This window comes from Levilactobacillus lindianensis (genome assembly GCF_003946095.1).
Lineage (GTDB): Bacteria > Bacillota > Bacilli > Lactobacillales > Lactobacillaceae > Levilactobacillus > Levilactobacillus lindianensis.
The window spans coordinates 1-57,671 of record NZ_RHOD01000007.1; the positions used below are offsets into that span (position 1 = coordinate 1).

Consider the following 57,671-nt stretch of genomic DNA (forward strand, 5'->3'; position numbering starts at 1 on the left):
GTGCTAGTGCGCCACGTTGAAAACGTGATAAAGTAGATGTACCCAAAGTAATCACTCCCTATATTGGTTGGAATTAGCTACTACCATTGTAAGTGATTGCTTTGGGCTTTTTAATTTCTGTTCGGATTAATTATAGAATTTGCCAAATGGAATTATGGGCACATTTGATCATATTCAATGTTGTTAGCCATATTAATGCGGAAGTAGCGATTCCACAGAATAATTGTAATTATTCTTATCTAGTTAATTTTAAGATGTCATGCGTTGTTGTTCATAAAAGGTATAGACTATCACCAAAAACAAATAATGACCGAATCTTAATCGAAATAGGTCATTATTTACTACCGATCCGTCCAGATAGAAAAGATCGCAGGAAGATTAGTTCAAAAACACCAGTGTACTTTACGTATCGAGTAGCTTAAACCAGATTGGTAAAATATTGTACGGCTTAAGCTTATTTAGTGTGCAATAAAATTAAATTGTAAGCATTAGTTAAATCACAAAAAGCACCTATTTAATGAAAAATCACTAAATAAGTGCTTTGATATACAAAGCCTAGTTTGTCAATAGCTTAACTTAATGACATTGGACTTTTGCCTCAAACCCTATTTTATTGCTCTTCACCAGCACGAAGGGCAATGACTTGACAAAATGAACGAATCGTTATAATATTCATTCATTATCAAAGGAGCGAATGACAATGGACGATAAAGAACGACGGTTAGCCAACAGTGCCCACGATCTCTTTTTACGACAGGGCTTTAAACACACCAGCATCGCACAGATCGCCCGTCACGCCGACGTGGCCGTGGGGACCTTCTACAATTTCTACGCGTCCAAGGACGATATCTTCGTTCGAATCTACAACGCCGAGAATGAACGAATCAAGGCCGAAATCATGGCCCGCGTCGACCTCACTGGTGACCCCGCTGCCGTGGTCAAGACGGTGGTTCAAGAGATCTTCACCAGTTCGGCGGACAATCGTATTCTCCAAGAGTGGTTCACCAATCCCAAACTCAATAATATTATCGCGCAGACCAATCAATCTGCCGTCGAGGAAAGCCTGGTCTATGCGACACTGATGAAGCTCATTGACCAATGGCGTCAAACCGGAAAACTGAAGGACGATCTGAGCCAGGACCGTATCATCAGCCTCTTCAATGCCCTCACGGTAGTCGACTTCCATCAGAGTGAGATTCAAACCGACAGTTACTACCAACTGCTCAATGACCTCATCGCTAGTATTCTCTTATTCATTCTAAAATAGCCGATTCGGTTATTTTTTTAAATCTAAAGTGAATGAATGCTAAACATATTCATTCAGATCAAAGGAGCCTTCTCTCATGAAAAAAATCTTACTCATCTTCATCGTGCTTGCCTTGGTGCTCATCGCAGGTACTCTGGGGATCACGGCTAGTCAGCGGCGGCTCACCGTCAATACCGGCCGGATCGACCAGTTAACCCACCAGACTATCCCCCTGACGACGTAGCCACATCAGTTACAACTGGCCGTTCGAACGGCTCGGGTGACGATTCGAACCGGAGCTTCACCGACCATCAGCCTCAACCAGGTCGCCAAGTCCCAGTACCAGATTAAAGCCACGGCCGATCATCTCAGCATCACCGAACCCTTGGCTCACCAACATCAATTGACCATCGGCCACACGCCAACCATCGTGATTACCCTCCCAACTAATCAGATCGATCACCTAGAAGTTAACCAACTTAACGGCACACTGAACCTACACTCACTGGCCATCAACACCGCTCAGATCACCCATCAGAATGGCACTACCACTGCGAATCACCTGACGCTTAGACGAGGCGGATATCTCACCAAACGCAACGGGGCCACGACGCTCACCGACCTCACTACCCACGGCCTTCAGGTTTCCGTCAAGAACGGACAGGCCAAGCGCAATGGTCGACGAGTCGCCAGCACCCACCACACTTACCGCCAGGCCGGCCAACATCCGTTACGGATTCGTAGTGGTAACGGCCAGGTAAAGCTGACCACAACATCAGCGCAATAGATCTCACTCGTTTAAAAAAAGGCGATGTCCACGGACATCGCCTCTTCATCATATCTAAGTGTTTATTCCGTAATACAAGCTTGAATAGCCCGGAACACTGGACGCAAGCTTTCTCCCTCGGCCGTCAGACCCCAGCGCCATTGTTTCACATGAAACATTATCAGGTGGCGGTGCCACAATCGCCACAGTTCACGCCACGATCCCAGTAAGCGTAGCTGGCCACTGGTAGCCGGACCAACCGCCAGCCGTAGCAACAGCCGCCACTGTGTCGGCGATGTCACCATCCGTTGGGTGCGTTGCATCCCCGAAATTCTGGTTTCCATGGGCATCCCCCACTTTCGTTGGCCTTAGGTCGTCTCTAAGAGATGGTCGAAGCCCGCGTGATCATTTTCAATCTCCACGTCAGGCAGCTCATCCGCACGTCGTTCACCCCAGAGTGACATCTGGAGGAGAATCTTTCCTAACGATCGGCCCGTCTCCGTCAGACTGTAAACCACCTTAAATGGGGCCCGGTCACCTTGAACCTGCCGATCAATGATGCCATCGTCCTCTAGTTCACGAAGCTGTTGCGTCAACACCTTCTGTGAAATGTCGGGTAACATCCGGCGCAAGTCACAGGTCCGCTGAGGCTGGACGCTCAAGTGGCAGAGTAACTGGGGCTTCCATTTACCGCTAATCACGGCTAGAGTGGCCTCGACTCCTAATTGATACGTTTTTTTCATCCCGCGAACCCTCCTCGATGTTTTTAACCATTGTAACCGTTAGATTACCTTTTGGGTAGTAGGCACCTTTTGGTAACCATCGCTCAGCTAGCAGCAACCCCTCATTTTAAAATTAATTATTAATAATTAGCACATTGATAATTAATAATTATTAGTTCAATCGCCGTGCCGGCAACAAAAAGAGTTGCCCAGTCCTTTCAGACCTAGCAACTCTGCCCATTCACTAATCCTTAGGCACCGCCATGACATCCGTATCCACAATCCCGAATCGGCGACGCATCGTGGCTTCAATTTCTTCACCCAAGCGATAACTATCCTGAACCTCCATGTGAGGGTCCACCACAATAATCAAATCTAACGTAACGACATTCCCGTTATAATGGGCGTTCAGTTCGCGAACCCCTTGGACCTCAGGAAAGGCCAACACGGCCTGACGGAACTGTTCCTCGGCCTGTGGATCAAAGTAATCCGCTAAGTTTAGGCTACTCTCCCGGAAAATTTTGACACCTGCCGTCAGGATAAAAATCCCCACAACGATACTGGCAGCACCATCCAACCATTCGAAACGAAAGAGTAACGCACCAGCAATGGCAATTAGGGTCCCGACACTCGTCACGGCATCGCTCAGACTATCCTGAGCGGCAGCCGTCAATGAGGCATTTTGCAATTTTCGCCCGGCGCGCCGGTTAGACCACCAAACGATTAGCATGATTAACGCGGCAATCCCCGCCCCAACCAAAGTGATCGGCTGAGGAATCGTCTGTTTTCCCGTGTGTAGCAGGCTTTTAACGCCACTAAACATGACGCTCCCGGCGATGGCAACCATCACAATCCCAGTAATTAATGTGAAGACGGTCTCGTAACGGAAACGGGTCAATTGCAGGCGCTGGTCGTCCTGTTGTAACTCCGCGGACAACGGTTGCCCGATCAGGTCATCGTCATCAATATCACTGGCAATGTGGTTACCCATTAATAGTAATGCGGTCGAGATAATCCCAGATAGATTATTCAAGGCGTCCGCCCGTAAGGTTTGTGAACGCCCCACAATCGCCAAATAGAACTCAATGACGGAGATGCCCACGTAGGCCACAACGTTCATCGCCAGATGCCAGCGAGCGCCCTTTAGTTTCTTCAATTCAGCCGCCTGACGTTCCTCCCACGCAATCTGTTCGGATTGACGGTGTGCCTTTAAGTCCTTCATATTTCAACCTCCCTGCTCCTAATTCAATAAGTCTATTATAGTATCTTTCGCCGGAAACGAGCAGACTATGGCACCAATCATCGGTAAAATTGTGAAACTTGTTCGATTTTTCATTAATTAAATTTATTTGTTGGAAACGACTCCTTTAATTTCCAATGACGGCCACAAAGCAAGCTATACCAACGTCTCACCCCCAATTGTTAAATGACCGAACTAATCTTTCTAGAAAAGCTATTGCAAACTGTAAGTGCCTACGTTATAATTACTTTGTGAAATAGGTGTTAAAGATTTTCAAAACTTCTGAAAGAAGGCATTTTTATTATGGCTGAACGTAGTTATGATTTTCTGATGCCCAGTGTCAACTTTTTTGGCCCTGGCGTAATTAACAAGATTGGTGACCGTGCAAAGATGCTTGGCATGAAGAAACCCGTTATTGTGACGGATAAATTCTTGGAAAGCATGGAAAACGGTGCTGTTCAACAAACTTTGGACTCACTCAAGGCTGCCGGTGTCGACTACGTCATCTACAACAACGTCGAACCGAACCCTAAGATTCGGAACATTAAAGAAGTCAAGAAGCTCTACGAAGAATCTGGTGCAGATTCCATCATTACCGTCGGTGGGGGATCTGCCCATGATACTGGTAAGGGTGCCGGGATCATTTTGACCAACGGCGATGACATTACCAAGTTGGCCGGAATCGAAACTCTCGACAAGGCTTTACCACCATTAATTGCGGTCAACACGACTGCCGGGACTGGTTCAGAACTGACCCGTCACGCTGTGATTACCAACGAAGAAACCCACTTGAAGTTCGTCGTCGTTTCATGGCGGAACATTCCACTGGTTTCCTTCAACGACCCAACCTTAATGCTGGATGTACCTAAGGGCTTAACCGCCGCTACGGGAATGGATGCCTTTGTTCAATCCATCGAACCCTACGTTTCAGTGGATCACAACCCTATCACCGACTCGCAATGTATCGAAGCCATTAAATTAATTGAAAATTCATTAAGAGAAGCCGTTGCCAACGGCCACAACCTGGAAGCCCGGACCAAGATGGTCGAAGCTGAAATGTTAGCCGGTATGGCCTTCAACAACGCCAACTTAGGTTACGTCCACGCCATGGCTCACCAACTTGGTGGCCAATACGACGCCCCACATGGTGTCTGCTGTGCATTGCTCTTGCCTTACGTTGAAGAATACAACATCATCGCTTGCCCAGAACGCTTTGCCGAATTAGCAAAGATCATGGGTGAAAACACAGAAGGCTTATCAACGCGTGACGCTGCCGAATTGGCCATCAAGGCCATGAAGCAGATGTCTCAAGACGTTGGTATTCCTAAGTCCATCAAGGAAATCGGTGCCAATCCGGAAGACTTCGAACTGATGGCTGAAAACGCCTTGAAAGACGGGAACGCCTTCTCTAACCCACGTAAGGGGACGAAGGAAGATATCGTTAAGATTTTCCAAGCCGCTTACGACGCTGAATAAACTTTATCATGACGCTTTTCACTAACAACTCATGCGAAGGCTATGCGCCTAACCACCACATAGCCGTTGGTTCCCTGGATTGAGGACCAACCTTAACCGCCACCTTGCCGGGTGGCGGTTTTTGTGTTGCCCGCAAATAAAAAATGCACGGTCACCAATCGATGGCCGTGCATTTTCTAGTCTTTAGCCGCCAAACGGTAACGGAGCACCGTTTTACCCTTCTCCGGTGCAGTTCGTCGGGGGTCCGTCAAGTAAATTTCACGGTGCCAGTAGTCCCCCATTGTTGGCACGATCTGCTCATGCTGCTCACTGACGATGGCCTGCATCTTTGCAAAGGTCGCGGGTTCATCATCAAAGGGCCCGTGATGCATCGCCTGCAGGACCCGGCCCTCCGTGTATGAGGTCCACTTGAGAGCGGGTAACCAAGGATTAGTCTTCTTGTGCATTACCCGATCCAAGCTCGCCAGGAAGTCCGCCTCCGTCAGTCGATCCGGCTGACGCAACATAATTTGATAACGTAACGCCGACTTGTTTAACTCGGTGCCCTTAGACCCGTCGTCGGTGGTCCAGACGCCCTCCAAGGGGTAGACGGTATATACGTAGGGATCGCCCAGTTCGCCGCGTTTCAAAGCCATTCGCAGGTCATACGCGACCGGATACAGGGCACCAATCTGTTCACTGAACTCAGGCCGGTTCGGATCACCCGTTCCGGCTAGTGTAATGAAGTTCATCCGAGGTAGCGTTAAGATTGTCGGCTGTTTAGGGAGATACCAGTCTTTTTCGGCCTTTCGCCATTCGTGTTTCACGTGAAACCCTCCGTTTCGTTTGGTGCTTAAAAATCTTCAAAGTTATTTTGCTGAAATGTGTGACAAAAGACAGCTGGCTCCGCTTCACCCCGATAGTCATTGACTAACTGTCTTTTGTCACACTCTTACTTTTCTACCAAAGGAACCAACATCTCACCATGCACCCCGTCAGCGTCTTGCCCCGTCATACAGGAAGTGTTGGGCCCGCCCACGTAGGCGTAATCCTTGAGCTGCGGTAAGATTTCGCCGAAAGCCGGTCCCTCTAACGCATTATACAAACCCATCTGATCGCTAGTCGTTCCTTGAATGACCAAGTACTTTCCGGCTGGAAAGGCAATCAGCCGTTGGCCCGTCGCTACCGTCGTGCTGGGGTCGACCTGCTTACCAGCGTAGTAATGAAATTCGCCGTTAACGGCTTCGTTAACCGCATATGGATAGTTGGTGATGCCAGCCAAGTCATCCAAAGCGTGGTCCGCATTGATTTTCTGCCAGAAGTCCGCCTTCTGTTGGCCCATTTCAGAGAAGCCGCCGGTCAGCACCATTCCAATACCTAAAACTGTAAATGCTGGTTTTTCTTCGATTGTATAAGTTGTCATGTTCGTGACCTCCATTTCTTGATACACTGAGTATAATCGTTAACCGTACCAAAAACTGACACCATTTGGAGGCAACCATGACTAAAACGTCGCGAATCAATACCATGATGCGTTATATCAACAATCGTCAGGTCTTCACCATTCGTGAACTGATGGCGCAATTTCAAGTCTCGCGGAGCACGGTAATTCGCGATCTCAATAGTATTCAGGAACTGGGAATGCCGCTAACCGCTACGGTGGGACGCGACGGCGGCTATGCCGTTCTGGCCAACCGCCTCCTACCGGCCGTGCAGTTCAACAATGAAGAATTGAAAGCCCTCTTCGTGAGCTTTCTTGCCACACTCAATACCCAGTTGCCCTATCTGGAGAATCGAAATACTCTGACTGAGAAGCTCGTCGCCATTGCCTCACAGACCCAACAAGATGATCTGCTAACTCTCCAGGAACTCTTGGTCTTCGACCACACGAATCCCCGCAATCCGAAATTAACCGAGCTCACGGACTTCGCCCCCGCCCTTTTAAAGCCTCTGCTCAACACCTGTCTGCGCACCCGTCAGCTGGTCATCACGACCAGTTCCGGCACCCACACGGTCTGGGTCCAACACGTTTTCACTCGTCAGGCGACCTGGTACGTCGCCGCCTGGGATCTGACAACGCAACGTTTCTGCCAATTGGCCGTCGCCGACATGCAGGCCGTTCAGCCGGTTGCCCAAGAACAGGCGATCGATCCTGCCGCGATTAACGCAGCCATTCGACAAGCCCAGCCCGCAGTGAACGTCCGCATCAGCCTGACCGCCCCTGCTATTCAGCAATTCCACAATCATCCCCATCCCACGGCCGTCCTCCAATATCGCGATCCCTTTCAGCAGACCGCCTTGTTGGAATGTACCGTCGAGACCACGGATACCCAAGCCGTCCGGGACTTCTCGAACTGGTTTCGTTATTTAGGGCCAACCGCACGATTGGAAATGGCCCCAACCGCCGTGACCGCCGACCTCCGCCAGCTCGCCAATGACCTGTTAACCAACCTCCCCTAAGATGTTTCATGTGAAACAAAAATGCTCAGTAACCGCGCTAATTCACGATTGCTGAGCATTTCTTAATTCAAGGTCATCTGCCCATCCATAATGGCATAGGTGCGGTCGGCAAACTCCTGCAAGCGTAGGTCATGGGTCACGACCACAATGGCCTTGTTGTGTTCCTTAGCTAAATCATGCAGTAGCTGGCCAACAACCTTCACTCTGGCACTGTCTAAGGCCGCCGTGGGTTCATCGGCCAATACAATGTCGGGGTTCTGGTATAGCGCCCTGGCAATGGCCACACGTTGCGTTTGCCCACCGGATAGTTCCGCAGGATATTGGTCAATCAACGCGGCAATTCCCAATTGTTCTAGGAGATGACGCAGGGCTGACGCATTCAAGTTGCCCTTCGGTTTCACGCGATCAACCAACGTGAATTGGTCGCGGACCGTCAGATATGGCACCAAATTATAGGCTTGGAGGATAAACCCAATCCGGTTCAATCGCAAGGCGTCTCGGGCCTTACCGGAAATGTCATCTAGTTCTTGCCCCTGGACGACAATCGAGCCCGAAGTCGGTGTTTGAATACCACCCGCGATGGTCAGAAAAGTACTCTTGCCAGAACCCGAGGGGCCAATAACCAAGCTGACCTCACCACTAACGGCTTCGAAATTAACGTCATTGAGCACCGTCACCTCATTGGTGGCGTGGCCGAAAACCTTGTTGACGTGTTGCAATGCTAAAGCTGGCATAGTCTAACCTCCCATAACGCTGACTGGATCAACGTTTAAAATGACTTTGACGGGAATCAAGGCCCCGACGACCCCGGTCAATAGAATTCCGCCGGTCACGGCACCCAATAGAGGCACATTGAAACTCATAGGGACCCCCGCCGGTAACAAGAGCACCGTGCCCAACGTCAGGCCGGCCCCGATAGCCAACCCCGCCACCACGAGTAGGAGGGCCTGGGTAATGGTCGTTGTGACCAATATTTTAGCCGGAATTCCTTGTGCCCGTAGGACCGCGTAATTTGGTAATTTTTGCATCGTGAGAATGTAAAGGAAGACGGCAATCACCACCATAGCAATTACCATCAGGAAGCCAATCATAAAGGAAAAAGTGGTGTTCTGCGCAGAATAACCTGGCAGTTTGTTAATAAATTTGCTCAGCGGTAACGTACTCAGGCCCTGCGCCTTGAACGTCGATCGCGTCGAGGCAATGCCACTGGCCTGAAAGTCTGCGGTCAAATGACTCAACGTGCGCCAAGTTCCCAGCGACCCATAAATCACAGGTGCCACGCTGAGTTTGGCATTGTGCGTGAAGCCCACGATGCGATACTGCCCATCGGCGGCGTTTAGCGTCACCTTATCCCCTAGACGATAGCCGTTATCCTTAAAGCTGTCATCGACTAAGATCTGGTTCGCCTTGGTTGGCTTGTGCCCCGCAGTAACCTTGACACGCCGGTAGATCAGTTGGTCGCGGTCAATTCCCAAAAACTGGGCCGAGAGCTTGACTTGACCCTTGGCCTTAGCGACAACTCCCGTCTGTCCCAGATAAGCCTCGTGACTGGTCAATTTAACCTTATCCGCCGCCTGCTTCGTAATCACCGACTGCGATAGACTATCATTGGCATCCTTGTTGAGGGCAATCCGATCGACCCGCCAACTACTGATAGCCTGCGTGTTCTGTTGGGCTAGGCCATATGACAAACCACTCAAAATGAAGACGAGATACGTCACCAAGACAATCATCCCAATAATGAGCCCATAGCGTAATTTCTCATGTCGAATCTCTCTTAAGGCTAAAAACATAGGCCCTCCTAACCCGCCAGTAGCATTAACGCTTGGCGGAAACGTGCCAGGGCCGCAGTCTGCTGGTCCGGCTGTAACATGATCTCTTTAATTGTCGCGTGACTCAGCGTCATCGCCGCCCAATCCGCGACTGGTAAATCATCCGGTAAGGTCCGGGTCGGAATCAGACTCTCATTCTCCCGGTAATGGCGTTTAATCAGCTGGTCGTAAGGACTGGCTACCACGTGGTCAACGAAACTAGCCACCGCCGCATAGTAGCTGTTGGGATTGAATTCAGTCCCCGTTGGTCGGCCAAACTCCTGGTGGATATGAGTCAGCGCCACACCATAAAGATACTGATAAGCATCGGTCAGATCGGCAAAGTATTTGTAGAAGGCACCACGGGCAATGTCGGCTCCCGTCACGATTCGCGCAACCTGGGCCTCGGCCAGGCTATGTGTCGAAAATTCAGTCAGTAACGCCGCCGTAATGCGGTCTTTTTTAGGTTGTGGTAAATTTTTAAAGGTAGATAAAGGCATCATCAAAACTCCTTTCACCAATTGGTGACATCGTGTCACTATCCAGGAGTCTATCACGGCGATGACACCGTGTCAACATTTGGTTACTAAAAACGGCCCTACCGCGAGGGTAAGGCCGGAGAACGTCCTAATCTTGTGCTAATTTTTGTGGTTCGCCGATTAGCCAGTGACCCAGCAAGGCTAGGAACAAGAAGACCATGGCTACGCCACAGACACCCGTCCAACCCGCATGACCCCAAGCCCAAGTGGCCGACAGAGTTCCCATCGAGCCACCCAGAAAGTAGCTAAACATGAAGACGGAGTTGTTGCGGCTACTCTGTTGGCGATTCAGGGACTGCACGATGGCCTGGTTGGAGACCTGACTGAATTGCGTTCCCAGATCCAGGAGAATAATACCGACGATAAGCCCCATCATCCAGTGGCCAATTAGCCAGAAGATAACGAACGCGACTCCGGAGAAGACCATCCCCAGACCCACTGTCAACCGCGGTGAGCGTTGATCCACCAGATTCCCGATCATGGGTGCCGCCAGCACCCCGGCGATGCCTAGCAGCCCCAGAAGCCCTGCGACGCTACTTCCCAAATGGTAAGTGTCCGCCAGATAGAAGGCCAACGTCGACCACAGGACGTTAGACATCCCAAACAAGCAGAACCCATTGATGGCTGACCCTCGTAACTCCCGTTGACTGGTAAAGAGCTTCGGTAACATCCCAATTACCTTTAAATAGCTCAGCGCTTGGTGGCCTCGTTCGTCCTTTGGCAACTTGGCATGCACGATGAGAAGAAAAACGAGATCGATGCCCGCCGCCAACAGATAGATATCCTGCCAGGGCATGATACTCCCAAGGAGCCCACTGAATGACCGCGATAATAAAATCCCCGTCAACAGGCCACTGAGCACGATGCCCAGGACCTTCCCGCGTTGAAGCGCTGGGGCCAAATAGCCAGCATAAGGAATGATGATCTGGGGTGCCACCGAGGTAACCCCCACCAAGGCCGTGGCGACGGCAAAGACCCCGGCGGTCGGTGCCCAGAATGCCAGCAGCAACGACCCAATTGAAAGAATCATCATGAATTGAATGAGATGATAGCGATCAAAGATGTCTCCCAAGGGCACGATCAACAGTAGGCCAAACGCATAGCCTAACTGCGTGACCATGGCGAGTGTCCCAACTGCCGCCTTCGACAGGTTAAAGTCCGCGGCAATCAGGTTCTCAATCGGTTGAATAAAGTTTAAGTTGGCAACGATGACTCCGGTCACCACCGCCATGAGTAGGACTGTCTTCTTCGACAGTGTTGCTTGTGTATTCACTAGAAAAACCTCCTCCTAGCAGTTTAGCCTTTTTCGCGGCGAATGAAAACCGTTGACAGATTCATGAAAACGAAAAAAGAGCTGAAAGTCACCCAGCTCTTACATAATTTATTTGATAATTCGAGTCATTCAAGCCTATCGTGCTAGCCGCTCATCGGCCATGTCTTCAGCACCCAACTTCAGTTGTCCGGCTCGCTTGATTAGCTTGTCGGCCGTGCGGTTGCCTTCTGCGGGTAACGCCAACGGTTGTGGTATTTCTGCGGCAATCGGCGCCTTCACGACTAGTAAATGCGGACCATCCATGCTAAATCCCAAATGCCGTTGTAAATCTGTCGCAGTAAGCGTCAGTAAAGCCACACTAGCTGGGCTCGACGTTGGTCGCGGCAGACTGGCGGCAGTCGCCGCAATAAACGCCCGCGGGCCGCCTAATCCCGCCAATGTCAACGTGACCCACACCAATCCCAATGATCGTACGACTGAACGTTTCATCAGACCCCTCCTAAGGTTTAGCCCCGACATCATTTTCAGCCTTAGTGTAGCAAGTCCAGATCACTTTTCAGCAAATTCTCTGTATTTTATTGGTAAAGGTCTCGTTTTCAGAATAGACTTTCAATTAAATCTACCAACTCAAGATTTTTTTGAAGCCCTGGCACCATCAGCCAGAGCAGCATACAAGATTAAGACAGATTCTTTCATTTCTTCTCCCGCCCCAACTGAATCATCTGCCGCACCCAGCGTTGCGAATAATCATATTTTCTGGTTAACTCCGCAATGTTGTGGCCGTTGTATTCCGTTAGGATTTGTTTGGCCACCTTGTCCCGATTATAGAGCCGCATGGGAAACGAGATCTGCTGACCACGATATAATTGATAGATTTTCTCAGTGAGATCCTCCACAACCAAATCCACCAACTGGGCGTACGTATCCTGTAATAAATCCACTCGCATTTTCACTTAAAACTCCTCCTTCATTGACTTCTACCCTTCACAGCGTAGCAAACGTGCACGTTTTGCTAAAATGGCCTTAGCCGTACACGATACCGGCAAGTTTCCCCGAATTATGCCTCTGGTTTTGCTAAGATTCTGCGAATGGTCCGGCTGGAATAATTGTGATCGTGGGCCAATGTCACCACGCTAACCCCTTGGTTACAGGCCTGCCGAATCGTCGCGGCTTCCTTTTTCCGGTCCAACAATCGTCTCGGGAAAGTGGTCTGCGATCCGCCAAAGTAAGCACACATCTTTTTCGTAGCCTCGACCCCAACAACGCGTGCTAGCTTCTGATAGACCGCGTACCAATTTTCAATTTCGTCCACCATCATCAACTCCATTGCTTCCTAATTGACTTGAGTTTACAATGACAAATAGACAATATATGTCCACCCGCCAAAAAAGGAGGCCGCCAAATGAATGCCGCCTACCGCCAATTAACCATTTTTCAATTATTAATGACTGATCACCTGATCAAAAAGGCCGCGCTGGCCGACCGGTTCAACGTCAGTCCCCGCATGATTCAACGAGATCTCAGTCAGATTCGTCAGTTTATTACTGACCAACACCTCTTCTATCAGTTGGCTTATGACCATCAATCTGGTGGCTACCAACTAAAGACTACTCAGGCCACCGTTTCCAAGCAGGCCCTACTCCTCTTGATAAAAATTGTTCTGGCTAGTCGGGCTCTCACCACGGACGAGATGAACAAAACCATCGACAGCCTCCTCCAACTCATCCCCGTCACCGATCAAAACGAAATCCGCCCCATCATCAAGAATGAACGCTTCTACTACCAGCCGGTCCATCACGGACAGCCACTACGCAATATCGTTTGGCAACTCAGCGGCTACATCAGCCAACGCCAAACCATCACCATTACCTACCAACGGCAACACCGTGAGATTGTGACGCGAACCATTCTGCCTGAAGCCATCATTTTTTCTGAATACTATTTCTACGTGGTGGCTTATAATGCCAAATACAAGAGCAACCTCTTCTACCGGGTCGACCGAATTCGCCATATTCAAGTCAATAATCAACAGCCGATCACCCGGACCCGCGCGGAACGCGTCGAAGATGGCGAGCTACGTCAGCTGGTTCACTACATGCAGCCAGGGAAGAAGCTCACGGTACACTTTAAATTTTGGGGTATCGTGGAGGCAGCTCTCGATCGCTTTCCAACTGCCAAAGTGGTAGACCGCTACCCCGATGAAGGGGCCGTCTTGATCGAAGCCATTGCGTTCGACCGTGGGGCCAAAATGTGGCTATTGAGCCAGGGTGATTTGGTTCAGGTCCAAACACCCAGTGATTTTGTTGCGGACATCCGGGCGGAATTACAACGAACTTTAGATCGCTACTAGTGCCCCCGATCGGGCGACTCATTTCAAATGAAATCGCTTAACTATTAATAAATAAAAAATAATCCTTACGATAGTTTTAGAAACGTGTTATGCTGGCATCTCGTGGGAAATTTAAACGAGGAGCAACACAATGCCTAAAAATTTTAAAGAAGAATTACTTTTCACTGCCGTTATGGCAGGACTGATGGTCCTGGTCATGGCTGGCTACAACATCGCTTTAGCCGATGGCTTTTCCAACCACTTCATCCGTGAGGTTCTGACGGGTTACCCGCTGGCTTTACTAGTGGCCGCCATCTGCGACCTGGGGATTATTGGCCCCGGCGTTAAATACATCTTTTTCCACTTCATTATTAATGATTACATGAAAAAGAAGCAAATCCGAATTGCCTTGACGATCTCCGTCATGATGGTTGCTGGTATGGTCACGTTGATGTCTCTGTTTGGGATCATCGTCACTCAGAACTTTGGCGGGAACTTCTTCCTGACCTACCTGCACACCTGGATCTTTAACTTATTTATGGCCTTACCACTGCAACTTATCGTGGTCGGCCCCATCGCTCGGGCAATCCTGGGCGCTGTTCAAAAGAAGACTGCGCTCAAGGCAGCCAAAATGGAAACCAACTCAGCAGAAGATTAAACCTAACTAAACGTCGCCGCTACCAATCAGTAGTGGGGACGTTTTTATATTTTCAGTGGTCCCACGCCAACGAAAAATAGAAGCGCCACAACCGTACAATTCGGTTGTGACGCTTTTTAGGATCTGTTTTAATCAATGTCGATCGCTGGCCGGCCTTCGTCGTCCGGAGAACTTCACAGCTTACTGATCCGTATTATTACTTATAAGTATATGATTCCTAGTTTTGATCATTGTCTTTCTCCGATTCAACTTCTTTCAATAATCGGCGAATATGTCGGGCCGAATAGCCGTGGGACTGCGCCAACACATCGACCGGAACTCCGTGTTGACGTTCCTGCCAAATCATCTCGGCTTCTTTCTTGGGGTCGAGCAATCGGGTGGGAAAATAGAGTTGGGACCCCGTGAAGTGCTTAAAAAGCTCCTCCGTTGCCGCTGCTCCAATGATCCGGGCCATCTCCTGGTAAAGTGTTTGCCAATTTTCCGTCTTTTCCATCATTTCTTAGCCACCCTTACTTAACATTAAAATCTGAATTATGACGCCGAAAAGGGTATTCTCACGACCCCTTCCGTTTACCTTCTGACCACTCTTCATCTAACCCTCAACAGCCCGACCTAACCTGTGCTACGGCGCGGTTCTATTAATGATTAGCTTACCCGGTTAGGTTGGCCATTTCTGTTGACCTTTTCACGACAAATGTCTATACCACCTCAAATAATCAATAGTTTGGCATTGTTGCCAATCTACACATTTAAACCTTGAGACCCTTCATTCAGCGGTCTATCGCCAATCAGACGACTTACCGCCACAGCCCTAATCTGGAAATACCGAGGATTAGCTAACCGTTTTATCACCATAAGTTTTATGGATATTTCCCTATCAACTAGGTCATCAGCCAACTTGTTTTAATCCCGAATGAGCCTACCCGATAATCCTAAATTGATGTATGATTAGATTAGTTAAGACAATACATATCCAGAGGAGTTAAATATGCGTTTGAAATACAAATTAGGCTTGCTTACTGCAGCCCTACTCTTACCAATCAGTCTGGCCATGACTTCTACAACCACGGTCAAGGCCGCCAGCACATCAACACCCAAGACGACCAAGAAGGTCACGAAAAAGAAGAAGGCTAAGCACACATACCTCATCGTGATGGGTCATGGTGCCGGTGATCCCGGTGCGCGCGGTAACGGAACCAACGAGGCCAAATTCTTACGGAAGTACTACTTACCGCAACTGAAGAAGTACGCCAAGAAGATCAAGAACAGCAAGGTTGTTTTCTACAACTCGAAGCACGACATCGTCCGTGACACCCTGGTTCACCACAAGGGGTCCTACAAGATTAATAAGAAGACGACCATCATCATGTTCCATCTCGACGCGCCTTACGGTCGCGGTGGTCACGTCATCATCCACAAGAAACACCCAACAGCTCGTGACAAGCGGATGGCCAAGGTCATCAAGAAGTACGTTGGCTTGAACCACGCTTACAATGGCTACAGCTACCGAACCAACCTCAAGAACTGTAACGTGCTGCGTCACCGGCACATCGACTACAGCTTGGTCGAAATGGGCTTCATCACCAACAAGTCCAACTTCAAGCACCTCAAGAAGAACCGCGCCAAGATTGCGAAAGCTTATATCGAAGCTATCACCAATGAGAATATCAAGTAGATCTGTCACAATGTGTCAGAAATCCCGTGATCGAATTCGATCGCGGGATTTTTTTGACATTTATTGGGAATTTATAAGCATCCATTTTCCCTGGCCAACCCGTCAAGTATTTCATGATTGTTGGTCATCCTGGTTTTCACCATTAACCATTGGCACTGGTGACGCGACTTGTGTCGGTGAGTTTAGTAAGTTTCCTACCAAAACCCGTCGCGTCTAGACCTCCGGGCCTCGCTCGTGCTTACCAAATTATTGGGAAACAATTCCTTGTGATATATTTGGCAATCTTGGCCTTTTCACGTTATAACTGATCATGGGTAAGCAAATAGACGGGTGATTTATTAACAACTCTAATTGCTCGGCTTTTCACCCGATCGTCCGAAACCTGGTCTCAGACGATCCTGTTGGCAGTCGTTTTCGTTCTCAATTTGGAAAGGAAGGCTTCTAGCTTATGTCACAGTCACAAAATTCCGTATCGTTAAAACACTATCAAATGTACATCAACGGTGAATTCAGAGACTCCGCTTCTGGTAATCTCATCACCGTGATCAACCCCGCTACCGGGGAACCCATCTCCACGGTGCCGAGTGCAACGCTCGCCGAGACCCGTGAGGCCATCGATGCCGCCTACGAGGCTCAGAAGACCTGGAAAAAGGTTCCAGCCGCGACTCGGGGACAATATCTCCACGACTGCGCCACTGAAATTCGGAAGGACCAAGACCACTTGATCGCCATGCTCCAAGAAGAACAAGGCAAGATTAAGTCACTGGCCACCACCGAAATTCTCTTCTCCGCGGACTACTTCGATTACATGGCCAGTGCAGCCCGGACTTACGAAGGTGAAATCGTTCAGTCCGACAACCCTAACGAAAACATCATGATTGCAAAACAGCCAATCGGGGTTGCTGCCGGGATTCTCCCCTGGAACTTCCCATTCTTCCTCATTGCTAGAAAGATGGGTCCGGCACTGGTAACGGGGAACACCATCGTGATGAAGCCAAGTACCGATACGCCAAACTTAGGGCTAGAATTCGGAAAGATCTGTGACCGCGTCGGCATCCCTAAGGGGGTCGTCAACATCGTCACCGGACCTGGGGCCGTCATTGGAGACGAACTCTCCAAGAATAAGAAGATTGGTATCATCAGCCTGACCGGGTCCGTCAACTCCGGAAAGCGTGTCATGGCAGCGGCTGCCACCCATATGGCTAAGGTTTCCCTGGAACTCGGTGGGAAGGCACCAGCTATCGTCTGCAAGGACGCCGATATTGACCTGGCCGTCCAAGCCATCATTGACTCGCGAATCGACAACAACGGTCAGCTTTGCAACAACTGTGAACGGATCTACGTTCAGGAAGATGTCGCCGAAGAATTCACCCAGAAATTAGCCACCAAAATGGCTGCCGTCACGGTGGGTGATCCGATGGATGATGAGTCCGTTGGCATGGGGCCTCTGATCAACCAAGCTGCCCTAGATAAGGTAGCCGGAATGGTCGACCGGGCCGTTCAAGCCGGCGGAAAAGTGGTCGCCGGGGGCCATGTCTTAAACATCGCCAATGGCTTCTACTACGAACCAACCGTCATTACCAACGTGACCCAGGATTCCGAGATTGTTCAAGACGAAATCTTCGGCCCAGTTCTGCCCGTCTTAACCTTTAAGACCTTAGACGACGCCATTAATATGGCCAACGACAGTGACTTCGGGTTAACCTCATCCATCTTCACTCAGAACCTCGACAACGCTATGCGTGCTGCCAATGAGTTGGAAGATGGGGAAACCTATATCAACCGGTTCAACTTCGAAGCCATGAATGGGTCTCACTCTGGCTGGAAGGAATCCGGGATCGGTGGTGACGATGGGAAGCACGGGATCGAAGAATTCCTGAACACCCACGTCATCTACCTGCAAGGTCACCCTGAGAAAGCGCAAGGCTAATCGACTTTACCAAAAAAGTTTGGGATGCGTGCCCAAACTTTTTCTGTGAAAACACGTACTCTACGGTGAATTCGTGAACTTTTCTCATTAAATTCCAATCGATACAAACGTTATTATGTCGGTAATTAACGCCGATTTAACCGGTGAAAGCTCTTTTGAAAGCGCTTGCTTTTTCACCCGTTTGTGTGATAATGATCATTGTACAGGCAAACACTAAAATCTACTAAACGAGGTGCCAATTATGAAGATTCAAGCTGCAGTTGTTGATAAGCAAAATGCTGATTTTGAAATTCGTGATGACGTTGAACTGACGGACATGGGTCCTGATGATATTCAGGTCCACATGGTTGCTAGTGGGATTTGCCACTCCGATGAAGCCTTACGGACCGGGGTTGCCGTTATCGACTACCCAATCGTCTTAGGGCATGAAGGTTCCGGGATCGTTGAAAAGGTCGGCCCCGAAGTTACCCAGTTTAAACCTGGCGACCACGTCGTTCTGAGTTTCTATGGCTGTGGGAACTGTAAGAGTTGTCTCAAGGGGATTCCAACCCAATGTGAAAACTACGCGGCCAACAACCTCTCTGGGGTTCGTCCCGACGGCAGTGCGCACTTTACGGAAAACGGCAAGAAAGTTGCCGACATGTTTGACCAAAGCTCCTTCACTTCCACGACCGTGGTTCGTGAACGGAACGCCGTTAAGGTTGATAAGAGCCTTGACTTACGGAAACTCGGGCCGCTGGGCTGTGGGTACGTTACCGGTTCCGGGACTGTGCTCAACACCTTGAAGCCAAAGCCTGGTGACACCATCGCCGTCTTCGGGACGGGTGCCGTTGGGTTAGCTGCCATGATGGCCGGCCGGATTTCCGGCTGTACCAAGGTCATTGCCATCGATATCGTTGATTCTCGTTTGGAATTAGCGAAGGAACTTGGTGCTACCGATGTCATCAACAGTAAGAACGTTGACGATGTCGTCAAGGCTGTTCAAGACTTGACCGGTGGTTACGGGGTTAACTACGCGGTTGATACGACCGGTGTTGCCAGTGTCATCTCCAACTCCATCGCTGCCTTGGCTCAAGGTGGGACCTCGGCTGCCATTGCCGTTACCAACCACCACATTGACCTCGACACTTGGAATGACCTCTGTGTCAACGACAAGAGTGTCATCGGGGTTAACATGGGTGACTCCATCCCTCAAATCGACATCCCACGCTTGATCGAATTCTACAAGCTCGGCATGTTCGACTTTGATAAGACTGAAAAGTTCTACAAGTTCAGTCAGATCAACGAAGCCAACGCTGACTCCGTTTCCGGGAAGACCATCAAACCAGTTCTGGTCATTGATGACAGTTACGTTCCTGGCAAATAACCATTAAAAATTTAGTCACAAAGAATCGGGATATCCTGTGAGGTATCCCGTTTTTTGTGATCTTTTAAACTGACTTATTCACCAGTTAATTCAATTTTTCCAGGCTAGCTAAGGCCGTCAAAAATGCCTGGCGACTGCTGCTAACTGGTTGCCAGTTCAACAATTATCGTTCTCGCTGATTGCTGACCCGCTGACTGACCCGCATCATCAGTTGGGCCTCCTTTACCGCTGGGTTAAAGGGAGCCAGACAATTTACCAGCCAATTGATCGTAAGGCAAATGTAAGGAATTATTGGCTTCGTTACTTTTACAATGCCGCCAATCATGAAAAAAAGCCGAATTAAAATCTTGTTTGCATGATATCACGGTGATATCATAAGGCTATCATCAGGAGGCACTTATCATGGCAAAAGAATCACAGAAGCGTTTTCTCTTACGACTCGATGAAGGACTTTTCAAACGGATTTCGGATGCCGCGGACGCCGATGGTCGGAGCATCAACGCCTACATCGTTCAGGTGCTCTCTAAGGCCGCTCCGGCAGGAAACTGGGAACAGCGGCAGTTGATCGGCCGCGCCATCCCAGGCAAAGAATTAGACGTTAAATCTGGCCTGGTCTTAGTCGCCGGGATTTACTATCGCTACCTGTTGGAGTCACCGGAGAAACCAGACAAAGCCGCAAAGTATACAATCATCGAGAGCCACGGGAATATCTTGACGTTGAAAAAAATCTAGGGGGAATGAACATGTTCGGTATTCGAATTGTTCGACAAAATAACGAAGGTTTAGTGGAAACATTGGGGAAGTACAAGCACACCGTTTTACCAGGGATTCATTTTTACATTCCTGGCATCCAAAAGATCCGGACCGTCAGCTTAGCCATGTCACCACTGGCCCTGCCAAATTACTCAGTCATCACCAAGGATAATGCGGACGTTTCGGCGAGCCTGACGCTGAATTACCACGTCACTAATGCCGTTAAATACCAGTACGAAAATACCGACTCCGTCGAATCCATGGCCCAGCTGGTGCGCGGCCACTTGCGGGATATTATCGGTCGGATGGACCTGAACCAAGCCTTGGGGTCCACGGCCAAAATCAACCAGGAGTTGGCCACGGCCATTGGTGATTTGACCGATACCTATGGTATTAACGTCGACCGAACCAATATCGATGAGTTGACCCCTTCCAAAGCCATCCAATCCGCCATGGATAAGCAACTGACGGCCGACCGGGAACGAATCGCCGCCATCGCTAAGGCCGAGGGGGAAGCCAAGTCCATCGAGTTGACCACCAAGGCCAAGAACGATGCCCTGATGGCCACCGCCACGGCCCAAGCCACCGCTACGCGGACCCGGGCCGACGCCGAAAAATATCGGATCGACACGGTGAACTCCAGTCTGAGTTCAGCGACTAAGGAATTCTTTGAAAATCAATCGATCTCGGCCTTCAGTGATCTCGCCAATTCACCAGCTAACGTTGTGGTCGTTCCCAGTGACCACGTGGCCGACCTGGGTCAGATTCCTGCCATCGGCGCCGCACTGAAGAGCGGCCTCGCCGATGTCACCCCTAAACCCAAAAAGTAAACGGCAATAGCTGACGACCATCTGGCCGCCAGTTTTTGTTTGCCCGCATTTCATTGCCCTCCCCTTACCTGGGCGGTAAACTGGAGTCAATTAAACTCATGAGGAGGTCTTAACATGGTGACTCGCGAAGAAATTTTCACCTATACGGAAGATAATTACGGTGTCACGCCAGAGTACACCTTCAAGTCTTTCCCAAAGTACGCGGCCCTCAAGAATCGTCAGGGCAAATGGTTCGGACTAGTCATGAATGTGCCCCTAAACAAGCTGGGACTGGAAGGCACCAAGGAGGTCGACATCCTCGACGTCAAGGTAGATCCCGAACTCGGCAGTATCTTCCGTAGCAAATCCGGTTACCTCCCGGGTTACCACATGAACAAGGAGCACTGGATCTCAATCATTCTGGACCAGGACACGGATCACGACTCACTGTTCCAGCTACTGGACAGTAGTTATCAATCAATTATTAAATATTAATAATTAAACAGTAACAATTATTAGTTCGTATTCAGGCACATCTTTGCATTAATACAAAGTGTCAGTCCACACCACACGCTGTGCCTTCCCAGAAAAATATGAGTTAATTTATCACGACAGTCTCAGCCGTGAGGTCGGTCAAAATAGGCTCAGCCAGGGGATTTACTGGTGTTTTCGGGAACCGAAAGCACCAGTAAACAGCGACTTTGAAACGCGGTTTGAGCGGTTCAAAGCGAGGTAAAAGACCGCTCCTCAGGCTTTTACCGCCCTCCCCCTAGCGTTCCAGCCTATTTTGACCGCCCGGAAGGCGCAGCGTTCCACTCAATTTAAAATTTCCAGTTGACACACTTTTTCCCCAGGGGTACACTAGCCTCAATTCAATAAATCGTCCGAAACAAACCATTGAGGTGGAGATCAAGATTATCGTGCACGTCAAGAGAGCCGTCGTTGCTGAGAGTACGGCCGAACGCAGATAGTTAAATGGACCACCGAGGGCTTCCCCGAACCATTAGAAGTACGGGAAGACGTGCGACATACGTCAGTTGTCAGGGAAATGTTAGTTTCCTGTGGAGAGGGGCGCGGTCTCTTTTTCGGGACACGTCTAATTAAGGTGGCACCGCGGTTAAAACCGTCCTTAACACATTGGCTGTTGAGGGCGGTTTTTTGTATCCAAATTTAACCGAGGGGGATTCACTATGTTGACACGATGGCAAAGCTCATTATTCTTTCTAAACCCAACTAAACTAACTTTTGGAGGAATTTATAATGAGTTTATTAACCAAGAAACAAGCCTTACTACTTTGCGGCGTTATCCTAGTCGGGGGCGGCATCTTCGCCGTCACGGCACACTCTAAGACTACTAAATCGGCAGCCCAACAGACCTTGAACCTGTCACAGACGGCTCCAATCACCAGTCTCGACGTCGCCAAGATTACCGACAGCGTCTCCAGTACCGCCCTGAGTCAGGTGGGTGAAGGCCTCTACCGTTTGAACGCCAAGAGCCAAGCGGAGAATGCCTTAGCAACTAAGACCACGGTTTCCGATCGCGGTCATCGCTACACAATTGACCTGCGCCACGATGGCAAATGGAGCAATGGCGATCCGGTAACGGCCCAGGACTTCGTCTATTCATGGGAACGAACCCTGAACCCGCAATCTAAGTCGGAGTTCACCTACCAATTCGCCAACATTAAGAATGCCACGGCCATCGCCGCCGGCAAGAAATCCCCAGCATCCCTCGGGGTTAAGGCTGTAGGCAAATATCGCCTCGCAATTACCCTCAGTCAACCAGCCGCTTATTTCAAACAAATGCTGGCCAGCACCACCTACTACCCCTTGAATAAAAAGGCCGTCAACAAGTACGGCAAACAGTACGGCTCATCCGCTAAGACTACCGTTTACAATGGGCCATTCGTCCTGACCAACTGGACTGGAACCAGCGATACTTGGACTTTAAAGAAAAATGCTCGCTACGCCAATGCCAAGTCAGTTAAGCTACAACAACTCAACTACAAGGTGATTAAGTCCACGGCAACGGCCTACAGCCTCTACCAGTCCAAGCGACTGGACGCCGTCACCCTGGATGGTGAACAAACCACCCAGAACAAGAATAATCCTAATTTGAAGTCCCTCTCGCAAGGCCGGATTGGGTTCATGCAATACAATGAAAAAGACAAGGTCGCCGCTAACCGTGACCTCCGGACCGCCATTTCACTAGTTATTAACCGGCAACAATTAGCGACCCAAGTCTTAAAGAATGGATCGCTCCCCGCCAAGACCTTTGGGATTAAGAGTATGCTCAAAAACCCGAAGACTGGCGCCGACTTCACCCAAGACGCCGCAACCAGTACCGTGAGCTACCAACCTACCAAGGCTAAAACCCTGTACCAACAAGCTTTAAAGCAATTGGGTAAGAAGAGTCTGACGGTCACCATCACCTGTGGCGACGATGACGCCAGCAAGAAACTTTCTGAATTCATCCAGAGTGCCTTATCCACTAAGTTAGGCTTAAAGGTTACCGTGCAATCCATGCCCTTTACTTCGATGCTTAGCAACGTCTCCAAAGGAAACTTCCAGATCAACCTGACCAGCTGGAGCATGGACTACGCCGACCCGATTCAATCCTTACAGATTCTGGAATCAACCAACAATTCCAACATGGGTCACTACAGTAGCAAGGCCTACGACAGTGCTCTGGCTGCCGCAGAAGGCATCGACGCGCTCAAGCCAACGGCCCGCTATGCCGACCTGGTTAAGGCCGCACACATCGCGCTCAAGGACCAAGCCGTCACCCCACTCTACGAGGGCCGGACGGGTGTCCTGGTCAACCCGAAGCTAAAGGGTGTGGTCTACAATCAATTTAACGGGAGTGCGGACTATCGAACCGCTTCTGTTGCCAAATAACCGCCAAAAATAGAGGGACGTTGCATTGCAGTGACCGCAAATTACGGTATAATTAGGTGTGATACGACAATTACGCGTTTTCATAACTTCGGTGAGCCGCTGACGTTTTCCTATACGGTTTCACCCGGCGAAAAAACGTTACAGAAAGGTTCCTAAAGTTATGAATGATCAAACCCCTCTACGCCACGATCATTACCCGACGACGAAAGCGGAGTATGAAGCTGAATTGACCGAAACGGAAAACGAACACGCTGCCGAGCTCCAAAAGGTTGAGCAAAAGGTCCAGGGGCAAGTCTCCCGCTACCTCTTGTTCGGTGCCGTCTCGGTAGTCGTCAACATCGTTCTGTTCTACCTGTTCTATCACACCCTGGGTATCGAATACCAAGTCGCCAACTTTATTGACTGGCTGATTAGTGTTCAAGTCTCCTTCTGGTTAGACCGACAGTTCGTCTTCATGCACAAGTCAGACAAACCAATTAAGGAAATGGGCACATTCTACATGACCCGAATTATTACCTTCTTAATTGAAACAGTTCTTCTGTGGTTCGGTGTTTCCGTCCTCAGTGGTAACAAGACCATCGTGAAGGTTATCGGTCACATCATCGCGTTAGTTCTGAACTTCTTCGTTTCCAAGAAGTTGGTCTTCAAGAACCAACCCGCACCTGCCGACTAAATTTAATCGTAAAAACCGAGACCATTTGGCCTCGGTTTTTTTATTCAACTTTTGTATAAATTCAACCGAGTAACTGGTGTATGATAGAAGGTATTCCGAACAGAAGGACCGTGTAGCCATGTCTCTAACGTTTCTCCTCACCAGCATTGGCGTCTTCTTCGTTACCGACACCGATGACCTCATCGTCTTACTCCTGCTTTGGTTAACGGCCAAAAGTGCCCGGCAGAAACGGGCCATTGTCATTGGTCAATATCTGGGAATCACGACCCTGATTGCGGTTGCCTGGATTATCAGCCGGGGAATCATTCATTTTAACGTGGTCCATTGGGCGCGGTGGTTTGGCCTCATCCCCTTATTTCTCGGGATCTGGGGTCTAAAGACCTGGTGGCAACATCGTGATACCACCGATCTCCCGCCACAGCTTACAAAATCCATTCGTTGGCCCTTGGTCTGGGCCATCACCATCAGTAATGGCGGCGACAATCTCAGCATCTATATTCCCTACTTTACTCACCTCACCACGCCGCAATTTGCCAGCGTGGGTCTAATTTCCCTGATTATGGTGGGACTATGGCTCCTATTAAGTCATCAACTAGCCAAATCAGCCATTGCCAGCCGCTTCTTCGCGCGGTTTGGGGCCTGGCTGTCACCCCTCCTCTTCATTGGGATTGGTTTATTAATTCTACTATAGTCAGCCATGTTTCATGTGAAACATTCAAGGAGGCTCCCCATGTCTATTTCCACCCTAACGTTAACCGGCATCAACGCCCGGTCGAGACGTCCCGATCGGGTCACACTGACGCTGACGGATCTCCGGCTATTAACCGGTGACCAACAGCTTGCGCACCTGACCCTTCAAGATCACGTTCTCGGTATCATCTCGGGTCGCGCCTATCGAACCGCACAACAGACACTGGGCATTCGCGACTTTCGTTATTTCTTAGATGAAGCGAACCTCACCCTCGCTCTAAATGACACAGCCCACAATCGTCAAGCCATGGCCGATCTCTTCGCCTTCGCGAACGACCACCACCTCTGGACGACTAAACACTAGCTATAAAGAAACCGTTTGACCAACACCCCTGTTGATCGAACGGTTTTTATTTCGTAAATTTTTAAACTTTGGGTCGTCACATTTAAATCGTATTACTCTTCCAAGGTTTCGCGTAGGACCTGCAGCACCCGCTGTTGCGTCGCCGTTAAGACGTGGGAAGTCCGGGTAACAATACTGGTGATAAAAGCTGGCTGTTCATCATCTAACAGTTCCAGCCGTACGACATCGTCACGGTGCTGATCCACGATATCCGTCAAGAAGGTCACCCCAACATTTTCTGCCAACAGGTTCATGATGACGTGGGTATCGGCAGCCCGAAAAACCACGTCGGGGCGAAAATGATTCCGACGAGTCAGCTTGTTGAAGGCCGTGTTATGAACAAAGCTACTAGTAAAGAGAACAAACTTCTCTCGCTTGAGTTCACTAAAGTAGATCCGTTTACGCTTGGCCAACGGGTGCTGGGCCGAGACGAAGATGTTGAAGGGTTTGCGATCAAACTCCTCGGCCAGTAGTGTCTGGTAAGACAGTGGTTCGGCCGAGCCCAACAAGGCGATATCGGCCTGGCCATCACGCAAGGCGTTACGGAGCCACACGGAACCGCCCTCTAATGTCTGAATGTTTTCGAGTATTCCCAATTCCTGTAACCGGGCCGCCACCCGGGGAAAGTAATGATTTTCAATAATTGGTGGCAGACCCAACACGATGTTCTGTTGGGTCAGGTGATCCAGCTCCTGGTGGGCAATGTCCAACTGCCGCAGAATGGATTGTGCATGCACTGCCAACTGTTGCCCACTATCCGTCACGATCAGCTCATGATGCGCCCGGTCACGCAGAAAAAGCTTGGTGTTGAACTCCGTCTCCAGCCGCTTAACCGCCATGGTAATCGTGGGTTGCGTCACCCCAAACGACGTCGCCACCTTGGAAAAATTTTTTTGTTTAATTAATTGGTCAAAATAAGCTAAGTCTTTTGTGTTCACAATTTATCCCCTCTAAATCAGCGTTTATTCGTTCATTATAAAATAAATTTATAACGGATGCCACATTTGACTATACTTTTGTCAGCGATTTATAGTATGACTCGTAAACTTAATTCGCGATTGGAGGAAACAATTTATGACAACCACTGCCTCAATTTTAAATAACCCCTTCTTAAATAAGGGAACGGCCTTCACTCAGGCCGAACGCCAAGCCCTTGGGATCGTCGGCACGCTTCCTAGCCACGTCCAAACCTTGGACGAACAAGCTACCCAAGCCTACGCACAATTTCAAAGCAAAGCCAATGACTTAGAAAAGCGGCTCTTCTTGATGAACCTGTTCAATGAAAACCGGACGCTATTCTTCCGTTTAATGGATGACCACGTTGTTGAATTCATGCCCATCGTCTATGACCCAACGGTGGCCGACTCTATTGAACAATACAGCCACCTCTTCACCGATCCTCAAAACGCCGCGTTCATCTCCATTGATGACCCCGACAACATTGAAGCAACTCTAAAGAACGCCGCTGACGGCCGCGACATTCGTCTGGTCGTTGTAACCGACGCCGAAGGAATTCTCGGTATGGGTGATTGGGGTGTCAACGGTGTGGATATCGCCGTTGGTAAACTGATGGTTTACACCGCCGCAGCCGGTATTGACCCTGCCCAAGTGTTACCTGTAAGTATCGATGCTGGGACCAACAACCAAACCTTGTTGGATGACCCACTTTACTTAGGTAACCACCACAAGCGAGTTTACGGTGACGTTTACTACGACGTGATTGACCGCTTCGTAACCGCAGAACAGAAACTGTTCCCTGAATCACTCTTGCACTGGGAAGATTTCGGACGCTCCAACGCGCAAGTTATCTTGGACAAGTACAAGGACCAATTTGCAACCTTTAACGATGATATTCAAGGAACTGGGATGGTCGTTCTGGCCGGAATCCTAGGTGCCTTAAACATCTCTAAGGAAGACATCAAGGACCAAAAGTTCTTAACCTTCGGTGCTGGGACTGCCGGCATGGGGATTGCTAACCAAATCCTCGATGAATTGAAGCGTGCTGGTCTTTCTGACGAAGAAGCCCGGAAGCACTTCTATGCCGTCGACAAGCAAGGGTTACTCTTCGATGACACCCCTGATTTAACGGCCGCTCAAAAGGAATTCACTCGTCAACGTAGCGAATTCGACAACGCTGACGAGCTGACGAACCTGGCTGCCATCGTGAAGACGGTGCACCCAACGGTTATGATCGGAACGTCCACCCAACCTGGTACCTTTACGGAAGAAATCGTGAAGGACATGGCTGCTCACACGGAACGTCCTATCATTTTCCCACTGTCTAACCCGACCAAGTTGGCCGAAGCAACTGCTGCCGACCTGATCAAGTGGACCGACGGAAAAGCCCTCATCGCAACTGGGATTCCAGCCGGCGACGTTGACTACAAAGGTGTCACTTACCACATTGGCCAAGGAAACAACGCGCTGATGTACCCTGGTTTAGGTTTCGGGTTGATCGCTTCAACTGCCAAGGTCTTAAATGGCGAAACGCTCTCCGCTGCTTGCCACGCCCTTGGTGGCATTGTGGACACCACGCAAGCCGGTGCCGCAGTCTTACCACCCGTTTCCCAATTAACCAGCTTCTCACAAAAGTTAGCTGAAATCGTGGCCCAAAGTGTCCTCGACCAAAAGCTGAACAAGGAACCTATCACTGATGCCAAGCAAGCCGTTGCTGACATGAAGTGGGTGCCAGAATACAAGAGTGTCGACTAAGACGCCCCATTTCTCGCACTAGGTTCACCCAAAACTGAATAGTAATCCCCTCACGTGCTAGTTCGTCGGTGACTTCTCGCTGACCACGAGCACGTGAGTTACTCTAACATTACTTGAAAGAAGGACGTCTCTCGTGGCTGTTTTATGGAATTCAATTCAAAGTGTCCTCGTCGTAGTCTTAATCATGATTCTTGGTTACGTTCTCCGGCGGCAAGGTTGGTTCGACGACAAGTTCGGCGGTACCATCTCTAAATTTATCAAGAACATCGCACTGCCCGCATCGATCTTCGTTTCGGTGCTAAGTCGGTTAACCCGGGGCCAACTGGTCTCCTTCTCTGGCTACCTGGTCTACGCCTTTATTGCCGTTATCATCGGCTACATCATCGCGTTTGGCCTCGTTCGAATCATGCACGTGAAGCCCGGTCGTAAAGGGATCTTCATCAACGCCGTCGTCAACGCCAACACCATCTTCATTGGGTTGCCTTTGAACATCGCGCTGTTTGGGGATAAGAGTATGACCTACTTCCTGGTTTACTATATCGTCAACACCGTTTCGACGTGGGCTTTTGGGGTCTTCCTAATCTCCAACGATGACCCAACGAAGCCGAAGGAAAAGCATCATAACAAGATCGACTGGAAGAAAGTTATCCCAATGCCACTGGTTGGTTTCTTAGTCGCCTTAATCTTCCTGCTCCTCAACATCCCAATCTTAAAGATCAGCTTCGTTAACTCAACGCTGACTTACGTAGGGAACCTGGTTACCCCACTGTCTCTGGTCTACATCGGGATTGTCTTGGCGGACGCTGGGCTGAAGAGTATTCACTTTGACCGTGACACGATCGTGGCCCTCCTGGGTCGGTTCGTCATGTCACCCATCTTAATGGTGGCGGTTCTGTTGGCTGCTGGTCACTTCGGTGCTAGCTTCCCAACGTTGGCTTCTCAAACCTTGATTGTGCAATCCGCAACGCCAATGCTTGCGGTCTTACCAATCCTGGCTAATGAAGCCCACGGTGATGTGGAATACGCGACGAACATCGTGACGACCAGTACCGTGCTATTCATTATCGTCGTGCCGGTTCTGATGTCACTGATTCAATTCATCTAGTTTCCTAACTTCTAGGGGAGTATACAAAGGGCGCTACCACTGCGGTAGCGCCCTTTTTGTGTTTCACATGAAACATTATCTTCAGTCTAGTAAGTTGTCACCACAGCTGCCATAATCTGCCACTGCCCAGCAATCTGGTGAACCGTCATTTCGGTATTCAAGGGCCACTCGTGCCGGCCACTACCATGAATACTAGCTAGCACCCGGTTCTGACCAGTAACGCGCCACCCATCAGCCTCAGGTGTCACCGTCACGTGGTCTTCTATCGAGGAAAAGTAGCGCATCGTTCCGCGTTGCAGTTCGCCTAGCCATTCGCTTCGAGGTTGAATGTAACCGGTCATATGGGTCAACGTGAAGCCTGGTGCGAGTAGCTTGTCCAAGGCCGCAACATCATCGGCGGCCATGGCCACGTTGTAAGCCTGATATAAATTTAAAATTTCTTCGTTCATCTGTCATCGACTTCCTTACTTCCGGTTAATTCCCAAGCTATCACGAGAACCCAACGTCTTATCGTGAGCCAACCGAACAACCAAGTCCGCAATGCTTTTACGAGAAACGTCGTGGCCGCCAAAGGGTTCCCCCTTCTTCGTCAGGTCATAATCGGTGTCATTGCCGTTGTCAAACCAGCCGGGACGGATGACCGTGTAGTTCAAATCAGAGGCTTCAATCACGTCCGCCGCAGCCCGGTACCCCCGCAGCATCGGATTACTTTGCAGGTTGCCACTCGCACCCAAGCTAGCTGGGATTTCGTTATAAATGCCCATTGACGCGATGAACAACAGGCGCTTCACACCAGCTTCATCCATAGCGGCAACGAGGCTCTGGGCCATACCGCTCAAGTTACCACTCAGCGTGGCGAAGACCACGTCCTGTCCTTGTAAAGCTGCCTTCAAAGTTGCGGCATCGGTCACACTCCCTGTGACAGCTTGTTCGCGGTTGGCATTCAAACGACCTAATCGACTGGTGCTCCGCGCCATCAAGGTGAGGTGATCGGCCGTGTTGTCTAAGAAGTACTGGCGGGTGACGCTACCCACAGAACCCGTTGCGCCAATAATTAAAACGTTTGTCATAATCAATTTCCTCCAAGTAATTTAGTTGATAAATTCAGTGTAGACCCTTGCAGTTACTTCAAGGCAAGATCTAGATTCAAAATAATTATGATTCTTGATGTTCTCCCGGAACAATCAAGAAGATGGCAGCGAATAAAGCCAGCAATAAGAGCCCAGCTCCCATCAGAATTGCGTGTTGGAATCCCGCCACCTGGCCACTAAAGAGGCCTTGAACCGTGACTAAAATTGAGAGGCCAACCGAACCACCAATCTGATGCATCACGTTGACAACCCCAGACGCAGCACCAGCATCGGCACCTTGGGTGTGGGCCACCCCGGCCGCCGTGAAGGGACTCAGTGAGAGACCCTGACCAATCCCAACGATCACCATTGGGGCGGCAATTCCCCACCAATAGCCCACGGCTGGCGTAAAGAAACTCATCCAGAGCATCCCCGCCGCTGTCAGCGCGATGCCAATTACCAGTAGGCCACCATTGCCCCATTTTGCCGTTAAGCGAGCGACTTGCAAGGCCACGATGAAGTTCACGATAGTTAAGGGAAAGAAGGCCACACCGGCCATTAGGGCGCTAAAACAGAGTTGATTCTGCATCAGCTGAGGCGTGATGAACCAAAAGCCCATCATCGCACCCAGATAGAGGAACCGGCCCACATAGGCCCCGATACGTTCGCGATCCATGAAGATTCGTAAGGGCATAATGGGTTGACCTGTCCGGTGTTCCTGATAGATAAAACCCGCCAGGAAAACCACAGCCAGAATCAAGGCCGGTAACTTGGCCCAGTCCCCAATAATGCTGTAAACCAGGGCGCTCATGCCGATTAAGGACGTCAGCGTTCCGATCCAATCTAATTTACCAGACTGCGCATCATCGGTCCGTAAATGTTTAACCGCTAAATAGAACATCCAGATACTAATTGGCACGTTAATGAAGAATCCGACTCGCCAAGTCAGGAGACTGGCAAAGATACCGCCAATCACCAGGCTGACACTGGCCCCGATACCCGCCATCGCCCCATAGTAAGCAATAGCCTTGGTTCGTTCGGCTCCCTCATAGGTATCCATCAGGATGGCCAGTGTGGTTGGCGCCAGGATGGCAGACCCAATTCCTTGAAAGGCCCGAGAGACAATAATCATCGGGGCATTAACCGCAAGCCCCACCAGCAGTGATCCTAAACCAAAGATCACCAGGCCAATCTGGAAAACCCGCCGCCGGCCAAATAAGTCCCCGGCACGGCCACCCAGTAACAGGAACCCACCAAATGTCAGTGAGTAAGCACTGCTGACCCAGGATAAGGTTGCCTGATTAAGGTTCAGGTCTTGGGCAATCTTTACCGTTCCTGTAAAGATAATCGAATTGTCTAGTAGAATCATAAAGTAACTCATGAGAATGACCAGTAAGATCCAGTCAAAGCGTTTATTCTTTGTCATCTGTGTATTTGCTCCTCGTCTTTAAGTGAATGATTAGGAGTTTAGACCTTCATCTACACTTCAAGGCAAGGAAATTTTTGAATTAATTTTGAGAAATTAAAAAGTCACGGTCTGTGGGGAACCCGCGACTTACTGTTATTAGTTCTGAGAGATATATTTGCTGGAAACCTAACAAAAAATGAGTTCTACTTTGTTTCCCCGCGATCTAAGTAAGCCATCATCTTATCAACATCAGTAAATAATGGCGAATCTTCTGGCATTAAACCCAGTTCCTTCACTTCCGCTAAAACCCTGACCCAACGGGAAGGGATTCTCCGTAACTTCAAGCTTTAGACCCAAAAGGACACCCGTCAACCTTAAGTTAACGCGGTGCCCTTTTTTCACTCTTACTCCGAAATCATCTGTGACACACTATCTCTTTCCCACATCTATTATAGCATGCCTAGCACCCTAAAAACAGACTGGTTATTGTCGCTAAAGCGCGTAGATTAGGGAATCCGGAGGTGATTGGATGGGACAAAATGAGACACACCATCTACAGGTAATCTACCAACGTTTAACGCGCGACATCGACCGACTCACAAGGCAACTGGCCGATCTCGCCCAATCTGCTCGATCCATGAAACAACAGCTTAGCAGTGATGGTCATCTCGATCTCGGGACTTTCAGTGATCAGTTGGAAAGCTTTGCTAGTATTGAGGCCAACAATCGACAGATCGACACGCTGAATGCCCGCCACGATACCGCGGTGACCCGCTTGAACCACGCTAAGTTGCTATTACCACAGGCCTACTTTGCCAAGCTCAACCTGGACTTTGGCGATGATGACCGTGAAGAACTCTATTTAGGTAAAGTGGGCTACACCGACGAAAACACCCAGGACCTGGTCTACGACTGGCGATCGCCCGTCGCCGATGCTTACTACGCTAATCGAACGGGGGCCACGACTTACCGCGCTAACGGTCACGACATCCCCGTCACCATCCAGCAACGTCAACAATTTGTCATCGACCACGACCATTTGCTTCAGGTGGTCGACACCGATGCCGCCATTGGCGATCCCTTGTTATTGGAAGTGCTCGCCAGCAACCGCAGCGGGGGCCTCCAGGAAATCACGGCTACCATCCAACAGGAACAAAACGCCATCATTCGGGAGAGCCGTCACCCCATCGTGATTGTCGACGGCGTTGCTGGGAGTGGTAAGACTTCCGTGCTCCTCCAGCGCGTGGCCTACCAACTCTATCGCCACCGTGACAGCTGGTCCCCCGCGGACATCTTGATTCTCACCCCCAACACCGCCTTTAGTCGCTACATTCGTGGCGTCCTGCCGGCATTGGGTGAGGCGGAACCGCTGAGTACCACCTATCTCAAACTCATCCAATCTTGGGGGCAGCGCTTTGGCCTGACCATTTCAAACACAACCGACAACCACTTGGTAGAACTTGCCGCTCGTCTCCGGCAACCCTACCCCCAGACACCGGCCGGTCTGTCCCAACGGGCCTACGACCAATCCAACAATCGGGACTCGCTCTTAATCCGCATGCAGACCGCTTGGCGTTGGCTAACTGCCGTCAATCTAGCTCCGGAAGAGCTCGGTGATTGGCTGAACTGGGATCAATTTGGTCGTGACTTGGGAAGCATACCCCTCACGGCCTACGATCGCCTGTACCTCCTGTTGAACTTTACCGCCTACCAACAGACGGTCACGCAGGCCCTTTTCATTGACGAGGCCCAGGACTACAGTTCGGATACCTGGCTCTTTCTCGCCACTCTTTTTCGGAAGACGGCAATCACCATCGTCGGGGATCATCGCCAACGGCTAAGTGGCCAAGCAACGACCATTTCAGACTTCTTTGACCCAGATAAGACCGCACACTTACGCCTCACCACCAGCTACCGCGCCACTGGCCAGATCACCCGGTTCTTCGGCCAATTTGCCGGCGATTGGCAAGATAAAATTTCGGCGGTCCAGAAGGAAGGCACCGCACCGCAAATCGGGAAGACTAACGCCCTCTCACACGTGCTGGCTAAGCAATCACTCTCTGCGACCCAGAGTCTCGGGATCATCACGCCAACGGCTGAAATTGCGGCCAGACTGGCTACTCAGTATCCCGAAGGCCAGCTGCTTGAAGCCCAGACCCGCCGCACCGTTCGCCCAGGCATAAATATTCTGCCGCTTGCCCTAGCCAAAGGCCTAGAGTTCGATTTTGCCGTCGTCACACATTGGCAATCAGCCTTCTACACCGACCCACAACATGGAAATAACCGCCGCTATGTCGCGGCTTCACGAGGCACTAAGGGCTTAACCCTCCTCAACTAGGGCAGCGGATCTTAAAAAGGGATCGTGACAAATAACGTCACGATCCCTTCGTTTGCTTAATTTAAGTTCTCAGCCCTAGTCACTGATGACCAGCAACGACTTAATTGCTTCGCGCTTGTCCATGGCGTCATAAGCTTCCGCCACATGGTCGAGGTCAAACCGCTTGGTAAAGACCTTACCAGGATGAATGTCACCCTTCAGAACGGCATCCAACAGAATTTCACGGTCATGCGTCGTCACCGAGGCAATCCCACCGCGTAATCCGATATTCTTCCAGAATAAGTTGTTGGTGTTCATGTCAGCCTTCTGTGGGACCCCGACGCGACCCACAACGGCTCCGGGACGGCCAACTTTAACGGCGGTATCCACGGACTGCGTGGTTCCGACACATTCCAGCACGGCATCCGCACCGGCGCCATCAGTCAATTCAAAGACCCGTTTAACGGCGTCATCCCCACGCTCGGCCACGACATCGGTCGCGCCAAATTCTTTAGCGAGAGCCTGCCGATCGGCGTGACGACTCATGGCAATGATTCGCTTAGCCCCGCGTAATTTAGCGGAAATCACGCCGCACAGCCCCACGGCACCGTCACCCATAACCACCACCGTGTCACCCGCCTTAACTTCGGCGGAAGCGGCAGCGTGATAGCCAGTGGCCATCACATCAGCCAGCGTTAGCAGGTCATTGAGCTGAGCATCGGTGTAATCACTCGGCTGGCCGGGAACCTTAACTAAGGCCCAGTCAGCGTTCTTAAACCGTAAGTATTCCCCTTGGTAGCCGACGATCTCGTCGTCGGTCCGGGCATTCTCACAGTTGCCATCAAAACCGGCTAAACAAGCCGCACAGTGGCCACAACCATGGGTAAAGGGCGCAATCACAAAGTCTCCGGGCTTCACGTTAGTCACGTCACTCCCGACGCTTTCAACAATCCCAATGGCTTCGTGCCCAACTGGGGTATTGGCTTGTCGTTGGTTAATCCCTCGATACCACCACAGATCAGAGCCGCAGACACAAGCCCGCACAATCTTTAGAACGGCATCGGTAGGGTTCTTGACCTCTGGTTTCGGCAAGTCTTGAACCTCAATCTTACCTGGTTCGACAAAGACGGCTGTTTTCATAAATTCATCCTCCAATTTTTTAACTTGAGATGAGTGTACCCCTTGAAGTTCACTTCAAGGCAAGGGGTTATTTAAAATTTTCCCACCAAGTGGTCAAACGGTCCTGGGCATTGGCCAAATCACCAGCCGTCATTCCCACACCACGGGCCACCTTGGCTGAGCTGACCAAGCTCGCGAAGTCCTGTTCGTAAGTGCCTGGCGTCCCAGCATCCGTGTAGAATGGCGCGACCGTGCCCGCGTAACCTTGGAGCTGCTTCAGAAATGTCCGCACCGGAGTTGCAACGTGCGCCGCCCAAACCGGGCCCCCAACTAAAATGACATCAAACGCCGTCAGGTCAGGAAGCGTGTTGGTCAGCTCCGGTAATTTGCCACTCGCCATCTGTTCACTAGCCACGTCATTCGTGGCATACATATCATTGGGAAAAGTGCCGGGGGCCACGGTCAAATCGACCTTGGTGCCTCCCGTTACCTGTTCCAGGGCCGTGGCCAGCTTAGCGGTAGTGCCAGACCATGAGTAGTCGACAATTAAAACGTTTGTTGCCATATGAAGATCTCCTTTGTTTTAACTTCTGCCCTAATCATACTGGGTTAGAGTCGGCTGAAGGCAAGTAAAAAGGCGACTTTTTTCATAAAAGTCGCCCCATACGTCTTAAAAAAGTATTTTGTGTCCGCTGGATTAGCGTTACTAAATAGTCAAGACCATTTATTCTCAAACCATCCGACTATACGGATCCACCACCAACGCCTCCGACATCAATACCTCCGTATAAATATCATGTAGAAGCGCCACATCAACGACATGCTGGCGGGCCTGTTCAGCGAGAAAGGCGCGTTCGCTGGCAAAGGCCTGCATCATGGCCCAACGCTGATCGCGGCTCTGTAGGACGTTAACATCTTTGTGCCGGCTGGCAAGTCCCCGCCATCGCCGTAGAAAGGAACGTAACGGATTAGAGTTATTTTGATCCTGCAAATCATAAATCACAACGTGTTTGACCGCAGCATCCAAATCCAATTCCCGCACGCGAGCAACCCCCACGGCTGTCATTTGATGACGAATCTGGGCCAGAATAGCTGGTTTGCTTAACGCATCACCATCTCGCGGTAATAGCCACTTGAATAGGAAGGTCGGCAGTAACATGCTGACAATAATCACGACTGTTTCAACTAGCAGGATCTGTTGAAATTGTGTCGTGCTGACGGCGCCCATAATGGAAAATGTCATGGCCAGCGTCACCGTCCCATGAACCCCACCCAAGGCAAAGAGCCAGCTGGATCGCCACGTCCGCTGCGTCACGAAAAAGTAAGCGTACACGACCCGGCAAAGTAAGAGTAAGCCATAGGCCGTCAATCCTAGCCACAGCCAATTCAACGACTGAAACATTTGGCGATACTGGTCCCGAACAATTCGTTCCAGGCTAATTCCCAAAATGACGAACACTGCCCCATTCAAAAGTTCCGAGATAAAGTTCATGAGTTCGATACCAAAAAACATCTGACGAGGAACCGCAAAGCGACTGCCATTGGCTTCACCATTGTGAACTAGGCCCGCAACGACGACGGCAATGATCCCAGAGACCGCTAGCTTTTCCGCCAAGAGATAAATAACCACTGGCGTTAGAAGATAGATTAATGTTTGTGATGACACAACGTTGGCCGCTGACCGTGCGATCGACTGGCGTAGGAGCATGAACCCAAAAGCCAGTACGCCTCCGACTACAGCGCCACCGACAGCCGAGATGACCAAACGCCCCACGTTCTGACCAAAGGAAAGATGGCCCGTTTGTAGCCACAGTAACCCCGCTTGTAAGAGAATCAGGCCAGTGGCGTCGTTAAAAAGGGATTCCATCTTCAACTGATTCCCTAGGCGGCCGCTGAACTTGCGACCCGTCACCACGGATTCAAAGGCCGTGGCATCGGTGGGCGTGCTAATAGCAATCATGATGAGCGCCACCGGCAGGCCCAGAGCAAAGAACCCGTGTAAGCCAAGAGTTGCCACGACGGCAGAACCAACGGCTAAAGCAAAAGCCGTGCCCAAAATACTGGGAATTCCGCGGCCAACCTTCACCATCGTCGTCCGCTGTCCCTCGAAGAACAGGAGTGGCGCCAAGATTAAGAGCATGAAAACGTCATTTTCGAAATCCGCGACCAAGTGGTTGAGACTCGGAATTAATCCCACCACGATCCCGGCAAAAAGTGCCAAATAGGTCTTGGCCAACCAAGGAATCCACTCGGCAATCAAATTGGCGATCGCCACCGTCACCAATAAAACAAAACTCGAGGTTACTATCGTCACACCGTCCGCCTCCAACAGTTAATTTGGATCTATCATAACGCCAAAGGGTAGCTACCCATACGATAACTACCCACAATCAATTAAGTTAACGGTTAAAAACCATCAGGTGTGTCGTCTTCTCGCGTGAGCTTATCGGCGTGTTCTCTTTCCAACTGACGAAGCTCCTCTTCCGTAGCCTCCATGTGGTCATAGAAGTGGTTCAACTTGTAATTCAGGTGGTCGATAGCGGCCTGCAGGTCATCGCGTTTTTCCTCCATCACAGCAAGCTGTTCCTGAAGCAACGCCTTTTGTTCCTTGGTATTGTCTTCTTGCGCATCGAATAGTTCGATATAGCGGCGCAGGTTTTCAATGCTCATTCCTGCAGCCCGCATTTGCGTCACAAAGCGGATCCGCCGGATAATTCGGTCATCGATGTCCCGATTACCCACTGGCGTCCGGTCAATCGCGGGAATCAAGGATTCTTTCTCGTAATATCGGATAGCCGCGGAAGAGACCCCAGTTTTTTCGCTGGCTTCTTTAATATTCATCGTTGATTAACTCCTTTAGACTAGTAAACTGGTCGATCTTGACCCTCGGTTGCAGGATCTGCCATCCCAATACTATCACGACTGTAACGCTTCGGGTCAGCAATGATGCTTAACACCACGTCAGCCACGCTAGCCCGCGAGCCAGAGACGCCATCGTAGGGTTGGTCTTTAGTCGTTACCGTATATTTAATCTCACGGTCATTCAACCAAGGCAACCGTAACGTGGTGTAGTCCAGCCCGGACGCTGCCAACAACTCGTCAGACTTGCGAGCGGGGGCCATGCCGGCGCCAATCATCTCAAGGTTCCAACGGCCGAACTCGCCGCCGACTTCATTGTAAATGCCTAAGACGTTGGTAAAGACGACGCGGTCAACCTGGTTCGCTTGCATACCGGCCATCACAGCCGTCGTCAACCGGTTTTGTGAATCGTGGTCGACTACGGCCACGAAGACCAAGTCTTGCCCCGCCATAGCAGCCGTAACTGCTGCCTGGTCCGTGATATCTCCTTCAACTAACGTCACTCGGGGGTTATCTTGCAACTGATCCAGACGACTTGCATCTCGCAAGAATAGGGTCAGATCAACGTCAGCAAAAGTATCCTCAGTTAAAATGCGGTGTTCAACGATCCGAGCGATCTGCCCGTTAGCAGCTAAAATCATAACTTTTTTTGTCATCAGTCGTTCTCCTTTGTTTGTGCCCACCAGTGTTTAAATGCACTGGTGGGCGGTTCTAAATAGCCATCAGGCGTCGGTTTATGCGACGCGTAACACTTGAATGACCCTAGATTAAACCTTCATGTACGCTTCAAGGCAAGCCCAAAATGTCTCTTTTTTCAAATTATTTACTGCCAGCACTGTTAAACTCACAATTTTTACAAGATTATCGCAGGTGACACATAAGGCACTAAGATTTCCCCTCCCGCTTATCCGGTTTAGTGGAAGCCAGACGCCTTGGCCTGGTGAGCATCGATTGAAACTTGTTTCACCAGGGAACACACCGTTAACTGCCTTGAAAGTCTGTAAATAATGACATGTTAGTCATCAAATCGTTGCCATTTGTCACCGCACTGCCAACACCATGTAATCCCTAACCCCTATACTGGGTCTTGTGTTCAGGAACTCACCGAACAAATTACATAAGGAATGCGAGTGATCACTATTAAATCAGCAACAGCAAAAATCTTACTCGGGACGGCCGGCGCGGCAGCCCTACTTCTAGGTGGCCTGCAGACGGCATCCGCCAACACCATCAAGGTTCAGGCCGGCGATACGGTCTGGGGCTTCTCCCAAACTTATCACGTGTCCATCCAAGACATCGTGAAGGCCAACAGCTTAGCCGACGCCAACCTGATCTACATCGATCAGAAATTAGAAATCCCCGCCAACGGCCAAACGACGGCCAAGGCTGCCAACAACACCGGGGCTTCCACAACGGCGAATAGGGCCGGTCAATCTAGCTCTGCTACCGCGACGACCAAGTCAACAACTAACCAAGCCAGTTCAGCGGCGGCTAGTTCCCAAATAACCCAAGATCAGACCCGAACAAGCGCCTCTCAGGCTAGCTCATCTAGTGCTACGCAGACTTCACAGGCGCAATCAAACAGCACCTACACCCACAATTCGCCTAATGCTTCATCACAGACTAGACAATCCAACCAAACGACTAGCAAGTCTACAACCCCTTCATCAAGTACTAGCCAAGCTAATCGTAACACGTCGAGCACCGCTGGTGGTGGCGTAGCCGAAGCTCTGTCAATCGCCAAGAGTGGCGTTCCTTACGTTTACGGTGGAAGCTCAATGTCCGGCTTTGACTGTTCCGGTTTAGTTCAACACGTCTTCGGCCTGAGTGCCCGGACGACTTACCAACAAACAAAATTAGGTGCCCACCACTATGACGTCGCCAACGCCCCCTATGGTGCCATTCTCTTCTGGGGGTCCGACAGCGCTCCATACCATGACGGCATTTCTCTGGGCAACGGGACCTACGTCGCCGCACAGAATGAAAATGATGGTATCGGCGTCTTCAGTCAATCCAATTGGAAGCCTAGCTACTACATCACGTTAAATTAGCTGTGACCCCCTAACGCCTCCAAACGATAAAGTCTCACTTCGGTTGGCCGAAGTGAGACTTTATTTGTCTTTACTGTATATTAAACTTTTGGAGTTGCCGTCTGTCGCTGCCGCAAATCGTCAATCATCATCTGCAAGGTCAGTTGGCCCATCTCGGCCTCGGCTGCCCGCTGAACCCGATCGTAGGCCTGGTCCAGCGTCTGCTGGATATGTGCTCCCACCGGACAAGCCATATTTGTTTTGGGGTCGACATGCAAGAGCGCGTTGTTAACCTCTACCGCTTTAAAAATATCGAGAAGGTTAATCTCACTCGCGGGGCGGGCCAGATGGGGTTTAGCTGCCCCAGCCCGACTGACCAGCAGACCCGCTTTCTTCAGACTAGCCATTAACCGTCGCACCACGCTAGGGTTGGCTTCCACACTGGCAGCGATGGTCACACTATCCAACGCCACTGTCGGAGCAATCTCAATGTACGCAAGAATGTGAACAGCATCACTCAACTTATAGGAATACTTCACGGGAACCGCTCCTCTCAACTCGTTTTATCTAGTGTATCATCTGTGGCTTTAATTACAACAGCCCAGTGAGCGAATCATTTTAAGACCGAAATTTCCCAATTCGGAAAATATTTCGTCAAAATATAACCCGGGTTGTGAGTGGTGAGGACCCACAACCACTCCTTTCAATTTCCCCGATCATTTGGGTTCAAAATTCGGTATACTAGAGACTAAGGATTCTCAACTAAGGGAGGTTTTGACAACGAAACGACGATGGTTCAGCTTTGGCACCGGTCTTATTGTAGCCGTGATCGCTCTCATCGGGAGCTGGTCCGCCGCTCGGGCACAAACCGAGAAACCGAGTGCCATTGTCAAAGTCGGCCAATATGCCGCCAGCACCGATTTTCTTAATCTCAGTCAATACTTTCAATTGACCAGCTCGCTACAGGTCAAAGTTAACTACGTTCCAACTACGAAGGTTGGTCATCCGTTACGGCGAACCTTGACCTTGCCTCAAGGAACGGTCGTCGCTGGTTCACTCACTACCACCAAGTCTGGAGACTTCCTGGTACCAACTCTACAACTCTACTTAGCTCGACTCAGCTACCCGCTGGTGCATCGTGAGGCTCCCATGGGCTACACGATCGACCCGGGTGCCGGAGCCTATGATGCTCAGGTAACCTTAAAGGCCACGGACAAGCTGACGGCCTTCAAACGCGTTCCGGCCCCCCGGTACATGCCAGCCTATAGCCATGGTGATCTCTATCTGGGTGGCGCCAAATCGGCACTCAGTCCCCAGGAACCCGACAACCAGAGTATCCGGATTACCCCAGATGGCTACCTGGAATACATCACCTATGACAAGACGGTCAATCCCGGTTTAGGTTTCATGCAACGGCCAACGGGCATGGCTAAGATCACCCGGACGGACTTTCATGACCCCTATCGCGATCTGTACTTCAAGGAGCCGATCAACGGCCTCCGCCTCAAGCGCGTCGCTCAAACTGGTAACCAGCAGTACAAGCTTGTTTTAAAAAACCTACATACCCCACAGCACACTTGGGGTAACGAAGATGCCGGCATTGCCGGAACTTTTAATAGCCTGTATTTAATCGATGGTAAACAATACTATACGTTTATCGGCTATGATGGAATCAGTGGTTAATCTCAAAACAAATAGGGTGACCGGAGAGCAAAATAGCTTCCTGGTCACCTTTTGTTTAGACTGCATTCCCAGCCTATATCCCACAGAGATGATATACTTGAAAATAAAAATCTCGAAGGAGGCCTGGCCGTGAACAAACGCGTAATTAAAATCATTTTAGCCATTCTCATTCTGGGAGCTACCGCCAGCATTTGCCTCCGTCACTGGGGGACGATTGCTAGTGCGTTCCCCCTTTGGCTAATACAATTTCAAACAAAATGACAGACCACCTGGCCTGCCATTTTGTTATTTTTAACAGTTAATGGTGCCAGAGTCGTGGGCCAACATTACTGAGCGTAACGGCGCCAATAATAATGAAGACACCCAACAATTGACTCATCGCTACCCGTTCACCGAGTAACAGGAAGGCCACTACAATCGATGCCGGGAGTTCTAACGAGGACAAGACGGGTCCCACGCCTGGGAGCAACCGAGGCATAAAAATTGAATAACATGCCAGCGGTAAAATCATTGAGAACACTGCCACCAGCGCACCCCACCCCACGGCTGTCCCTGTCAGCGGCACTCGCAAGAGTTGCGGTCCCCAGACAATGGCAATCAGGATAAAGGCCCCCACCGCCATTAGCCAAGTCTTACTCAGGGGATCGAGGTTATTACCTAGGCTGGCCGTGGCCTGTAGCGTGGCGGCATAGGCCACCGCTGCTAGAAAGCTCAGCAACACGCCCACCAGTGACAAACTTCCCGTTATTGGCAAAAGTCCGGCCGCCAAAACCGTTCCCCCCAGGACTAAGACAATACTGATCACTTGTAGTCGTGACGGCCAGCGATGATGAATGACTGCCCCCAACAAGACCGACAACCAGACGGACTGCATCAACATGACCGCCGCCACGGCTACGGGGATCGACCGCAACGCCGTGATATAGAAGGTATTGGTCAACCCAGAAGCGGTCCCGGCCGCTGCCACCAAGAGAATCTGGCGCCAACTCGTGGCCTGAACCGACAAACGGGGCCCCCGAACCAAGTGGATGGCGGTCAAGACTACCGCCGAAGTCAGAAAGGACCAAAAGAGGAGCGGCCCGTTAGCCACCCCATCTCGTCCGGCTAATTTGAATAAGGATGCTGGAATCCCGTAACTAATCGCCCCGATGGCGACAAAAAATGGGGCTAATTTCTTCAAACCATCGTCTCCTCAATCACTATTCATTCGACGCCTGTTGCATTTCACGTTCTGTGGCCGCCTTGTCCCCGACATTACTCAGGATAACCGCCCCGATAATCACAAGAACCCCAACGATCTGTAGCCAAGTGACACCCTCACCCAACAAGAGAAAGGCAAAGACTACCGACGCCGGCAGTTCCAACGACGACAGGATGGGTCCGACACCCAGCTTGAGCATCGGCATAAAGATCGAGTAGCACATCAGAGGTAACGTCATCGAGAAGATTGACGACAAAGCCCCCCAACCCACGGCAGACCAGATCACTGGCGTGCTTAGCAGTTGTGGTACCCAGGCCGCCGTCACCAGAATCAGCGCCCCGATACACATTAACCAAGTCTTCGTCAGTGGGTCCAAATTATTCCCGAGACTAGCGGTAAACTGGATCGTTAAAGCATAGGAGACCGCCGACAGGAAACAGAGGAACAGTCCCCACAGCGAAACAGCCTGAGTCATTGGGAAGAGTTCCGCCGCCAAGACCGTTCCGGCCAGTACCAGGATAATACTAATGACCTGAAGCTTGGACGGCCACTTGCGCTGGACCACGGCCCCGATCAAAACGGATAACCAGACCGATTGCATCAGCATCACTGCCGCAATTGCCACCGAAATATGATGAAGTGCCGCGATGTAGAGGGTTTCTGTGATCCCCGATGTCGTACCAGCCGCAATCACCGCGACCACCTGTCGCCAACTCGTATGCTGGTGACTGAGCCAATTTCGCCGACCAACGTGGACGATTCCCAATAACACCACCGAACTCAGAAACGTCCAGAACAACAGTGGCCCGTTGGTGATTCCGGCATTTCCGGCCATCTTCACAATCGATGCGGAGATCCCGAAACTTACCGCCCCAATCGCAACAAACAAGGGTGCTAATCTCTTCATGAACCATTACCTCTTTTACAACATTTACCAAACAAGGGCCGGGGTCACCCTGACGCTCCGTTTCCCCGAAATGCTTTCATAGCTTATCTTACCATGAGATCACAGACCCGCGCACAGCGACTTTCCCGATCACTGTCAGCTTAAATGTTGATATTACCCAGTTATGCGGTGTTTAGACGCCTCATCCAACGCATTGCGGTTAAGTCTACAATTGATTTGTCCTATAAATCCATTATGTCACAGTGATAATAACCGCTGTTATTCAAGAACCCACCAGGCTCAACACCGCTGGCTATGCTATACTAAAAACTAATCAAACTACTTTATCGGCTTCACTAATCCAATTTAGGAGTAAACCTTGCTATGAATAACTCACCCGAATCAGACTCGCAAAACCAATCTCAAGTCCCCGATCCCCGCAGTTTTGGCAAAGCCCCCAATCTTGAAAATATTAATCGTTACCGTGAGGCGCTGGGTTACACAAGTACTGACAACCCTGTCGTTTACGGCTATATGCTCGACACGGGACTGACCCTACTCATCGGCGTCGCCGGGGTGCTAGCAACCAAATATTACATGATTAGTTTTGAAGACGACGGGATTCTCTTCCTAGGTCTGGACATTACCTCACACTTTACCGGTGAAAATGCTTTTATTAAGTTTACCGACTTGGAAAAGGTTACCTTCAAGGGCTTGGGGCTCAGCTACACGCTCATGCTCAGCGATGGCGACAACACCATGAAGGTTAAGGTCAATCGCTTCATCATGGGCCGTCCTTGGCAGGGCGCCAGTGTTAAGATTCTGGCGCAACGCTATCACAAATAAATCGCAATTATAAAAGACTGATCGGCTGATCAGTCTTTTTTGACGTCTTGAATTACCTATTCTGCCCGTCGCTGAGCCAAAATTCCCGTTAACACGTGCTTCTGGTCTGGCGTCGTCCGACTGAGCGACTTAATCTTCTGCACCGTTCGTTGAACTAAAGGAACTGGCAACGCTTCTAAAATTTGATAGATGCGATCCGGATCATCCTTGAATGCCGTCGCCAAGAACCAGGCCTGTCCCAATTGCACGTAGTAGTCCTCACTGGTCACACTCAAAACACGTGTAAAGGCCTGATCCCGAAAATCCGGCGTCAGATAGAACTTTAATAAAAATACTAGCCCACTTCGCTGAAACCACGGCTGACCACTCTGCAAGTAACGATCGATGGTCGTCAAGAATTCCGCCGGATACCGTTTGACCTGCTTGAAATGAATCGCCATATCACAGATGGCCCAGCAGTCTGCGGTCGCAAAGTAACGGTCACAAGCCGCGACAAAGTCTGGCAAATCCAGCCGTAATTGACTAATGACGTAAGCTCGAACCAAAATCACTTCATAAAAAGCCGTGTCGGCCACTGCGAGAAATCCTGCCGGATCACCCTGACTAATAGCGGTTCCCCAGGCCTTGAGATCGGCCATAGAGATTCCTAACAGTGGATAGTTGGTCCGAACAATCTTTGCGGCTCGCTCCCGCGCCGACTCATGACGCTTTGACTCTAAAAATGTAAGAAATTCGGTATAGCTTGCTGGTGTCCATTGGGTAGCCGTCAGATCCATGGTTGTGTCTTCCTTTCATACGTCTCATTTACTGTCATTATTCCATATCCTCCTCAGAAATACGAGAGCCCACCAAAGAAAAGGGACTCGCCCGAAGCGAATCCCCCAGTCCAATTCTATTTAGTCGTTAACCGGATCTTGCCGGTGCGCGTAAAAGTAACCCAACGTCCCCAAACTAAAGACAACGATAATTCCTACTAGAATACCAACGATTGGGGCAATCGATCCACCCAATGAAATGGTGTGTCGGAACCCCGCCATCGCAATTGTCATCGGCAAATAGGGGTGAACGGTCTCGTATAGTTTGTTGGTCAATTCAATCGGATAAGTGCCACCCGAACACCCAATCTGAAAGAGCATGAAGAGTAACATCAACCAAGCCCCAGTGAGGCCGAACCACAGTCGGAAGCAGGTCACGATACTGAAGAAGGCCACGATAACTAGCAAACCGAATAGGTAGGTCTTAACCGGCTCCAGTGGCCGCAACCCGTTGATATACCAGACACCTAACCACATACCGGAGGCGGCCAAGATCACAAATCCCCAGAGAAAGACCATCTTATCTATCCAAGCTGTCAGGAAGTTTCGGGCTTGACCATGGCGTTTGCCCGCATCGTAGATAATATTTAACGTAATGCAGCCAACGAATAGTGAAATTGCCATGAAGTATGGCGCCATCCCCGTCCCGTTGTTGGCAATCGGAGCCACGTCATGTTGAACCAACTTGATTGGGGCGGATAAGGCCTTTAACTTTGCTGGCGCCTGGGCCTGTGCGGTAATCTGACGACTTCCCTGTTGCAGGCCTTGGCTAATTGCCAGGTCAGCGGCGGTTACTTGAGGACTGGTCATCCCCGCTGCCACGGCCTGGGTGGTTTGGGCCAATTGCTGAGAGGTTGCACCGAGTTGTCGTCCCAGCTTAGCTGACGACGCCTGTAATTGTGTCAGCTCACTCTGCACGATCTCCCGGTTGAGGGTCGCCTGAAGCTTTTGCATCGCCGAGTTTCCCATCTTAGCGGCAACGGCACTTTGCCCGGCGTTCGTTTCATAGGTGACCTTCAGGACCCGTGCCCGGCTCCCCAAATGGCGCAACTGCCAGGAAGCGTCGTTCGGAATTCGCAGAACCAGATAAACCTTGCCAGAGTGGAGGTCTTGCAGGGCACGCTTTTCGGTAAAGCGATGAAATTGTAACGTATGACTCTGGACCAATGACCGGGTGACAGATTGTCCCCAATCTACCCCCTCAACCGGGCGATCTTGGTTCACCACCGCCATGGGCAACCGATGAAGTTCCCCGTACGGATTCCAAACTGACGCCAAGAAAGTCGCGGCATAAACTAGTGGAATCACCATAATTCCCAATAAGATCCGCCAAACTGTTGGATGTTCCCGTAAATACTGCCATTCCCTAAATTTCATATCTCTCATCTCCCAAGCCGAATGAACGAATCATTCATTCGAATTGCCACCAGTCTAATCACTACGAGCCAAAGCTCACGGGTTCAGACTTTATTCAGCACTGTTTGGTTGGTGAAATTACAATGATTAGCGATAACTACTTAGCAGAAGATCCCGCACAACCGCCAGCATTTCGGCCTCTGTGCCACTTGCCATCTCCTTTTCAAAACTGTCAAACCGTTTGTGCGCACACCACCAGAAAATCAGATCGACCACGACAACTCCATTTCGTAAAGGATCCTTCAGGTCTGGCTGGAGATGTTCTAGAAATTCACCGACCCGTTGATACAAGGCCTGCCGTTGCTGGCGATACAAGGCCGTCAGCGCAGGATTGACCGTCGGATTATGCTCTAAAATCAAGAAGTAACGCCCGTACCGTTGAAAGGCCGCGAATAGTGCCGTCAGGAGGTCATCCAATGATTGAATATGCCGATCCGCCAACTGATGATTCCAGACGGTATAGGCCTGTTCAGTCTGCTTAACCAGCTCACGCAAGTCCACCGAAGTTAGTGGAAAGTCTAGCGTCGTTGGCGTTTGCGTCGGGAGTGTCGATAAAAAGACATAGTCTAACAGCGCGGCCTTACTGGCAAACAACCGGTAGAGTGTCCCCACCGCCAGCTGGGATCGCTGGGCGATCATCTGCATTTGTGTCTCGTGATAGCCCGGCTGAATGAACAGTTCACTCGCCGCGGCATACACACGTTGTAATTTTTCTTCATCGGTCATCTCTGATCCGCCTCCTTGACTCCATTTAACGCCTACTCATCAGCTCCCTCCAGGCCCCGCCACCACTCAGGAGAGTGACCTTACGAACCTCCCTGATCCGAGACCTTTTTATCAGAAATTCTCACGGCAACTAATGGTTACGACAAGAAAGGTGACCACTTCACTTGCCTTAGAGCGGCCTCAACCCCTTATACTAGAAGAGTAAACACTTAGAAAGGAGTCGATTAATTTGGATCGACCTTATATTTTTTGTCACATGGAAACGTCACTAGACGGCAAAATCACTGGCCCCTTCATGCAAGCCGCCGACGATAACTATCAAGGTGACGGTGATCTCTTCTACCACATCGCCTTTGACGATGACGGTTACTACCATCCCCAGGGTTGGCTGTCTGGACGCACGACGACCGACGACAATTTTACCCACTACGCCCAGCCGCAACTGGATGAAAACGCCGCTCCAGTTCCCGCCGGTGACTTCATCCCGGACACTGACGCACCCATGTACTACGTCTCCATTGATCCTCACGGCAAGTTAGCCTGGACCACTAATCAAATGACGTTCATGGCCACGACGGCTCGGGTCTTGGAAGTCTTAACTAATCAAGCCAGCAACGCCTACAAGGCCTTCCTGCGTCAGCTCGACATTCCCTACATTATCGCGGGTGACACCGAGCTAGACGCCCCGCTGGCCATGAAGAAACTCAAAGACCTCTTCCACATGGAAACGGTCATGTTGGGTGGTGGAGGCGTACTCAATTGGTCCTTTATCCAACAGGGCCTGTGCGATGAACTCAGTCTCGTCTTGAGCAATGCCGCCGACGGTTCAACCGACACCCCAACGCTCTTCTCCGCGGTTCCGGGGCTCTCATCAACGACGCCACGGACCTTTACCTTGAAGAACGTCGAAGCTCACGACAACTTTGTCTGGCTTCGCTACCTGATCGACCCGAAAAAATAAGGTTGACGTGTCGCGGCCAACGTGCGATACTACTCCTGGTGCCAAACCAAGGTGGGGGTACGCGATCGGTGCGCAAGCATTCCGAAGGTCGCCGCACCTCACCACTAAAACAGCTCTGCGCTTTGCGTAGGGCTGTTTTTCTATGCCTAATTATTAAATTTATTATTAATAATTAGTGATTGACTTGTCTTCGGCTGTTTCACATGAAACATTCTCCCGTCATCAAATTCACCGTTGCTTTCCCTTTCTGGCATGCTACGCTAAGGGTAAGTTTTCTGTGAAAGAAGGTTCTCTCGTGAAAATTATCATCGCCCCGGCAAAGAAGATGGTCGTCGATACCGACACCTTTGCTGTTGAGCAACTTCCTCAATATCTACCACAAACAACCGCAATTTTAAACGCCCTCCGTCAGCTGGACTATCCCGAGGCCAAGGCCCTTTGGCACTGTAGCGACAAGCTCGCGCAACCAAATTACGCTTGGCTTCAAAAACTCGACCTAACCCACGCCCTCACACCAGCCTTGTTGGCCTTCAGCGGTATTCAGTATCAGTACATGGTCCCAGACCTGTTCACGGCCCCCGCCCTCGACTATGTCCGTTCCAATTTGCGGATTCTCTCTGGCTTCTACGGAATTCTGCGGCCCTTCGATGGCGTCGTCCCCTACCGTTTAGAGATGCAGTCCAAACTCACCGTGACGGGTCATAAGAATCTGTACACTTTCTGGGGTGACCGCCTCTACCACGGCCTGACGTGTGACTCGGAACCCATTATTAACCTGGCTTCTCAAGAATATGCCAAGACCATTATGCCCTACCTTCAGCCCAGCCAGCCCTTTGTAACCGTCACTTTTGCCAGCCTCGTCGACGGTCGGCTGAAGACCAAGGCCACCCTAGCCAAAATGGCGCGGGGCGCTATGGTTCGTTATCTAGCGGAGCACGCCGTCTCAACGGTCGCTGGCATCACCCACTTCGATCATCCAGACTGGCAATATGCTGCAGATCGGTCAACAGCGGAGCAGATCGTTTTCATTTATCAAGGATAGACACCTAACCATTTTTTTCTAACTGACCCCAATCTTTATCTCTTGGAAGCTCTATACTACAAACGAGCATCTAATTTCAAAAGAGGGAAGGCTCCACTAAAAATGAGACTCAGAAGTTCTTTGGTAACACTCTTGCTTATTCCCGTAACGCTGCTTACGCTAGACCTTATCGCGCCTATTCCTGCCGACGCTGCCACAGGCAGTACCTTAGCGACAAGTGCTGACGCGACGACTGTGCCAACAGACAATAGCTTTGCCGCCACTCTCAAGAGAATCCAAGCTGGTGATCCGACAGTTCTGACGCTTAATACGCTCCCAGACGCCACCTTTGTTATAGTCAATGGTGCTTCACCAACTCTGTATGACCCTCAAACCGGTGCTGCTCTGACGGACCAGCTGGCTTCCTCTCAGTTATATCAAACCGAGTCCTATGCCCTTGATTTGAATTCCGGAAAATTTTACCTCTATAAAGCCAAGACTCTCCTCAATAACATTACGTATCCAGAGAGTTATTTTGAATTTAATCCTAAAACGATGGTAATTAGTGCACTCGATCAGAATTACAGAGATCAGACACCTGTTACCGATCCCATCACCTTCACACTCAAGTTTATTGATGCTAAGACCAACTCATCAATTCGTTCAGACGAATCCGTTAACTCTGGATTAGATGACAACATTGCTGGGCCAGTGAAGGACAATCCCCCATTTGGCACGACACTTAGAACGAAGCTTCAACAAGCTAGGGGCATTGCCATCCCCGGATACACTTTCAAAGCCACACTCCCGGCAGATCCTGATCAGCCAAATACCTTTGTTTATACCTATGATAAGAACCCAGATACTTCTTCCAGTAGCAGTTCTAGCAACACCACATCTACTATGCCAAGCACGAGCACTTCATCGTCAGAAAGTACGTCTAGCACCAAACCCACCCCGGCAGTTCCCATAACTAGAATCGCTGTCTATGCCACCAAGAAGATTGGCCTCTACAACAGTCCCAACTTCTCTAAGGCTACGCGTAAGTTCTGGTATGCCAAGCAGGTTCGGACTAAACGACCGCAATTTGTGGTAATCGGTTACGCTCGGAACAAGGCGGGAATCCTTCGCTATAAGGTTCGAGACGCCAATCGAAAATCCAAGACCTTTAAGCAACGGGGCTATATCACCACCAATACCGCCGATGTCTCTAACACCTACTACCTTAAAAATCCTAAGACTGTCCGTATCATCGGCGCCAAGGGAGTCAATGCTTACACCCACATCAATTTAAATGGCAAGGTCCGCCGGCATTTCAAGCACGGGTCAGTCCTCAAAGTTAAGGCGCTCAAGACTTACCACTTAACGACGCGCCTCCTGTTGACCAATGGCCAGTATGTGACGGCTAACAAGACCCTCGTCCAGAAAAAATGAATCAAACAAAAGCCAGTGGAATCGCTCAAATAGCGGTTTCGCTGGCTTTCATTTGTCGTAAATTAACGAAGATATAAAGGTATCCCGCCTATTTCTCGGCATACTACTTAACCTTCACTTTCAATCCTGTGCCGCTAGCCACCGCGTCAACCGGTCCATATACGCCGCCGTCTCTTCGACGAAGGCCATGTGCCGGCTGTGGGCAAAGAGCGTCCATTCGGCATTGGGCAACTCATCCACCATGGTTTTGGCGATCAGCGGGGTACAGAGGTCGTTGACCCCACTGGTTACCAGCGTGGGTGTCGTGACCTGCGCTAATTTGGCGGTATAGTCATATTGCCCCAAGGTTCCCGTCGGACAGTACTCATTAGGGCCCCAGGCGGTCGTATAAGCCACGGTTCCGCTTCGTTTGGGTCGACGGAGGTATTCGGGCGAATCGGCCGTGACGGGCCCCGCAGCGTGGTTCAGCATGAAGCGCTGATTGGCTGCCAGGTAGGCCGGTGTGGTGAAATCCCCACTGGCCTCCGCCTGGGCAATCGCCGCTTGGTCCGCCGCCGACATGAACCCAATCAGTCGGTGCTGTTCCTGTTGCCACAGCTTGGCTGAAGACAGCGTGCTGGCCAGAATCAGGCTCTGAATCCCTCGGGGCTGGTGATCACAGAGGTAAATGATCGCCAACATGCCGCCCCAGGATTGACCCAACAAATGGACCCATTCGAGTCCTAGATACTCGCGCAGGGCCTTGAGTTCAGCGACCCAGGTTTCCGCCCGCCAGAGACTGGGATCGTCCGGCATGGATGACCGCCCACAACCCAGCTGATCGTACATGACGATCGGCCGACCGGCGGTCTGAGCTAGTTGGTCGAAGGCCTCGAAGTAGTTGTGAGTCGACCCAGGACCGCCGTGTAGTAGAAGTAACGGCGTCTGTCCCTCGTCTAGATCCCCGACGATCCGGTAATAAGTTCGATAGTTGTGAAATGGCATAAAGCCTTCTTGAATAGTCATTGACGGTACCTCACTTTGCGCCTATTATACCGCTAATCTTCGTCGCTATCTGCCGACTTTCGATCGGGAAAGAGCTTAAACACCGCGACCACAATAAAGTTCCACTTGACTGTGACGTTGCGGTACAGTTTATAATGCAAACATACCGACGGGCGATATTCAAACATGGAAGAAGGAATTTAAGATGTCCCATTCAAATAAAAAATTTAGCAATGTTCAAGAATGGCTTGGCGTTCCTTATGGGACTGCTAGCCGGTTCCAAAAGGCACAAATTGTTCCGTTTGAACCCAACCAAGACTACAGCCAAAGTGGGCCAGCATCCGTTCAATTTACGGATCCAGCTTTTTTAACTGCCGACAAAGGTGAAAGTGAAGATTGCCTGAATCTGAATATCTGGGCACCAGATAACGTCCAAGAAAAGCTCCCCGTTGTGGTTTATATCCACGGTGGTGGTTGGACTTATGGGGCTAATTCCCAAGACACGTCAGACTTATCCGGTTTGGTCGCCAGTGGCAAAGTCATCGGGGTTTCCATCAACTATCGTCTAGGCGCACTGGGTTGGCTAGAACTCTCCCAATACGGCGGAAAATTCAAAGATGCCAGCAACTTAGGCTTGCAAGATATGATCCTAGCCTTGAAGTGGATTCAACAATACATTGGCGTATTCGGTGGTGACGCCAACCAAGTGACACTTACCGGTCACAGTGCCGGTTCATTTTCACTGTTAACGCTCTTAGCCGTACCCGAAGCTGAGGGCTTATATCACAAGTTGGCCGCATTTTCTGGTTACGCCGCCCGTTATATTCCAGCTTGGTGGGCCGAAGAATTAGCAGATAAAGTTTTAAAGACATTGGACTTAACCTCACCAGACCAGCTATTGACGATTGACGCAAAATCATTAACGACTGCCGTTAATCAAGTTCTACCAACTGACGTTTTGAAACGTGGGAATTTAAACACCCTTTCAATTGGGATTGTCGATGATGAATTTTTACCAAATGGCATTCTAAAGGCTAACCCTGCCGATGTTATTAAGAGTGGCTCGCATAAGGATGTGGACCTAATCATCACGTCAACCACGGCCGAAGCAAGCTGGTATGCCGCTCATATTCCAGACAATGTTGATCCTAAAAACATCGAAGCCGTCATTGATGAAATGGTTTACGATTGCCACATTCCACGCAAACAAGCCGAAGCCATCGCATTACATTGTGGTGCCGGCAAGGACTCACCCCTTACCGTCAGAACGCGTTTCTTTACCGATTACAACTTCACCTTACCAGCTATCCGGGAAGCCCGCGATCATGCCCAAGCCGGTGGTCGAGTTTATCAGTTAAGTGTTGGCCCCGCCGAAGGTTCTCCTGCTTATCATGGCACCGATATGTATGGAATTGTCGGCCAAACTGCCCCTGAGGCGAGTCAAGAACAACGCGATCGTGATCACTTTATTAGCCAGACCTTGCTGAACTTCGCAACCGATCAGTATGAAAAACTATGGTCACCAGTGAAGGCCGACCAATTAGTTATCAAAGATATTGGTCAACGACCTTATAACGGTGTTGAACATGCCAAGACTGTACTACAACTATTTAACGGCATCCCTCGTCCATAATTACTATTTAAAAGGCGGTGATAATCGCCTTTTTATTTGGCAAAAAAAGCCGACACAAGAGAGGATTTAATTTTGACAAAGAAATTTTCATTTTTTTCAAAAGATATTGTTTGCGTCATGTTGGCAACCTTCTTTTACCAATTCAGTATTCAGGCAATTAACCCGCTAATGAACGGCTACGCTCGTCATTTAGGAATTACTAGTGCTTTTGCCGGCGTCATTGTCGGTACTATGAGTATTACGTCAATGTTATTAAGACCTTTTGCGGGCAACTTAACCGATCGGATTTCTAAATATCGTTTAGCTCTAATCGGTGGTAGTTTGTGTGCGATTAGTGATTTTGGCTACTTGTTCGCTGTCAATGCCACTTGGCTATTAATTTTTAGAATCGTCAATGGCATAGGCCTCGTCCTATGTACCGTTTGTCTAGCAACTTGGATGGCCTTCTTAGTCCCCCGACAACATCTTGGTGCCGCGATGGGATATTACGGTTTATTGAATGCTCTGGCAATGGCGATTGCACCGGCTCTAGCAATCAGTATCTACCAACTGTTAGGCTATAAATTCATTATCATTCTGGCAGCCCTGAGCGCTGTAACTATGGTCGTTGTCATCCAATTAATCGAAAACCGTGCAGAATCTTCAATTGACTTAAAAGACCAACACTTTAAGATTATTCAACGCGATGCCTTACCCGTCGCCATCATTTTTTCACTTCTGTCGATCCCCTACTTCGTTACCCAGGCCGACATTGTCATGTACGTTCAAGAACGACATTTAAAGATTACCGTCAGTCTGTTCTTTCTCTGTTACTCACTTGTGTTGATCATAATTCGAATACTATTAAAGAATTACTTTGATACGATTTCATTTGGTATCTGGTTTTCTATCTGCATTATTGCCACAATGGGCTACATCATCCTACTCACCATCATGCAAAACAACTTGGAAATGATCTTAGCAGCTGGTCTAATGGCCGTTGGCTTTGGCGTGATGGTTTCCGTTTCCCAATCAACTGCCCTCTTGCTAGCGCCCATGAAAGAACAGGGGCTTGCGAACGCGACTTACTATTTGGGAAGTGATATTGGTATGTCACTGGGACCTATCATTGGCGGTATCTTGCCAACAGTTTTCCCACTCAGATTCTTTTACCCAATGATGTTGGTGATCGTGCCTTTAACGGCCATCCTGTATTTAAGTAATCGGCATCAACTCAACTCCGCAGTTCAGTATAATTAAGACCAGCAAGCGTGCGGCAGAAGGCGAAGCGCTGGCTATATAAGGTTAGAAATGCAGCCTCACTAAACACAAGAACCCTGTCCACAAACCGGATTATGTCGCCGGCTGTGGGCAGGGTTCTTGATTATTCAAAATGACCAACTACTTTGCGCTCAAACGCCGTTAATCTTCGTCGCTATCTGCCGACTTTCGATCGGGAAAGAGCTTGAACACCGCGCGATAGAAGTAATCAGAGGCGTAACCAATGACGAAGATGCCAAGGATCATCGACCCATACAGTTGTCCTACGAAGAGACCCCAGTGATGAACCGGAACGTTGGTGATGATAAGCATCGTGGTTCCCCAAGCGATCAGCCAGGCCGGCACCAGGGTGAATTTCATGATAGTTCCCTGCAGTAACAAGACGATCGTGGTCAAGATGCCAAACATGATGGCACTGGGCCACATCTGCCCGAGAAAGGGAATCTGCATGAGCCGATAGGTCATCAACCCAAAGCCAATTCCCAAGGCAAAACTCAACAGAATATTCCAGACCTTATCCTTCGGGAACCCGGCCCCAAAGAAATACGAGACCGCGATGAAGGCTGCCGATCCCATCCACAGTGAGAAACCACTCATGATCAGGCTATAAACCAGAGTGAAGAGGCCGACCCCGATGGCATCGACCCAGAGCATTTTACTAATTTTCAAGATGATTCTCCTTTACTTTAATCACTTGTCCGCAGAAATAGTGTCTAATTAGGATAGTTTACGGGATGGGGCCGTTACGTGCAAGAGAAACCTCACTAACCGGGACAAATCAACCGCATCACTACTACAGAAAGCCCTTTCACCATCAAATCATTTGTGCTAACATTCACATGTAGGCACTAACCCTCGTCAGTTAAGGAGGTTCCAGCATGAAATCTGTTTATGTTACGGGTCCTGGTAAAGTCGCTTGGAAAACCATCGACGCCCCGCAAGTGGGCCCAAATGATGTGTTGTTGCAGATGAAAGCTTGTGGTATCTGTGGGTCGGATGCGATGTACACCCGTATTGGCGGGATTCCACCCCGTCAGGGCGCCACACCGCTAGGCCACGAACCCGCCGCAGAAGTTAGCCAGATTGGGGCCAACGTCAAAGGCATCGCGGTCGGCGATCACGTGGTTATCGATACTCTGAAATTCACAGATGGGCTGTTAGGCAGTGGTGGTGCTCAGGGAGGGCTCTCCGACTTCGTCCTAGTCAAGGACTTCCAGCCGGGACACCAACTTCGGGTCATCCCCAAGGACATTCCGTGGCAAGTAGCCGCATTAAATGAACCCATGGCCGTCGCGGCTCACGCCGTTAATCAAACGCAGCCTAAACCAGGTGACAAAGTTGTCGTCTTCGGTGCTGGTCCAATTGGCTTAGGGGCCCTCCTCAGCTACAAGCGAAAGGGCGTTGCTAGTGTCGTTGTGGTGGACATCATCCAGTCTCGTTTAGATAAAGCCCTAGAAATTGGCGCTGATGCCGTCATTAATTCTGCCAAGGAAAGCGTCGGCGAACGGTTAGTGGCCCTGCAAGGTAACGGTGCCAGTGGTTTCATGCGGGGTGTCCATCCCGCAACTGACATCTATCTGGATGCCGCCGGCGCTGCGCCAGTCTTCCAAACCGTACTCGACATCGCCAAGCACGGGGCCACGCTGGGTGTGGTAGCCGTCTACACTAAACCGGTGGAATTGAATTTCGCCAACGTTCTGACCTCGGAACTCCATGTGGTCTGGTCCATGGGCTACCCGACGGAAATCTTCGAAGTCACCGATGACATCATCGATCACCCCGACAAATACGCCAAAATTATCAGTAATACCTTCCCGTTCGACCAGGCCCTCGATGCCTTAAAGATGGCGCGAACCCCTGGTGCCGCGGACAAGGTAGTCGTCACCTTTGATTAATTAACATCATTTAACGCCTTCTCAATTTGCTCGTTGCCGATCGGGAAGGCGTTTTTATATTTTTTTGATTGTCGCCCTCCCTACTAATGCCGTCACGGCGCCCCTTGTCCCAACTTGCGAAAGGGCTTACTATTGAGACAGGAGTATTTATCTTCAAAAGTCAGGGGAGGCTTTTCTAATGTTTAAAACTGGAATCAAAGTGACCGCCATTGCGGCGTTGCTACTGGGAATCGGATTGTTCAGTCCAGTCACCGCTCACGCTCAATCGGATTACAAGATTACATCGACTCAGGACGTGACGCCGGAACCATACTATGTCGCACGCAACATCAGCTCACACTATTCATGGGACAAGACCCACACCAAGCGATTAACCTTTCTAAATGAGTTTCAAAAAAACTACAGTGTCTATGTGACCCAGAAGGTTACCATGACCTACAAAGGTAAAGCGACAGCCTACCTACATATTGCGAATAACTACGGCATGGATTACGGCTACGTCACCGCAAAAAGTATGCGCAAGGGATTCAATCCTACCGACACCGACCTCCAACCTTACCAACCTGCCAAGGGTCCCCAATCTCCAGAAATCAT

At 50.1% G+C, this 57,671-nt stretch carries 60 protein-coding genes (1 of these 60 running past the window's edge); 30 read left to right on the top strand and 30 right to left on the bottom strand.

The features are described from left to right. Positions 1-700 precede the first annotated feature (700 nt). From EKM70_RS03970 to EKM70_RS03975, 3 genes are all read left to right on the top strand, one after another. Positions 701-1,267: a TetR/AcrR family transcriptional regulator gene (locus EKM70_RS03970; RefSeq protein ID WP_164506320.1), complete on the top strand. Its 567-nt coding sequence runs from the start codon at positions 701-703 to the stop codon at positions 1,265-1,267. Between the two features lie 76 nt (positions 1,268-1,343). Continuing rightward, positions 1,344-1,490, top strand: a complete 147-nt coding sequence (locus tag EKM70_RS11365) for a hypothetical protein (RefSeq protein ID WP_164506321.1) — start codon at positions 1,344-1,346, stop codon at positions 1,488-1,490. A gap of 15 nt (positions 1,491-1,505) precedes the next feature. Beyond that, positions 1,506-2,033 carry a DUF4097 family beta strand repeat-containing protein gene (locus EKM70_RS03975; protein ID WP_125545455.1) on the top strand — a complete coding sequence of 176 codons (528 nt, stop codon included), beginning with the start codon at positions 1,506-1,508 and terminating at the stop codon, positions 2,031-2,033. A gap of 62 nt (positions 2,034-2,095) precedes the next feature. On the opposite strand, the gene EKM70_RS03980 is transcribed toward EKM70_RS03975, so the two are convergent. From EKM70_RS03980 to EKM70_RS03990, 3 genes are all read right to left on the bottom strand, one after another. Next, complete coding sequence (locus tag EKM70_RS03980) at positions 2,096-2,356, bottom strand: hypothetical protein (RefSeq protein ID WP_125545457.1); 261 nt, start codon at positions 2,354-2,356, stop codon at positions 2,096-2,098. Between the two features lie 24 nt (positions 2,357-2,380). Further along, positions 2,381-2,755 (bottom strand): winged helix-turn-helix transcriptional regulator, encoded by a 375-nt coding sequence (locus EKM70_RS03985; RefSeq protein WP_125545459.1) that lies wholly within the window; start codon positions 2,753-2,755, stop codon positions 2,381-2,383. Positions 2,756-2,978: 223 nt separating this feature from the next. Next, the gene (locus EKM70_RS03990) at positions 2,979-3,956 is read right to left on the bottom strand and encodes a cation diffusion facilitator family transporter (protein WP_125545461.1); all 978 of its coding nucleotides are present in this window, start codon (positions 3,954-3,956) and stop codon (positions 2,979-2,981) included. A gap of 321 nt (positions 3,957-4,277) precedes the next feature. Here EKM70_RS03990 and EKM70_RS03995 point away from each other — a divergent pair, with 321 nt between their 5' ends. Then, the gene (locus tag EKM70_RS03995) at positions 4,278-5,450 is read left to right on the top strand and encodes an iron-containing alcohol dehydrogenase (protein WP_125545463.1); all 1,173 of its coding nucleotides are present in this window, start codon (positions 4,278-4,280) and stop codon (positions 5,448-5,450) included. A gap of 176 nt (positions 5,451-5,626) precedes the next feature. Here EKM70_RS03995 and EKM70_RS04000 read toward each other — a convergent pair whose 3' ends face one another. Further along, positions 5,627-6,256: a GyrI-like domain-containing protein gene (locus EKM70_RS04000; RefSeq protein WP_125545465.1), complete on the bottom strand. Its 630-nt coding sequence runs from the start codon at positions 6,254-6,256 to the stop codon at positions 5,627-5,629. Between the two features lie 125 nt (positions 6,257-6,381). Next, the gene (locus EKM70_RS04005) at positions 6,382-6,852 is read right to left on the bottom strand and encodes a GyrI-like domain-containing protein (RefSeq protein WP_164506323.1); all 471 of its coding nucleotides are present in this window, start codon (positions 6,850-6,852) and stop codon (positions 6,382-6,384) included. Between the two features lie 77 nt (positions 6,853-6,929). Here EKM70_RS04005 and EKM70_RS04010 point away from each other — a divergent pair, with 77 nt between their 5' ends. Then, a complete protein-coding gene (locus EKM70_RS04010; protein WP_125545469.1) occupies positions 6,930-7,889 on the top strand; it encodes a helix-turn-helix transcriptional regulator in 960 nt (319 codons plus the stop codon). Positions 7,890-7,951: 62 nt separating this feature from the next. On the opposite strand, the gene EKM70_RS04015 is transcribed toward EKM70_RS04010, so the two are convergent. The 7 genes from EKM70_RS04015 to EKM70_RS04045 form a co-directional block, all read right to left on the bottom strand. After that, on the bottom strand, positions 7,952-8,623 hold the full coding sequence (locus EKM70_RS04015) for an ABC transporter ATP-binding protein (protein ID WP_125545471.1): 672 nt from the start codon (positions 8,621-8,623) through the stop codon (positions 7,952-7,954). Positions 8,624-8,626: 3 nt separating this feature from the next. Continuing rightward, positions 8,627-9,682: an ABC transporter permease gene (locus tag EKM70_RS04020; protein ID WP_125545473.1), complete on the bottom strand. Its 1,056-nt coding sequence runs from the start codon at positions 9,680-9,682 to the stop codon at positions 8,627-8,629. 8 nt (positions 9,683-9,690) lie between these two features. Further along, positions 9,691-10,200, bottom strand: coding sequence for a TetR/AcrR family transcriptional regulator (locus EKM70_RS04025; RefSeq protein WP_125545475.1), 510 nt, complete (start codon positions 10,198-10,200; stop codon positions 9,691-9,693). Positions 10,201-10,327: 127 nt separating this feature from the next. Further along, positions 10,328-11,512 carry an MFS transporter gene (locus tag EKM70_RS04030; RefSeq protein ID WP_125545478.1) on the bottom strand — a complete coding sequence of 395 codons (1,185 nt, stop codon included), beginning with the start codon at positions 11,510-11,512 and terminating at the stop codon, positions 10,328-10,330. A 135-nt stretch (positions 11,513-11,647) separates the two neighbouring features. Continuing rightward, the gene (locus EKM70_RS04035) at positions 11,648-12,001 is read right to left on the bottom strand and encodes a hypothetical protein (RefSeq protein ID WP_125545480.1); all 354 of its coding nucleotides are present in this window, start codon (positions 11,999-12,001) and stop codon (positions 11,648-11,650) included. 203 nt (positions 12,002-12,204) lie between these two features. Next, positions 12,205-12,459, bottom strand: a complete 255-nt coding sequence (locus tag EKM70_RS04040; protein ID WP_225416376.1) for a Mor transcription activator family protein — start codon at positions 12,457-12,459, stop codon at positions 12,205-12,207. Positions 12,460-12,569: 110 nt separating this feature from the next. Beyond that, the gene (locus EKM70_RS04045) at positions 12,570-12,824 is read right to left on the bottom strand and encodes a Mor transcription activator family protein (RefSeq protein WP_164506324.1); all 255 of its coding nucleotides are present in this window, start codon (positions 12,822-12,824) and stop codon (positions 12,570-12,572) included. Between the two features lie 90 nt (positions 12,825-12,914). Here EKM70_RS04045 and EKM70_RS04050 point away from each other — a divergent pair, with 90 nt between their 5' ends. Both EKM70_RS04050 and EKM70_RS04055 read left to right on the top strand, forming a co-directional pair. Continuing rightward, on the top strand, positions 12,915-13,862 hold the full coding sequence (locus EKM70_RS04050; RefSeq protein WP_125545486.1) for a helix-turn-helix transcriptional regulator: 948 nt from the start codon (positions 12,915-12,917) through the stop codon (positions 13,860-13,862). Positions 13,863-13,992: 130 nt separating this feature from the next. Beyond that, the gene (locus EKM70_RS04055; RefSeq protein WP_125545488.1) at positions 13,993-14,499 is read left to right on the top strand and encodes a DUF2798 domain-containing protein; all 507 of its coding nucleotides are present in this window, start codon (positions 13,993-13,995) and stop codon (positions 14,497-14,499) included. Between the two features lie 217 nt (positions 14,500-14,716). On the opposite strand, the gene EKM70_RS04060 is transcribed toward EKM70_RS04055, so the two are convergent. Continuing rightward, positions 14,717-14,992: a Mor transcription activator family protein gene (locus EKM70_RS04060; RefSeq protein WP_225416372.1), complete on the bottom strand. Its 276-nt coding sequence runs from the start codon at positions 14,990-14,992 to the stop codon at positions 14,717-14,719. 495 nt (positions 14,993-15,487) lie between these two features. Here EKM70_RS04060 and EKM70_RS04065 point away from each other — a divergent pair, with 495 nt between their 5' ends. The 10 genes from EKM70_RS04065 to EKM70_RS04110 all read left to right on the top strand — a co-directional run bounded on the left by EKM70_RS04065 (position 15,488) and on the right by EKM70_RS04110 (position 25,657). Next, positions 15,488-16,174 (top strand): N-acetylmuramoyl-L-alanine amidase, encoded by a 687-nt coding sequence (locus EKM70_RS04065; protein WP_125545492.1) that lies wholly within the window; start codon positions 15,488-15,490, stop codon positions 16,172-16,174. A 448-nt stretch (positions 16,175-16,622) separates the two neighbouring features. After that, positions 16,623-18,104, top strand: coding sequence for an aldehyde dehydrogenase (gene aldA / locus EKM70_RS04070; protein ID WP_125545494.1), 1,482 nt, complete (start codon positions 16,623-16,625; stop codon positions 18,102-18,104). A 241-nt stretch (positions 18,105-18,345) separates the two neighbouring features. Further along, positions 18,346-19,470 carry an NAD(P)-dependent alcohol dehydrogenase gene (locus tag EKM70_RS04075; protein WP_125545504.1) on the top strand — a complete coding sequence of 375 codons (1,125 nt, stop codon included), beginning with the start codon at positions 18,346-18,348 and terminating at the stop codon, positions 19,468-19,470. A 402-nt stretch (positions 19,471-19,872) separates the two neighbouring features. Next, positions 19,873-20,202 (top strand): toxin-antitoxin system HicB family antitoxin, encoded by a 330-nt coding sequence (locus EKM70_RS04080; RefSeq protein ID WP_125545506.1) that lies wholly within the window; start codon positions 19,873-19,875, stop codon positions 20,200-20,202. An 11-nt stretch (positions 20,203-20,213) separates the two neighbouring features. After that, a complete protein-coding gene (locus tag EKM70_RS04085; protein ID WP_125545508.1) occupies positions 20,214-21,053 on the top strand; it encodes an SPFH domain-containing protein in 840 nt (279 codons plus the stop codon). 114 nt (positions 21,054-21,167) lie between these two features. Then, positions 21,168-21,527 (top strand): MmcQ/YjbR family DNA-binding protein, encoded by a 360-nt coding sequence (locus EKM70_RS04090; protein WP_125545510.1) that lies wholly within the window; start codon positions 21,168-21,170, stop codon positions 21,525-21,527. Between the two features lie 765 nt (positions 21,528-22,292). Further along, positions 22,293-23,930, top strand: a complete 1,638-nt coding sequence (locus EKM70_RS04095; RefSeq protein WP_125545512.1) for a peptide ABC transporter substrate-binding protein — start codon at positions 22,293-22,295, stop codon at positions 23,928-23,930. A gap of 160 nt (positions 23,931-24,090) precedes the next feature. Then, complete coding sequence (locus EKM70_RS04100; protein ID WP_125545513.1) at positions 24,091-24,603, top strand: GtrA family protein; 513 nt, start codon at positions 24,091-24,093, stop codon at positions 24,601-24,603. A 118-nt stretch (positions 24,604-24,721) separates the two neighbouring features. Next, positions 24,722-25,294, top strand: a complete 573-nt coding sequence (locus EKM70_RS04105) for a cadmium resistance transporter (protein ID WP_125545515.1) — start codon at positions 24,722-24,724, stop codon at positions 25,292-25,294. Between the two features lie 39 nt (positions 25,295-25,333). Next, a complete protein-coding gene (locus EKM70_RS04110) occupies positions 25,334-25,657 on the top strand; it encodes a hypothetical protein (protein WP_125545517.1) in 324 nt (107 codons plus the stop codon). Positions 25,658-25,749: 92 nt separating this feature from the next. On the opposite strand, the gene EKM70_RS04115 is transcribed toward EKM70_RS04110, so the two are convergent. Next, a complete protein-coding gene (locus EKM70_RS04115; RefSeq protein WP_125545519.1) occupies positions 25,750-26,634 on the bottom strand; it encodes a LysR family transcriptional regulator in 885 nt (294 codons plus the stop codon). A 136-nt stretch (positions 26,635-26,770) separates the two neighbouring features. Between EKM70_RS04115 and EKM70_RS04120 the strand changes: the two genes are divergently transcribed. Further along, positions 26,771-28,408 (top strand): malolactic enzyme, encoded by a 1,638-nt coding sequence (locus EKM70_RS04120; protein ID WP_125545521.1) that lies wholly within the window; start codon positions 26,771-26,773, stop codon positions 28,406-28,408. A 133-nt stretch (positions 28,409-28,541) separates the two neighbouring features. Continuing rightward, a complete protein-coding gene (locus EKM70_RS04125; protein ID WP_125545523.1) occupies positions 28,542-29,513 on the top strand; it encodes an AEC family transporter in 972 nt (323 codons plus the stop codon). An 86-nt stretch (positions 29,514-29,599) separates the two neighbouring features. Here the strand turns inward: EKM70_RS04125 and EKM70_RS04130 are convergent, their stop codons facing one another. The 3 genes from EKM70_RS04130 to EKM70_RS04140 all read right to left on the bottom strand — a co-directional run bounded on the left by EKM70_RS04130 (position 29,600) and on the right by EKM70_RS04140 (position 32,009). After that, a complete protein-coding gene (locus EKM70_RS04130; protein ID WP_125545525.1) occupies positions 29,600-29,962 on the bottom strand; it encodes a nuclear transport factor 2 family protein in 363 nt (120 codons plus the stop codon). A 15-nt stretch (positions 29,963-29,977) separates the two neighbouring features. Continuing rightward, on the bottom strand, positions 29,978-30,583 hold the full coding sequence (locus EKM70_RS04135) for an NAD(P)H-binding protein (protein WP_125545527.1): 606 nt from the start codon (positions 30,581-30,583) through the stop codon (positions 29,978-29,980). A gap of 85 nt (positions 30,584-30,668) precedes the next feature. Further along, positions 30,669-32,009 (bottom strand): MFS transporter, encoded by a 1,341-nt coding sequence (locus EKM70_RS04140; protein WP_125545529.1) that lies wholly within the window; start codon positions 32,007-32,009, stop codon positions 30,669-30,671. Positions 32,010-32,520: 511 nt separating this feature from the next. On the opposite strand from EKM70_RS04140, the gene EKM70_RS04145 reads away from it, so the two are divergent. Further along, complete coding sequence (locus EKM70_RS04145) at positions 32,521-34,329, top strand: UvrD-helicase domain-containing protein (RefSeq protein ID WP_125545531.1); 1,809 nt, start codon at positions 32,521-32,523, stop codon at positions 34,327-34,329. A 75-nt stretch (positions 34,330-34,404) separates the two neighbouring features. On the opposite strand, the gene EKM70_RS04150 is transcribed toward EKM70_RS04145, so the two are convergent. The 5 genes from EKM70_RS04150 to EKM70_RS04170 form a co-directional block, all read right to left on the bottom strand. Continuing rightward, the gene (locus tag EKM70_RS04150) at positions 34,405-35,448 is read right to left on the bottom strand and encodes a zinc-dependent alcohol dehydrogenase family protein (RefSeq protein ID WP_125545533.1); all 1,044 of its coding nucleotides are present in this window, start codon (positions 35,446-35,448) and stop codon (positions 34,405-34,407) included. 67 nt (positions 35,449-35,515) lie between these two features. After that, positions 35,516-35,992, bottom strand: coding sequence for a flavodoxin (locus EKM70_RS04155; protein ID WP_125545535.1), 477 nt, complete (start codon positions 35,990-35,992; stop codon positions 35,516-35,518). A gap of 165 nt (positions 35,993-36,157) precedes the next feature. After that, a complete protein-coding gene (locus EKM70_RS04160) occupies positions 36,158-37,741 on the bottom strand; it encodes a cation:proton antiporter (RefSeq protein ID WP_125545537.1) in 1,584 nt (527 codons plus the stop codon). A 92-nt stretch (positions 37,742-37,833) separates the two neighbouring features. Beyond that, complete coding sequence (locus tag EKM70_RS04165; RefSeq protein ID WP_125545539.1) at positions 37,834-38,268, bottom strand: MerR family transcriptional regulator; 435 nt, start codon at positions 38,266-38,268, stop codon at positions 37,834-37,836. Positions 38,269-38,288: 20 nt separating this feature from the next. Continuing rightward, the gene (locus tag EKM70_RS04170) at positions 38,289-38,942 is read right to left on the bottom strand and encodes an NAD(P)H-binding protein (RefSeq protein ID WP_125545541.1); all 654 of its coding nucleotides are present in this window, start codon (positions 38,940-38,942) and stop codon (positions 38,289-38,291) included. A 474-nt stretch (positions 38,943-39,416) separates the two neighbouring features. Here EKM70_RS04170 and EKM70_RS04175 point away from each other — a divergent pair, with 474 nt between their 5' ends. Beyond that, positions 39,417-40,337 (top strand): C40 family peptidase, encoded by a 921-nt coding sequence (locus tag EKM70_RS04175; RefSeq protein ID WP_225416373.1) that lies wholly within the window; start codon positions 39,417-39,419, stop codon positions 40,335-40,337. Between the two features lie 80 nt (positions 40,338-40,417). Here EKM70_RS04175 and EKM70_RS04180 read toward each other — a convergent pair whose 3' ends face one another. Next, positions 40,418-40,855, bottom strand: coding sequence for an Rrf2 family transcriptional regulator (locus tag EKM70_RS04180; protein WP_125545544.1), 438 nt, complete (start codon positions 40,853-40,855; stop codon positions 40,418-40,420). Between the two features lie 235 nt (positions 40,856-41,090). On the opposite strand from EKM70_RS04180, the gene EKM70_RS04185 reads away from it, so the two are divergent. After that, positions 41,091-41,999: a hypothetical protein gene (locus EKM70_RS04185; RefSeq protein WP_191985881.1), complete on the top strand. Its 909-nt coding sequence runs from the start codon at positions 41,091-41,093 to the stop codon at positions 41,997-41,999. Positions 42,000-42,297: 298 nt separating this feature from the next. Here the strand turns inward: EKM70_RS04185 and EKM70_RS04190 are convergent, their stop codons facing one another. Further along, positions 42,298-43,179 carry an EamA family transporter gene (locus EKM70_RS04190; protein ID WP_125545545.1) on the bottom strand — a complete coding sequence of 294 codons (882 nt, stop codon included), beginning with the start codon at positions 43,177-43,179 and terminating at the stop codon, positions 42,298-42,300. A gap of 19 nt (positions 43,180-43,198) precedes the next feature. Further along, entirely contained in the window at positions 43,199-44,107 is a 909-nt protein-coding gene (locus EKM70_RS04195; RefSeq protein WP_125545546.1) for an EamA family transporter, read from the bottom strand. Positions 44,108-44,470: 363 nt separating this feature from the next. Here EKM70_RS04195 and EKM70_RS04200 point away from each other — a divergent pair, with 363 nt between their 5' ends. Next, positions 44,471-44,932, top strand: a complete 462-nt coding sequence (locus EKM70_RS04200) for a hypothetical protein (RefSeq protein ID WP_125545547.1) — start codon at positions 44,471-44,473, stop codon at positions 44,930-44,932. A gap of 56 nt (positions 44,933-44,988) precedes the next feature. On the opposite strand, the gene EKM70_RS04205 is transcribed toward EKM70_RS04200, so the two are convergent. From EKM70_RS04205 to EKM70_RS04215, 3 genes are all read right to left on the bottom strand, one after another. Further along, complete coding sequence (locus tag EKM70_RS04205) at positions 44,989-45,708, bottom strand: DNA alkylation repair protein (protein WP_125545548.1); 720 nt, start codon at positions 45,706-45,708, stop codon at positions 44,989-44,991. A gap of 120 nt (positions 45,709-45,828) precedes the next feature. After that, the gene (locus EKM70_RS04210) at positions 45,829-47,124 is read right to left on the bottom strand and encodes a YhgE/Pip domain-containing protein (RefSeq protein ID WP_125545549.1); all 1,296 of its coding nucleotides are present in this window, start codon (positions 47,122-47,124) and stop codon (positions 45,829-45,831) included. A 126-nt stretch (positions 47,125-47,250) separates the two neighbouring features. Next, the gene (locus tag EKM70_RS04215; RefSeq protein WP_125545551.1) at positions 47,251-47,889 is read right to left on the bottom strand and encodes a TetR/AcrR family transcriptional regulator; all 639 of its coding nucleotides are present in this window, start codon (positions 47,887-47,889) and stop codon (positions 47,251-47,253) included. 229 nt (positions 47,890-48,118) lie between these two features. On the opposite strand from EKM70_RS04215, the gene EKM70_RS04220 reads away from it, so the two are divergent. The 3 genes from EKM70_RS04220 to EKM70_RS04230 all read left to right on the top strand — a co-directional run bounded on the left by EKM70_RS04220 (position 48,119) and on the right by EKM70_RS04230 (position 51,305). Then, positions 48,119-48,850: a dihydrofolate reductase family protein gene (locus EKM70_RS04220; RefSeq protein WP_125545553.1), complete on the top strand. Its 732-nt coding sequence runs from the start codon at positions 48,119-48,121 to the stop codon at positions 48,848-48,850. Positions 48,851-49,145: 295 nt separating this feature from the next. After that, positions 49,146-49,892, top strand: a complete 747-nt coding sequence (gene yaaA, locus EKM70_RS04225; protein ID WP_125545555.1) for a peroxide stress protein YaaA — start codon at positions 49,146-49,148, stop codon at positions 49,890-49,892. 120 nt (positions 49,893-50,012) lie between these two features. Then, positions 50,013-51,305 carry a DUF5776 domain-containing protein gene (locus tag EKM70_RS04230; protein WP_225416374.1) on the top strand — a complete coding sequence of 431 codons (1,293 nt, stop codon included), beginning with the start codon at positions 50,013-50,015 and terminating at the stop codon, positions 51,303-51,305. 120 nt (positions 51,306-51,425) lie between these two features. Here the strand turns inward: EKM70_RS04230 and pepI are convergent, their stop codons facing one another. Then, positions 51,426-52,310 carry a proline iminopeptidase gene (pepI, locus tag EKM70_RS04235; RefSeq protein WP_125545559.1) on the bottom strand — a complete coding sequence of 295 codons (885 nt, stop codon included), beginning with the start codon at positions 52,308-52,310 and terminating at the stop codon, positions 51,426-51,428. 184 nt (positions 52,311-52,494) lie between these two features. Between pepI and EKM70_RS04240 the strand changes: the two genes are divergently transcribed. Then, on the top strand, positions 52,495-53,922 hold the full coding sequence (locus EKM70_RS04240) for a carboxylesterase family protein (protein ID WP_125545561.1): 1,428 nt from the start codon (positions 52,495-52,497) through the stop codon (positions 53,920-53,922). A 72-nt stretch (positions 53,923-53,994) separates the two neighbouring features. Continuing rightward, positions 53,995-55,161: an MFS transporter gene (locus tag EKM70_RS04245; protein WP_125545563.1), complete on the top strand. Its 1,167-nt coding sequence runs from the start codon at positions 53,995-53,997 to the stop codon at positions 55,159-55,161. Between the two features lie 162 nt (positions 55,162-55,323). Here EKM70_RS04245 and EKM70_RS04250 read toward each other — a convergent pair whose 3' ends face one another. After that, positions 55,324-55,851, bottom strand: coding sequence for a DUF1097 domain-containing protein (locus tag EKM70_RS04250; RefSeq protein ID WP_125545565.1), 528 nt, complete (start codon positions 55,849-55,851; stop codon positions 55,324-55,326). 209 nt (positions 55,852-56,060) lie between these two features. On the opposite strand from EKM70_RS04250, the gene EKM70_RS04255 reads away from it, so the two are divergent. Both EKM70_RS04255 and EKM70_RS04260 read left to right on the top strand, forming a co-directional pair. Beyond that, on the top strand, positions 56,061-57,077 hold the full coding sequence (locus EKM70_RS04255; protein WP_125545567.1) for a zinc-dependent alcohol dehydrogenase: 1,017 nt from the start codon (positions 56,061-56,063) through the stop codon (positions 57,075-57,077). A 178-nt stretch (positions 57,078-57,255) separates the two neighbouring features. After that, positions 57,256-57,671 carry the 5' end (the start) of a hypothetical protein gene (locus EKM70_RS04260; RefSeq protein ID WP_125545569.1) on the top strand. It continues 766 nt past the right edge of the window, so only the first 416 of its 1,182 coding nucleotides appear in the window; it begins with the start codon at positions 57,256-57,258; the stop codon falls past the right edge of the window.

Coding starts and splice junctions, on each gene's coding strand:
- EKM70_RS04200 (WP_125545547.1), top strand. CDS start 44,471: ATGAATAACTCACCCGAATCAGACTCGCAAAACCAATCTCAAGTCCCC.
- EKM70_RS04135 (WP_125545527.1), bottom strand. CDS start 30,583: ATGACAAACGTTTTAATTATTGGCGCAACGGGTTCTGTGGGTAGCGTC.
- EKM70_RS03995 (WP_125545463.1), top strand. CDS start 4,278: ATGGCTGAACGTAGTTATGATTTTCTGATGCCCAGTGTCAACTTTTTT.
- EKM70_RS04210 (WP_125545549.1), bottom strand. CDS start 47,124: ATGAAATTTAGGGAATGGCAGTATTTACGGGAACATCCAACAGTTTGG.
- EKM70_RS04090 (WP_125545510.1), top strand. CDS start 21,168: ATGGTGACTCGCGAAGAAATTTTCACCTATACGGAAGATAATTACGGT.
- EKM70_RS04110 (WP_125545517.1), top strand. CDS start 25,334: ATGTCTATTTCCACCCTAACGTTAACCGGCATCAACGCCCGGTCGAGA.
- EKM70_RS04150 (WP_125545533.1), bottom strand. CDS start 35,448: ATGAAAACAGCCGTCTTTGTCGAACCAGGTAAGATTGAGGTTCAAGAC.
- EKM70_RS04145 (WP_125545531.1), top strand. CDS start 32,521: ATGGGACAAAATGAGACACACCATCTACAGGTAATCTACCAACGTTTA.
- EKM70_RS04095 (WP_125545512.1), top strand. CDS start 22,293: ATGAGTTTATTAACCAAGAAACAAGCCTTACTACTTTGCGGCGTTATC.
- pepI (WP_125545559.1), bottom strand. CDS start 52,310: ATGACTATTCAAGAAGGCTTTATGCCATTTCACAACTATCGAACTTAT.
- EKM70_RS04040 (WP_225416376.1), bottom strand. CDS start 12,459: ATGCGAGTGGATTTATTACAGGATACGTACGCCCAGTTGGTGGATTTG.
- EKM70_RS04080 (WP_125545506.1), top strand. CDS start 19,873: ATGGCAAAAGAATCACAGAAGCGTTTTCTCTTACGACTCGATGAAGGA.
- EKM70_RS11365 (WP_164506321.1), top strand. CDS start 1,344: ATGAAAAAAATCTTACTCATCTTCATCGTGCTTGCCTTGGTGCTCATC.
- EKM70_RS04055 (WP_125545488.1), top strand. CDS start 13,993: ATGCCTAAAAATTTTAAAGAAGAATTACTTTTCACTGCCGTTATGGCA.
- EKM70_RS04065 (WP_125545492.1), top strand. CDS start 15,488: ATGCGTTTGAAATACAAATTAGGCTTGCTTACTGCAGCCCTACTCTTA.
- EKM70_RS04165 (WP_125545539.1), bottom strand. CDS start 38,268: ATGAATATTAAAGAAGCCAGCGAAAAAACTGGGGTCTCTTCCGCGGCT.
- EKM70_RS03970 (WP_164506320.1), top strand. CDS start 701: ATGGACGATAAAGAACGACGGTTAGCCAACAGTGCCCACGATCTCTTT.
- EKM70_RS04085 (WP_125545508.1), top strand. CDS start 20,214: ATGTTCGGTATTCGAATTGTTCGACAAAATAACGAAGGTTTAGTGGAA.
- EKM70_RS04140 (WP_125545529.1), bottom strand. CDS start 32,009: ATGACAAAGAATAAACGCTTTGACTGGATCTTACTGGTCATTCTCATG.
- EKM70_RS04120 (WP_125545521.1), top strand. CDS start 26,771: ATGACAACCACTGCCTCAATTTTAAATAACCCCTTCTTAAATAAGGGA.
- EKM70_RS04010 (WP_125545469.1), top strand. CDS start 6,930: ATGACTAAAACGTCGCGAATCAATACCATGATGCGTTATATCAACAAT.
- EKM70_RS04155 (WP_125545535.1), bottom strand. CDS start 35,992: ATGGCAACAAACGTTTTAATTGTCGACTACTCATGGTCTGGCACTACC.
- EKM70_RS03980 (WP_125545457.1), bottom strand. CDS start 2,356: ATGGAAACCAGAATTTCGGGGATGCAACGCACCCAACGGATGGTGACA.
- EKM70_RS03990 (WP_125545461.1), bottom strand. CDS start 3,956: ATGAAGGACTTAAAGGCACACCGTCAATCCGAACAGATTGCGTGGGAG.
- EKM70_RS04025 (WP_125545475.1), bottom strand. CDS start 10,200: ATGCCTTTATCTACCTTTAAAAATTTACCACAACCTAAAAAAGACCGC.
- aldA (WP_125545494.1), top strand. CDS start 16,623: ATGTCACAGTCACAAAATTCCGTATCGTTAAAACACTATCAAATGTAC.
- EKM70_RS04015 (WP_125545471.1), bottom strand. CDS start 8,623: ATGCCAGCTTTAGCATTGCAACACGTCAACAAGGTTTTCGGCCACGCC.
- EKM70_RS04060 (WP_225416372.1), bottom strand. CDS start 14,992: ATGGAAAAGACGGAAAATTGGCAAACACTTTACCAGGAGATGGCCCGG.
- EKM70_RS04255 (WP_125545567.1), top strand. CDS start 56,061: ATGAAATCTGTTTATGTTACGGGTCCTGGTAAAGTCGCTTGGAAAACC.
- EKM70_RS04075 (WP_125545504.1), top strand. CDS start 18,346: ATGAAGATTCAAGCTGCAGTTGTTGATAAGCAAAATGCTGATTTTGAA.
- EKM70_RS04005 (WP_164506323.1), bottom strand. CDS start 6,852: ATGACAACTTATACAATCGAAGAAAAACCAGCATTTACAGTTTTAGGT.
- EKM70_RS04170 (WP_125545541.1), bottom strand. CDS start 38,942: ATGACAAAAAAAGTTATGATTTTAGCTGCTAACGGGCAGATCGCTCGG.
- EKM70_RS04195 (WP_125545546.1), bottom strand. CDS start 44,107: ATGAAGAGATTAGCACCCTTGTTTGTTGCGATTGGGGCGGTAAGTTTC.
- EKM70_RS04215 (WP_125545551.1), bottom strand. CDS start 47,889: ATGACCGATGAAGAAAAATTACAACGTGTGTATGCCGCGGCGAGTGAA.
- EKM70_RS04020 (WP_125545473.1), bottom strand. CDS start 9,682: ATGTTTTTAGCCTTAAGAGAGATTCGACATGAGAAATTACGCTATGGG.
- EKM70_RS03985 (WP_125545459.1), bottom strand. CDS start 2,755: ATGAAAAAAACGTATCAATTAGGAGTCGAGGCCACTCTAGCCGTGATT.
- EKM70_RS04050 (WP_125545486.1), top strand. CDS start 12,915: ATGAATGCCGCCTACCGCCAATTAACCATTTTTCAATTATTAATGACT.
- EKM70_RS04100 (WP_125545513.1), top strand. CDS start 24,091: ATGAATGATCAAACCCCTCTACGCCACGATCATTACCCGACGACGAAA.
- EKM70_RS04105 (WP_125545515.1), top strand. CDS start 24,722: ATGTCTCTAACGTTTCTCCTCACCAGCATTGGCGTCTTCTTCGTTACC.
- EKM70_RS04240 (WP_125545561.1), top strand. CDS start 52,495: ATGTCCCATTCAAATAAAAAATTTAGCAATGTTCAAGAATGGCTTGGC.
- EKM70_RS04035 (WP_125545480.1), bottom strand. CDS start 12,001: ATGAAACGTTCAGTCGTACGATCATTGGGATTGGTGTGGGTCACGTTG.
- EKM70_RS04205 (WP_125545548.1), bottom strand. CDS start 45,708: ATGGATCTGACGGCTACCCAATGGACACCAGCAAGCTATACCGAATTT.
- EKM70_RS04130 (WP_125545525.1), bottom strand. CDS start 29,962: ATGAACGAAGAAATTTTAAATTTATATCAGGCTTACAACGTGGCCATG.